The 55,173-nt window shown below is 62.6% G+C and carries 61 protein-coding genes and 3 tRNA genes; 33 read left to right on the plus strand and 31 right to left on the minus strand.

The genetic code is table 11. The annotated features are described in order from the left end of the window. The 4 genes from B3M53_RS09980 to B3M53_RS09995 all read right to left on the minus strand — a co-directional run. The coding region (locus tag B3M53_RS09980; protein WP_286800309.1) for a TrmH family RNA methyltransferase at positions 1-407 on the minus strand (407 nt) is incomplete at its 3' end. 106 nt (positions 408-513) lie between these two features. Then, a complete protein-coding gene (locus B3M53_RS09985; RefSeq protein ID WP_022701004.1) occupies positions 514-747 on the minus strand; it encodes a DUF1150 family protein in 234 nt (77 codons plus the stop codon). Positions 748-873: 126 nt separating this feature from the next. Next, positions 874-949 (minus strand) — tRNA-Ala (locus tag B3M53_RS09990). A gap of 125 nt (positions 950-1,074) precedes the next feature. After that, on the minus strand, positions 1,075-1,527 hold the full coding sequence (locus B3M53_RS09995) for a TIGR02300 family protein (protein WP_286800310.1): 453 nt from the start codon (positions 1,525-1,527) through the stop codon (positions 1,075-1,077). 118 nt (positions 1,528-1,645) lie between these two features. Here B3M53_RS09995 and aroA point away from each other — a divergent pair, with 118 nt between their 5' ends. The 10 genes from aroA to B3M53_RS10045 all read left to right on the plus strand — a co-directional run bounded on the left by aroA (position 1,646) and on the right by B3M53_RS10045 (position 11,804). Next, a complete protein-coding gene (aroA, locus tag B3M53_RS10000) occupies positions 1,646-3,001 on the plus strand; it encodes a 3-phosphoshikimate 1-carboxyvinyltransferase (protein ID WP_022701002.1) in 1,356 nt (451 codons plus the stop codon). Between the two features lie 330 nt (positions 3,002-3,331). Next, complete coding sequence (rpsA, locus tag B3M53_RS10005) at positions 3,332-5,029, plus strand: 30S ribosomal protein S1 (protein ID WP_022701001.1); 1,698 nt, start codon at positions 3,332-3,334, stop codon at positions 5,027-5,029. Between the two features lie 149 nt (positions 5,030-5,178). Further along, complete coding sequence (locus B3M53_RS10010; RefSeq protein WP_022701000.1) at positions 5,179-5,463, plus strand: integration host factor subunit beta; 285 nt, start codon at positions 5,179-5,181, stop codon at positions 5,461-5,463. Positions 5,464-5,539: 76 nt separating this feature from the next. Next, positions 5,540-6,382 (plus strand): putative metalloprotease CJM1_0395 family protein, encoded by an 843-nt coding sequence (locus tag B3M53_RS10015; RefSeq protein ID WP_286800311.1) that lies wholly within the window; start codon positions 5,540-5,542, stop codon positions 6,380-6,382. A gap of 55 nt (positions 6,383-6,437) precedes the next feature. Continuing rightward, a complete protein-coding gene (locus B3M53_RS10020; RefSeq protein WP_286800312.1) occupies positions 6,438-7,088 on the plus strand; it encodes a phosphoribosylanthranilate isomerase in 651 nt (216 codons plus the stop codon). A 102-nt stretch (positions 7,089-7,190) separates the two neighbouring features. Then, positions 7,191-8,402 carry a tryptophan synthase subunit beta gene (gene trpB, locus B3M53_RS10025; protein ID WP_022700997.1) on the plus strand — a complete coding sequence of 404 codons (1,212 nt, stop codon included), beginning with the start codon at positions 7,191-7,193 and terminating at the stop codon, positions 8,400-8,402. A gap of 4 nt (positions 8,403-8,406) precedes the next feature. Next, positions 8,407-9,198, plus strand: a complete 792-nt coding sequence (gene trpA, locus B3M53_RS10030; protein ID WP_286800313.1) for a tryptophan synthase subunit alpha — start codon at positions 8,407-8,409, stop codon at positions 9,196-9,198. A gap of 56 nt (positions 9,199-9,254) precedes the next feature. Beyond that, positions 9,255-10,133, plus strand: a complete 879-nt coding sequence (locus tag B3M53_RS10035) for an acetyl-CoA carboxylase carboxyltransferase subunit beta (protein ID WP_022700995.1) — start codon at positions 9,255-9,257, stop codon at positions 10,131-10,133. Positions 10,134-10,147: 14 nt separating this feature from the next. Next, complete coding sequence (locus tag B3M53_RS10040; RefSeq protein ID WP_286800314.1) at positions 10,148-11,470, plus strand: bifunctional folylpolyglutamate synthase/dihydrofolate synthase; 1,323 nt, start codon at positions 10,148-10,150, stop codon at positions 11,468-11,470. Between the two features lie 103 nt (positions 11,471-11,573). Continuing rightward, on the plus strand, positions 11,574-11,804 hold the full coding sequence (locus B3M53_RS10045) for a DUF2061 domain-containing protein (protein ID WP_286800315.1): 231 nt from the start codon (positions 11,574-11,576) through the stop codon (positions 11,802-11,804). Here the strand turns inward: B3M53_RS10045 and B3M53_RS10050 are convergent. The 3 genes from B3M53_RS10050 to B3M53_RS10060 all read right to left on the minus strand — a co-directional run bounded on the left by B3M53_RS10050 (position 11,801) and on the right by B3M53_RS10060 (position 12,950). Next, positions 11,801-12,283 (minus strand): thermonuclease family protein, encoded by a 483-nt coding sequence (locus tag B3M53_RS10050; protein WP_286800316.1) that lies wholly within the window; start codon positions 12,281-12,283, stop codon positions 11,801-11,803. The two genes, B3M53_RS10045 and B3M53_RS10050, sit on opposite strands and share 4 nt — an antisense overlap. Before the next feature lie 85 nt (positions 12,284-12,368). Further along, the gene (locus tag B3M53_RS10055; protein ID WP_022700991.1) at positions 12,369-12,695 is read right to left on the minus strand and encodes a hypothetical protein; all 327 of its coding nucleotides are present in this window, start codon (positions 12,693-12,695) and stop codon (positions 12,369-12,371) included. Between the two features lie 51 nt (positions 12,696-12,746). Next, the gene (locus tag B3M53_RS10060; protein WP_022700990.1) at positions 12,747-12,950 is read right to left on the minus strand and encodes a DUF1674 domain-containing protein; all 204 of its coding nucleotides are present in this window, start codon (positions 12,948-12,950) and stop codon (positions 12,747-12,749) included. Positions 12,951-13,026: 76 nt separating this feature from the next. Between B3M53_RS10060 and htpX the strand changes: the two genes are divergently transcribed. The 7 genes from htpX to B3M53_RS10095 all read left to right on the plus strand — a co-directional run bounded on the left by htpX (position 13,027) and on the right by B3M53_RS10095 (position 18,182). Further along, positions 13,027-13,980: a zinc metalloprotease HtpX gene (gene htpX, locus B3M53_RS10065; RefSeq protein ID WP_286800318.1), complete on the plus strand. Its 954-nt coding sequence runs from the start codon at positions 13,027-13,029 to the stop codon at positions 13,978-13,980. Positions 13,981-14,055: 75 nt separating this feature from the next. Next, positions 14,056-14,388 (plus strand): hypothetical protein, encoded by a 333-nt coding sequence (locus tag B3M53_RS10070; protein ID WP_022700988.1) that lies wholly within the window; start codon positions 14,056-14,058, stop codon positions 14,386-14,388. Then, a complete protein-coding gene (locus B3M53_RS10075) occupies positions 14,389-15,849 on the plus strand; it encodes a methyl-accepting chemotaxis protein (protein WP_022700987.1) in 1,461 nt (486 codons plus the stop codon). Between the two features lie 124 nt (positions 15,850-15,973). Beyond that, positions 15,974-16,570 (plus strand): phage tail protein, encoded by a 597-nt coding sequence (locus tag B3M53_RS10080; RefSeq protein WP_286800320.1) that lies wholly within the window; start codon positions 15,974-15,976, stop codon positions 16,568-16,570. A gap of 81 nt (positions 16,571-16,651) precedes the next feature. Next, a complete protein-coding gene (locus B3M53_RS10085; RefSeq protein ID WP_022700985.1) occupies positions 16,652-17,248 on the plus strand; it encodes a phage tail protein in 597 nt (198 codons plus the stop codon). A gap of 16 nt (positions 17,249-17,264) precedes the next feature. Then, complete coding sequence (locus B3M53_RS10090) at positions 17,265-17,543, plus strand: DUF6916 family protein (protein ID WP_286800321.1); 279 nt, start codon at positions 17,265-17,267, stop codon at positions 17,541-17,543. Positions 17,544-17,612: 69 nt separating this feature from the next. Next, positions 17,613-18,182, plus strand: coding sequence for a GNAT family N-acetyltransferase (locus B3M53_RS10095; RefSeq protein WP_160092974.1), 570 nt, complete (start codon positions 17,613-17,615; stop codon positions 18,180-18,182). A gap of 18 nt (positions 18,183-18,200) precedes the next feature. Here B3M53_RS10095 and B3M53_RS10100 read toward each other — a convergent pair whose 3' ends face one another. The 5 genes from B3M53_RS10100 to B3M53_RS10120 all read right to left on the minus strand — a co-directional run bounded on the left by B3M53_RS10100 (position 18,201) and on the right by B3M53_RS10120 (position 24,174). Next, positions 18,201-18,692, minus strand: coding sequence for a host attachment protein (locus B3M53_RS10100; RefSeq protein WP_022700982.1), 492 nt, complete (start codon positions 18,690-18,692; stop codon positions 18,201-18,203). 84 nt (positions 18,693-18,776) lie between these two features. Continuing rightward, the gene (locus B3M53_RS10105) at positions 18,777-19,265 is read right to left on the minus strand and encodes a hypothetical protein (protein ID WP_022700981.1); all 489 of its coding nucleotides are present in this window, start codon (positions 19,263-19,265) and stop codon (positions 18,777-18,779) included. Positions 19,266-19,346: 81 nt separating this feature from the next. After that, complete coding sequence (locus B3M53_RS10110) at positions 19,347-20,471, minus strand: SO2930 family diheme c-type cytochrome (RefSeq protein ID WP_286800322.1); 1,125 nt, start codon at positions 20,469-20,471, stop codon at positions 19,347-19,349. 26 nt (positions 20,472-20,497) lie between these two features. Beyond that, positions 20,498-21,730, minus strand: coding sequence for a parallel beta-helix domain-containing protein (locus B3M53_RS10115; protein ID WP_286800323.1), 1,233 nt, complete (start codon positions 21,728-21,730; stop codon positions 20,498-20,500). Positions 21,731-21,750: 20 nt separating this feature from the next. Further along, positions 21,751-24,174, minus strand: a complete 2,424-nt coding sequence (locus B3M53_RS10120; protein ID WP_286800324.1) for a TonB-dependent receptor — start codon at positions 24,172-24,174, stop codon at positions 21,751-21,753. Positions 24,175-24,304: 130 nt separating this feature from the next. Here B3M53_RS10120 and B3M53_RS10125 point away from each other — a divergent pair, with 130 nt between their 5' ends. Further along, the gene (locus tag B3M53_RS10125; protein WP_156861416.1) at positions 24,305-24,991 is read left to right on the plus strand and encodes a TetR/AcrR family transcriptional regulator; all 687 of its coding nucleotides are present in this window, start codon (positions 24,305-24,307) and stop codon (positions 24,989-24,991) included. A gap of 6 nt (positions 24,992-24,997) precedes the next feature. On the opposite strand, the gene B3M53_RS10130 is transcribed toward B3M53_RS10125, so the two are convergent. Then, the gene (locus tag B3M53_RS10130) at positions 24,998-25,663 is read right to left on the minus strand and encodes a hypothetical protein (RefSeq protein WP_022700976.1); all 666 of its coding nucleotides are present in this window, start codon (positions 25,661-25,663) and stop codon (positions 24,998-25,000) included. Positions 25,664-25,826: 163 nt separating this feature from the next. Next, positions 25,827-27,779 carry an acetate--CoA ligase gene (acs, locus tag B3M53_RS10135; protein ID WP_286800327.1) on the minus strand — a complete coding sequence of 651 codons (1,953 nt, stop codon included), beginning with the start codon at positions 27,777-27,779 and terminating at the stop codon, positions 25,827-25,829. A gap of 150 nt (positions 27,780-27,929) precedes the next feature. Here acs and B3M53_RS10140 point away from each other — a divergent pair, with 150 nt between their 5' ends. Next, positions 27,930-28,667, plus strand: coding sequence for a creatininase family protein (locus B3M53_RS10140; RefSeq protein WP_028284640.1), 738 nt, complete (start codon positions 27,930-27,932; stop codon positions 28,665-28,667). A 15-nt stretch (positions 28,668-28,682) separates the two neighbouring features. Here B3M53_RS10140 and B3M53_RS10145 read toward each other — a convergent pair whose 3' ends face one another. From B3M53_RS10145 to tsaD, 4 genes are read right to left on the minus strand one after another with little or no spacing between them, the layout of a single operon-like run. Next, a complete protein-coding gene (locus B3M53_RS10145; protein WP_273144167.1) occupies positions 28,683-29,033 on the minus strand; it encodes a Rieske (2Fe-2S) protein in 351 nt (116 codons plus the stop codon). Further along, a complete protein-coding gene (locus B3M53_RS10150) occupies positions 29,033-29,323 on the minus strand; it encodes a YciI family protein (RefSeq protein ID WP_107711868.1) in 291 nt (96 codons plus the stop codon). The genes B3M53_RS10145 and B3M53_RS10150 overlap by 1 nt, the downstream gene beginning before the upstream one ends. A gap of 14 nt (positions 29,324-29,337) precedes the next feature. Continuing rightward, a complete protein-coding gene (locus B3M53_RS10155) occupies positions 29,338-30,339 on the minus strand; it encodes an NAD(P)H-dependent glycerol-3-phosphate dehydrogenase (protein WP_286800329.1) in 1,002 nt (333 codons plus the stop codon). A 23-nt stretch (positions 30,340-30,362) separates the two neighbouring features. Further along, positions 30,363-31,514: a tRNA (adenosine(37)-N6)-threonylcarbamoyltransferase complex transferase subunit TsaD gene (gene tsaD, locus B3M53_RS10160; RefSeq protein ID WP_286800332.1), complete on the minus strand. Its 1,152-nt coding sequence runs from the start codon at positions 31,512-31,514 to the stop codon at positions 30,363-30,365. Between the two features lie 87 nt (positions 31,515-31,601). Between tsaD and hemC the strand changes: the two genes are divergently transcribed. The 6 genes from hemC to B3M53_RS10190 all read left to right on the plus strand — a co-directional run bounded on the left by hemC (position 31,602) and on the right by B3M53_RS10190 (position 36,958). After that, positions 31,602-32,564, plus strand: coding sequence for a hydroxymethylbilane synthase (gene hemC / locus B3M53_RS10165; protein ID WP_160092965.1), 963 nt, complete (start codon positions 31,602-31,604; stop codon positions 32,562-32,564). A gap of 12 nt (positions 32,565-32,576) precedes the next feature. Further along, positions 32,577-33,293 (plus strand): uroporphyrinogen-III synthase, encoded by a 717-nt coding sequence (locus tag B3M53_RS10170; protein ID WP_286800333.1) that lies wholly within the window; start codon positions 32,577-32,579, stop codon positions 33,291-33,293. A gap of 73 nt (positions 33,294-33,366) precedes the next feature. Then, positions 33,367-34,632, plus strand: a complete 1,266-nt coding sequence (locus tag B3M53_RS10175) for a hypothetical protein (protein WP_286800335.1) — start codon at positions 33,367-33,369, stop codon at positions 34,630-34,632. A gap of 3 nt (positions 34,633-34,635) precedes the next feature. Continuing rightward, positions 34,636-36,099, plus strand: coding sequence for a heme biosynthesis protein HemY (locus B3M53_RS10180; RefSeq protein ID WP_286800336.1), 1,464 nt, complete (start codon positions 34,636-34,638; stop codon positions 36,097-36,099). A 15-nt stretch (positions 36,100-36,114) separates the two neighbouring features. Beyond that, positions 36,115-36,786, plus strand: coding sequence for a uridine kinase (gene udk / locus B3M53_RS10185; protein WP_022700965.1), 672 nt, complete (start codon positions 36,115-36,117; stop codon positions 36,784-36,786). 96 nt (positions 36,787-36,882) lie between these two features. Beyond that, a tRNA-Thr gene (locus B3M53_RS10190) sits at positions 36,883-36,958 on the plus strand. Between the two features lie 177 nt (positions 36,959-37,135). On the opposite strand, the gene B3M53_RS10195 is transcribed toward B3M53_RS10190, so the two are convergent. Beyond that, positions 37,136-39,190: a hybrid sensor histidine kinase/response regulator gene (locus tag B3M53_RS10195; RefSeq protein WP_286800337.1), complete on the minus strand. Its 2,055-nt coding sequence runs from the start codon at positions 39,188-39,190 to the stop codon at positions 37,136-37,138. Between the two features lie 226 nt (positions 39,191-39,416). On the opposite strand from B3M53_RS10195, the gene B3M53_RS10200 reads away from it, so the two are divergent. From B3M53_RS10200 to B3M53_RS10225, 6 genes are all read left to right on the plus strand, one after another. After that, positions 39,417-40,178, plus strand: coding sequence for a cysteine hydrolase (locus tag B3M53_RS10200; protein ID WP_022700963.1), 762 nt, complete (start codon positions 39,417-39,419; stop codon positions 40,176-40,178). A 121-nt stretch (positions 40,179-40,299) separates the two neighbouring features. Then, positions 40,300-40,710 (plus strand): nuclear transport factor 2 family protein, encoded by a 411-nt coding sequence (locus B3M53_RS10205; protein WP_022700962.1) that lies wholly within the window; start codon positions 40,300-40,302, stop codon positions 40,708-40,710. 31 nt (positions 40,711-40,741) lie between these two features. Further along, positions 40,742-41,404, plus strand: coding sequence for a hypothetical protein (locus tag B3M53_RS10210; protein WP_022700961.1), 663 nt, complete (start codon positions 40,742-40,744; stop codon positions 41,402-41,404). 26 nt (positions 41,405-41,430) lie between these two features. Continuing rightward, positions 41,431-42,780 carry a dihydrolipoyl dehydrogenase family protein gene (locus B3M53_RS10215; protein WP_286800339.1) on the plus strand — a complete coding sequence of 450 codons (1,350 nt, stop codon included), beginning with the start codon at positions 41,431-41,433 and terminating at the stop codon, positions 42,778-42,780. A gap of 29 nt (positions 42,781-42,809) precedes the next feature. Further along, positions 42,810-44,336 (plus strand): PAS domain-containing sensor histidine kinase, encoded by a 1,527-nt coding sequence (locus B3M53_RS10220; protein ID WP_022700959.1) that lies wholly within the window; start codon positions 42,810-42,812, stop codon positions 44,334-44,336. Beyond that, a complete protein-coding gene (locus B3M53_RS10225) occupies positions 44,333-44,953 on the plus strand; it encodes a response regulator transcription factor (protein ID WP_286800340.1) in 621 nt (206 codons plus the stop codon). Before B3M53_RS10220 ends, B3M53_RS10225 begins: the two co-directional genes overlap by 4 nt. A gap of 2 nt (positions 44,954-44,955) precedes the next feature. On the opposite strand, the gene B3M53_RS10230 is transcribed toward B3M53_RS10225, so the two are convergent. The 7 genes from B3M53_RS10230 to B3M53_RS10260 form a co-directional block, all read right to left on the minus strand. After that, positions 44,956-45,375: a DUF1330 domain-containing protein gene (locus B3M53_RS10230; RefSeq protein ID WP_286800341.1), complete on the minus strand. Its 420-nt coding sequence runs from the start codon at positions 45,373-45,375 to the stop codon at positions 44,956-44,958. A 61-nt stretch (positions 45,376-45,436) separates the two neighbouring features. Further along, complete coding sequence (locus B3M53_RS10235; protein WP_286800342.1) at positions 45,437-46,192, minus strand: SDR family NAD(P)-dependent oxidoreductase; 756 nt, start codon at positions 46,190-46,192, stop codon at positions 45,437-45,439. 49 nt (positions 46,193-46,241) lie between these two features. Continuing rightward, the gene (locus B3M53_RS10240) at positions 46,242-46,685 is read right to left on the minus strand and encodes a response regulator (RefSeq protein ID WP_022700955.1); all 444 of its coding nucleotides are present in this window, start codon (positions 46,683-46,685) and stop codon (positions 46,242-46,244) included. A gap of 50 nt (positions 46,686-46,735) precedes the next feature. Next, entirely contained in the window at positions 46,736-47,668 is a 933-nt protein-coding gene (gene folD, locus B3M53_RS10245; protein WP_286800343.1) for a bifunctional methylenetetrahydrofolate dehydrogenase/methenyltetrahydrofolate cyclohydrolase FolD, read from the minus strand. Continuing rightward, positions 47,665-48,018: a DUF167 family protein gene (locus B3M53_RS10250; protein ID WP_286800344.1), complete on the minus strand. Its 354-nt coding sequence runs from the start codon at positions 48,016-48,018 to the stop codon at positions 47,665-47,667. Before B3M53_RS10250 ends, folD begins: the two co-directional genes overlap by 4 nt. Beyond that, complete coding sequence (locus B3M53_RS10255; protein WP_022700952.1) at positions 47,990-48,304, minus strand: YggT family protein; 315 nt, start codon at positions 48,302-48,304, stop codon at positions 47,990-47,992. Before B3M53_RS10255 ends, B3M53_RS10250 begins: the two co-directional genes overlap by 29 nt. Before the next feature lie 88 nt (positions 48,305-48,392). Next, positions 48,393-49,499, minus strand: coding sequence for a sensor histidine kinase (locus B3M53_RS10260; RefSeq protein WP_286800345.1), 1,107 nt, complete (start codon positions 49,497-49,499; stop codon positions 48,393-48,395). 112 nt (positions 49,500-49,611) lie between these two features. On the opposite strand from B3M53_RS10260, the gene B3M53_RS10265 reads away from it, so the two are divergent. After that, positions 49,612-49,687 (plus strand) — tRNA-Ala (locus tag B3M53_RS10265). An 18-nt stretch (positions 49,688-49,705) separates the two neighbouring features. Here B3M53_RS10265 and B3M53_RS10270 read toward each other — a convergent pair. The 4 genes from B3M53_RS10270 to B3M53_RS10285 form a co-directional block, all read right to left on the minus strand. Then, positions 49,706-50,209, minus strand: a complete 504-nt coding sequence (locus tag B3M53_RS10270; RefSeq protein ID WP_286800346.1) for an alpha-ketoglutarate-dependent dioxygenase AlkB — start codon at positions 50,207-50,209, stop codon at positions 49,706-49,708. 67 nt (positions 50,210-50,276) lie between these two features. After that, the gene (locus tag B3M53_RS10275) at positions 50,277-50,975 is read right to left on the minus strand and encodes a Rossmann-like fold-containing protein (RefSeq protein ID WP_286800348.1); all 699 of its coding nucleotides are present in this window, start codon (positions 50,973-50,975) and stop codon (positions 50,277-50,279) included. Between the two features lie 254 nt (positions 50,976-51,229). After that, on the minus strand, positions 51,230-53,302 hold the full coding sequence (locus B3M53_RS10280; protein WP_286800349.1) for a [FeFe] hydrogenase, group A: 2,073 nt from the start codon (positions 53,300-53,302) through the stop codon (positions 51,230-51,232). Between the two features lie 159 nt (positions 53,303-53,461). Beyond that, complete coding sequence (locus B3M53_RS10285; protein WP_286800351.1) at positions 53,462-54,280, minus strand: MipA/OmpV family protein; 819 nt, start codon at positions 54,278-54,280, stop codon at positions 53,462-53,464. A 102-nt stretch (positions 54,281-54,382) separates the two neighbouring features. Between B3M53_RS10285 and B3M53_RS10290 the strand changes: the two genes are divergently transcribed. After that, complete coding sequence (locus B3M53_RS10290) at positions 54,383-54,841, plus strand: hypothetical protein (RefSeq protein WP_286800352.1); 459 nt, start codon at positions 54,383-54,385, stop codon at positions 54,839-54,841. A gap of 17 nt (positions 54,842-54,858) precedes the next feature. On the opposite strand, the gene B3M53_RS10295 is transcribed toward B3M53_RS10290, so the two are convergent. After that, positions 54,859-55,152 carry a 4a-hydroxytetrahydrobiopterin dehydratase gene (locus B3M53_RS10295; protein WP_286800353.1) on the minus strand — a complete coding sequence of 98 codons (294 nt, stop codon included), beginning with the start codon at positions 55,150-55,152 and terminating at the stop codon, positions 54,859-54,861. Between the last annotated feature and the right edge of the window lie 21 nt (positions 55,153-55,173).

A 55,173-nucleotide genomic window follows, 5' to 3' on the forward strand; every position in this document is an offset into this window, starting at 1 on the left:
ATGGCCGCGGCCACGGACAGATTCACGCAGAATTTGGTGGGGATTTTCACCACATGCGAGCATCGCTCGAGCATGGCGGGGCTGAGATCGCCACGTTCCTTGCCCAGAACATAAGCGGCCATGCGCGGATGGCGGAAGCTTGGCAGCTCCACCGCGTCATCTGTCAGCTCCACACCAACGATCTGGCAACCGCGCGGCAGCGCCATGTCATCCACGCTCTCCCAGTCGTAATAGGGCAGGTTCTGGGTGGTCTTGGCGGTGTCGGTCTGAAACATCTCGCGCGCGCGGTTGGCCGCGCCCACGGTGAACACGAAGCTGCCGCCAAAGGCGTGTGCGGTGCGCATGACTGCGCCCAGATTGCGCGCCTTGGAGATTCCCTCAACGCCGACTGCGAAATAGCCTCTCATGAAAAAGGGTTTAGCCGCGACCTCTTGCGGAGGCAAACCGCTCTTTACACACAACAACGCCCCCTGCACGAGCAGAGGGCGTTCTGTTCAAAAGATAGACCGAGCCTTAGTGAACGCTGACCGGTTCCGCGCCATGATCACGGGCCGCCGCAAAGGCCGCCTCGCGGTCAGAGAACACCGCCATGCGCTGGCCGTTCTCATCGTGAATGGCGTACAGCGTGGCGTCAGAGTCCAGTTTGACCCCGGCGTTCGCCGCTTGCTCCATCACTTCAGACGCGTCGATCGTGCGTACATACACCGTCGGCGTCGTATCCAGTGTCAGATCTGTTTCCATGTCCATCCAACGCCTCATGCATTGTTATCTTGGAGAATGACATGGGTTTTCTTGTCAAAACGTTCAAGGCATGCGTCTGCGCTGCAATCGCGACAAAGAAAAACCCCCGCGCAGAGCGCAGGGGTTCTTTTTTGGTGGAGCCAGACGGAATCGAACCGACGACCTCTTGCATGCCATGCAAGCGCTCTCCCAACTGAGCTATGGCCCCGAAACGCTTTGCGAAGCGGGCGGGATTGGGGCCCCGCCGTTTCGAGAGCGCGGACGTTATCCGCGCCTTTCACTGCAATCAAGCCTGTTTTCAGCACTTGGCGCAGTCAATGGCAGTGACCCGGATCAGACGTCGTCGTCATCCTTGAGTGCGATGTCGTCATCCAGATCATCGTCGTCATCGCCGAGGAGAACGCTGTCGTCGTCATCATCATCCAGGTCAGCTTCGTCGTCGGAGAAGCCGTCCAGATCATCATCGGCGGGTGTGGCGCGCTTGGCGACCGGCGCCTCGTCCTCATCCTCATCGCCACCCAGATCAATGGGCTCTTCATCGAGCTCAGGCGCGTCGTCATCTTCCTCTTCATCAGAGGAATCATCCGTTTCCGCCTCAGCCTCTTTCTCTTCTTCCGGTTCGGGCTTGGGAGCCTTCTTCGTCAGGGTTGCGGAGACTTCCTCGTAGTAGGAAAGCGGATATTCCATGCCCGTGAACGGCGACACAATCGGGTCTTTGTTCAGGTCGTAGAATTTTTTTCCGGTTTCCGGACAAACGCGCTTGGTGCCAAGTTCAGCTTTCGCCACGAGTCCAAATCCTTTCACAGAGAAGGGCGATCAAATCGGCGCGCCAGTTGCCATGTTCTGGAGCGGCTGTCAAAACCCGATTGAAGCCTTCCCACATCTGCACACCTGCGGAGTCCGCATGACACACGCCACGCCTTCCCCGTCCTCGACCGCAAACGGGCCAAAAACCGCCCGGCCTGTCAATGCCCTGAAAGGACGTCTTCAGGCGGCCGCGGACAAGTCATGCTCGCATCGCGCACTGATATTTTCTGCGCTGGCGGACGGAGAAAGTCGAATTGAGGGCCTTCTGGAGAGCGAGGACGTGCTGGCGACCGCCGGCGCCGTCGCCGCCCTGGGCGCAACGGTCGAGCGTGAAGGGCCCGGCGCCTGGCGCGTTATCGGGCAAGGCCGCTGGACCAGCCCGGCCCAACCTCTGGATCTGGGCAATTCGGGCACAGGCGTGCGCTTGCTGATGGGCGCCGCGAGCCGGTTCGAGCTCAAGGCGGAGTTTGTCGGCGATGAAAGCCTGTCCTCGCGCCCGATGGCGCGGGTGCTTGATCCGCTGGCGCGCATGGGCGTCAAAAGCCAGTCCAGCGATGGCGGCCGCTTGCCGGTGACCCTGCGCGGCTCAAATCATCTCGATCCGATTGACTACACGCCGCCCGTCGCCTCCGCCCAGGTGAAAAGCGCCATTCTTCTGGCGGGGCTGGGCGCGCAAGGCGAAACAATCGTGCGCGAGCCGCGCGCCACCCGCGATCACACGGAAATCATGGCGCCTGTCTATGGCGCGGACCTCAGCGTGGAGCGTGAGGGGGAGGGGCTGATTGCGCGCGTGCGCGGCGGCAAGACGCTGACCCCGGCGAACGTCTCCATCCCCGGCGACCCGTCATCCGCCGCCTTCCCCCTGGCCGCCGCCCTCGTCACGTCAGGAAGCGAGGTCACGATCACCGGCGTCATGACCAACCCCGCACGCTTCGGCCTGTACCAGGTGCTCAAGATGATGGGCGCCGACATCCATTTGACCCCGGCGGGCGAGCGCTGCGGCGAGCAGCTTGTGGACATCACGGTGAAATCGGGCGCGCTGAAAGGCGTGGAGGTTCCCGCCGCCCTCGCCCCGTCCATGATCGACGAATACCCCATCCTGTCCGTCATCGCCGCCTTTGCGGACGGCGTGACGGTGATGAAGGGGCTGGAGGAATTACGCGCCAAGGAGAGTGATCGCCTTGCGGCCAGCGCCGCCCTGCTGGAAACCAATGGCGTCAAGGTCGAGCTGGGCGAGGACAGCCTTGTCGTTCATGGCTGCGGCAGAGACGGCGTTCCGGGTGGCGGAAGCGTTAAAACCCATCATGATCATCGCCTTGCCATGAGCGCCCTGATCATGGGCTGCGGCGCGCAAGCGCCGGTGAGCGTCGATGATGTGAGCATGATCGCCACCAGCTATCCGGACTTTTTCGATCACATGGCCGTTCTGGGCGCTGAGATCGGCGCCGATTGAGTCAGCTTCAAAGGGCTGCACGCCTTGCCCTGACAGCGAATTTGCGGTAAGTCCGCGCGCGATTGTCTTGCTGCGCTCACCCTGCGTCAGCAAGCCGGTCGTTCGCCGGGCGGGCGATGTTCCGCGGCCAGGCGTGCGCATCCTTCATGTTTGTCGGTTCAGACCCACGGCACGATGTGCGCCGCCCTGTCGTTTCGCTCCGCTCATTTTGAAAGCGTATTCCGGCCGTTCGCGGCTGCTTTGGAGATTTCCAGCCGCTGCGCGCGGCAAGACCGCCGGAACCAACCGGCCGGCCGGAAACGACGATAACCCCTGGAGCCATCCTCTAATATGTCTGACACCCAAACCTCGGCCCCGAGCCGCGATGATTTCGCGTCAATGCTGGAAGCGAGCCTTGCTGGCCGCGACCTGATGGAAGGCGCTGTCGTGCGCGGCACCGTCACCGCCGTGCTGCACGACACCGTCGTCATCGACGTCGGTCTGAAAACCGAAGGCCGCGTGGCCCTGCGCGAATTCACCGGTCCCGGCTCGGAAGCGCCGAAACTGGGCGAACAGGTCGACATCTACCTTGAGCGCATCGAAAACGCGCTCGGTGAAGCTGTCCTGTCGCGCGACAAAGCCCGTCGCGAAGAAGCCTGGGACCGTCTGGAGAAGACGTTCGAATCCAAAGAGCCGGTCAACGGCGCCATCGTGGGCCGCGTCAAGGGCGGCTTCACCGTGGATCTGGGCGGCGCTTCGGCCTTCCTGCCGGGCTCTCAGGTGGACATCCGTCCGGTGCGCGACGTCGCGCCTCTGATGAACAAGGAACAGCCGTTCGCGATCCTGAAAATGGACCGTCCGCGCGGCAATATCGTGGTGTCACGCCGCGCTGTTCTGGAAGAATCCCGCGCCGAGCAGCGTGCCGAGCTCGTCGGTCAGCTGGCCGAAGGCGAAGTGCGCGAAGGCGTCGTCAAGAACATCACCGATTACGGTGCGTTCGTGGATCTGGGCGGCATTGACGGCCTGCTGCACGTCACCGACATGAGCTGGTCGCGTGTGGGCCATCCGAGCGAAGTGGTCGAAGTCGGTCAGACCGTTCAGGTGCAGATCATCAAGATCAACAAAGACACCCAGCGCATCTCGCTCGGCATGAAGCAGCTGCAGTCCGACCCGTGGGACGGCGTGGCGCTGAAATACCCGAACGGCGCTGTGTTCAAAGGCCGCGTGACGAACATCGCCGAATACGGCGCGTTCGTGGAGCTGGAGCCGGGCGTCGAAGGCCTGGTGCACGTCTCCGAGATGAGCTGGACCAAGAAGAACGTCCATCCGGGCAAAATCGTCTCCACCTCCCAGGAAGTGGACGTGATGGTGCTCGACGTGGATCCGGACAAACGCCGCGTTTCTCTGGGCATCAAGCAGACCCAGCGCAATCCGTGGGAAGTGTTCGCGGAAGCGCACCCGGTCGGCTCTGAAGTCGAAGGCGAAGTCAAGAACATCACCGAATTCGGTCTGTTCATCGGCGTCGACGACGAAATCGACGGCATGGTTCACCTGTCCGATCTCGACTGGGATCGTTCGGGCGAAGACGCCATCCAGGACTACAAGAAAGGCGACTCCGTGCGCGCCAAGGTTCTGGACGTGGATGTCGAGAAAGAACGTGTCTCCCTGGGCGTCAAGCAGCTCGGCGGCGACCCGATGGACGAAGGCGGCTTCAAGCGCGGCGAGACCGTGACCTGCACCGTCACCGAAATCACCACCGGCGGCGTGGAAGTCAGCCTGGGCCCGGACAACCTGGTCAAGGCGTTCATCCGCAAGTCCGACATCTCGCGCGATCGCGCCGAGCAACGTCCCGAGCGCTTTGCGGTCGGCGACAAGGTCGACGCACGCGTCACCAATATCGACAAGGCGTCTCGCCGCGTTTCCGTGTCCATCAAGGCGCTGGAAATGGCGGAAGAGAAAGAAGCCGTCGAACAGTACGGGTCTTCTGACTCCGGCGCGTCCCTGGGCGATATCCTGGGCGCCGCACTGAAAGGTCAGGACGAGGACTAGTCCTCTGACCGGCTGAACCTCCCCGTCTGAGGGAGCTGGAACCCCCAATGCCCTGCATTGGGGGTTCTTTTTTGCCTGCAACCCCGGCTTGCCGATTGACGGCGCTCTCGTGGTGTTCCTACACTGATGGTCTGCAAGGGGACTGCACCATGATCAAATCCGAACTCATCGAGAAGCTCGCCGAAGACAATCCGCACCTCTACCAGAAGGATCTGGAGCGGGTGGTCAACACGGTGCTGGAAGAGATCACCCAGGCGCTTGAGCGCGGCGATCGTGTGGAATTGCGCGGCTTTGGCGCCTTTTCCGTCCGCAATCGCCCGCCGCGCCAGGGCCGCAACCCGCGGACAGGCGACCCGGTGTCGGTGAAGGAAAAGCACGTGCCGTTCTTCAAGACCGGCAAAGAGCTGCGCGAACGCGTGGACGGCAAGGCCTAAGCCTTAACCCGCATTACCAAAGCTTTAAGGGTTGTCCTTCATTCTCTCCGGCAGGTTGTATCTGTCGGGATGATCCATGGCGCTTTCGCCCGTGAGCTTGGGCGGCGCTGATCCGGCTTTCATGGCCGGGCCGGGCGCTGCCTTCCCAACGCGTGAGCTGACCGCTCAAGCGAACCGGCTGACTCCATCTTCTGATCGCTCCGCCGCTGCAGCCTCAACCCGCACGGCGATCAATGACCCGGTCTCCCTGTCCGCCGCCGCGCAGAAGCTCAGCGACCCGGCGTCAGTCGCGCCGCAAGCCAGCAGCGCCAAGGCCTCTCAGCCCGGCGAACAGCTTTCGGACGCCGAGCAAAAACAGGTCGCCGAGCTGAAGAAGCGCGACCGCGAAGTGCGTCAGCACGAACAGGCGCACCAGGCGGCGGGCGGGCAATACGCCAGCGCGCCGTCTTACAGCTTCCAGCAAGGCCCGGACGGCAAGCAATACGCTGTCGGCGGCGAGGTGCAGATCGACGCCAGCCCCATTCCCGGCGACCCGGCCGCCACCATCGAGAAAATGCGCGTGGTCAAGGCCGCCGCCCTGGCGCCGGCTGAACCGTCTGGTCAGGATCGCAAGGTGGCCGCCGCCGCTGACGCCGCCGCCCAGCAAGCCCGCGCCGAACAGGCGGCACAGGACCGCGAAGAGCGCGAAGCTGTCGCGCGCGGGGACGCGCCGTCCGATCCGTCACAGCCTTCGACAGGTCCGCAATCGCCAGAGACCCAGAGTCCGTTCGCAGAGACAGACGCCGAACAGGCGGAGGCGCAAGCCGCGCCGTTCGGGTTCAGCGGCGCCCAGCCCGCCCAGATCACTCAGGCCAATGGCGCCTATGCCGCTGCGACGCGCGCGCAATCCATCAGCCAGCTTGTGGGGATGGTCGCCTAACCGCCATACACAGTCCTGACTTGGCGGAGCAAGACTTCAGCGCTACATCCGGCGCATGACACAGATGCGCTCGCCCCTGATCAAGATTTGCGGCCTCAATTCCGCCGACGCCGTAGACGCCGCAGTCGGCGCAGGCGCGGATTATCTGGGCTTCATTCATTTTCCCAAAAGCCCGCGCCATCTCTCGCTGGAGCAAATGGGCGCGCTCGCCCGACGCAAGGGCGACGCCAAATCGGTCGCCGTGCTGGTAGATCCCGATGAAATGCTGATGGGCGAGGTGTTGCGCCATATGCGGCCTGACTTCATCCAGCTTCATGGCGGTGAAAGCCCGATGCGGTGCCTGGATGCGCGCCATTACGCCGAAATCGGGGTGTGGAAGGCCTTGGGCGTCTCCACGTCAGACGACTTTCGAAAAGCGCTGACCTACAAAGACCATGTGGACGGCTTCGTATTTGACGCCAAACCACCCAAGGACGCCGACCGGCCCGGCGGGCTGGGAGAGGCGTGGGATTACAGCCTGCTCAAGGATTTTGATCCCGGCCAACCCTGGCTTCTGGCGGGCGGGCTGACGGTTGAGACCGTCACCGACGCCATCTCTCAATCTGCCGCGCCGGGCGTGGATGTCGTGTCAGGCGTCGAAGCCGAGCCGGGCGTCAAAAGTCTAGACAAAATCAAGGCGTTCATCACTGCAGTCAAAGCGCGCTGACGCCTTGCGCCGCCTCGCTTTACCGGCTTCTCTGAGGCTGACCTTTAGAACCTGTCAGGGCTGCGCGTCTCGCAGCTCTGAGCGTCGTGAAAGACCGCTGTCATGACCCAACCCAACGCCTTCTCCCAACAGCCTGATGCTGAGGGCCGTTTCGGACAGTTTGGCGGCCGCTATGTGGCCGAGACTCTGATGCCGAACATTCTGGCGCTGCAGGAAGCGTATGAGCACTACAAGACCGACCCTGATTTCATCGCCGAGTTTGACGAGTTCAGCCGTGATTTCATCGGTCGTCCCAGCCCGCTCTATTTCGCCGAGCGTCTGACTGAAGAGTTTGGCGGGGCGAAGATCTGGTTCAAGCGCGACGAGCTCAACCATACCGGCGCGCACAAGATCAATAACTGCCTGGGTCAGGTGCTGCTGGCGAAACGCATGGGCAAGACCCGCATCATCGCTGAAACCGGCGCCGGCCAGCATGGCGTGGCGACCGCGACCGTGGCCGCGCGCTTCGGCCTGCCCTGCGAAGTGTTCATGGGCGCGACCGATGTGAAGCGGCAAAAGCCCAATGTCTTCCGCATGAACCTTCTGGGCGCGAAGATCCACGCCGTCACCTCCGGGCGCGGCACGCTGAAAGACGCCATGAACGAGGCGCTGCGCGACTGGGTGACCTATCCCGATGAAACCTTCTATGTCATCGGCACGGTGGCGGGCCCGCACCCCTATCCGGCCATGGTGCGCGATTTCCAGTCCGTCATCGGTCGCGAGGCGCGCGAGCAGATGCTGGACCGTATAGGACGCCTGCCCGACGCGGCGGTCGCCTGTATCGGTGGAGGCTCGAACGCCATGGGCCTCTTCCACCCCTTCCTCGAAGATGAGAGCGTACGCCTGATCGGGGTGGAAGCCGCCGGCAAGGGCCTGGATACCCCCGACCATGCGGCGAGCCTGAATGGCGGTCGCCCCGGCATTCTTCACGGCAACAAGACCTATCTGCTGCAGGATGCTGACGGCCAGATCACCGAAGGCCATTCCATCTCCGCCGGTCTTGATTATCCCGGCATCGGGCCGGAACACGCCTTCCTGCATGATGTGGGACGGGCGGAATACCGATCGGCCACCGATGCCGAGGCGCTTGAGATGTTCCAGCTCTGCTCACAGAAAGAGGGCATTATTCCCGCCCTTGAACCCGCCCACGCCCTCGCGCGCGTGCGCGATCTCGCGAAAGAACTGGGCAAGGACGGCGTCATCTTGATGAATATGTGCGGCCGCGGCGACAAGGATGTCTTCTCCGTCGCCGATGCGCTCGGTGTGGAGCTTTAAGATCATGACCCGCCTCGCCCCCACCTTCGCCGCTTTGAAATCAGACAACCGCGCCGGGTTTGTCGCCTATGTCATGGCGGGTGATCCCGATGCGAACACGACGCTTGAGATGATGAAAGGCCTCGCCGATAAGGGCGCGGACGTTATCGAGCTGGGCGTGCCTTTCACCGATCCCATGGCGGACGGGCCGACCATCCAGCGCGCCGCGATCCGCGCGCTGGAAGGCGGCATGACACTTCGCGGCGTGCTTGGCATCGTCAAACGCTTCCGCGAGACCCATGCCGATACCCCTGTGGTGCTGATGGGCTACGCCAATCCGTTCTTCGCCTATGGCTATGAAAAGTTTGCATCTGACGCCGCGGCTGCAGGCGCGGACGGGGTGATCTGCGTGGACATCCCGCCCGAGGAAGATGCCGAGTTCCGCTCTGCGCTCGATGCGAACGGCCTGTCCTTTGTGCGCCTGGCCGCCCCCACCACCGACGACAAGCGTCTGCCGCAAGTGGTCGCGCACACGTCCGGATTTGTTTATTACGTATCCACAACGGGCGTGACCGGCGCAGGATCGGGCTCGACCGGGGATATTTCGGCGGCTGTGGCGCGGGTGCGCGCCGCGTCGGGTTTGCCGGTGGCTGTGGGCTTTGGCGTCAAGACGCCCGAGCGCGCCGCCGATATCGGCAAGGTTGCGGACGCGGTCGTGGTCGGTTCGGCGATTGTCGAGGAACTGGCGCAAAACGGCGTGGACCAGGCCTTGCATCTCGCCGGAACCCTGGCGGACGCCGCCCATTCCGCACGTTAGCGGGGCACATGTTCGGCCCGGTGCGATACAAAGTGTTTGAAGAGGTGTGACGCGATATGAGCTGGCTTCAGAAACTGACCCCGCCGGGCGTCCAGAAGATGTTTGAAAAACGCGACACCCCGGAAAATCTCTGGGTGAAGTGTCCGATTTCGGGCGAGATGGTCTTCAACAAGGACCTGGAAGCCTCCCAGCACGTCACCCCCGCCGGCCACCATATGCGCATCGGCCCGGCCCTGCGCTTCAAATACACGTTTGACGGCGATTACACCGAGGTGGACCTGCCTGAGGTCGCCAAGGACCCGCTGAAGTTCAAGGACGACAAGCCCTATACCAGCCGCCTCGCCGCCGCCCGCAAGAAGACCGGGCGCGAGGACGCGATGGCGATCGGCGTCGGCTCGATCAAGTCCATTGAAACCACGGTTCTGGTTCAGGACTTCTCCTTCATGGGCGGGTCTCTGGGCATGGGCGCAGGCGAGGGCTTCCTCAAGGCCTGCGAAACCGCCGTCGAGCGCCGCACCCCGCTGGTGGTGTTCACCGCCGCAGGCGGCGCGCGCATGCAGGAAGGCGCGCTGTCGCTGATGCAGATGCCGCGCACCACGCTGGGCGTTCAAATGCTCAAAGACGCCAAGCTGCCCTATCTCGTGGTCCTGACTGACCCGACCACGGGCGGCGTCACCGCGTCTTACGCCATGCTGGGCGATGTGCAGATCGCGGAACCGGGCGCCCTGATCGGCTTCGCCGGTCCGCGCGTGATCGAGCAGACCATTCGCGAGAAACTGCCCGAAGGCTTCCAGCGCGCTGAATACCTTCTGGACAAGGGCATGGTGGACAAGGTCGTGCATCGTCATGAGCTGCGCACTGTGCTGGGCAATCTGATGCGGACCCTCCTGAAACGTCCCGCCGCCGCGGACAACACCCCGGCGCGAACTGAATAAGCGGAGAGAGCATTTTGGCGACCGCTGAAACCATTGAGGCGGCGCTGCAACGCCTCTCGCGCCTGCATCCCAAGAAAATCGACCTGTCGCTGGGCCGGATCGGCCGTCTGCTTGATGCGCTGGGCCGCCCGCAGGATCGTCTGCCGCCCGTCATCCATGTGGCCGGAACCAACGGCAAAGGGTCGACCTGCGCCTTTCTGAAGGCGATTTCTGAGGCCGCCGGCGAGCGCTGCCATGTCTACACCTCGCCGCATCTGGTGCGCTTTAACGAGCGGATCGTGCTGGCGGGCGAGATCGTCGATGACGCCCGGCTTGAAGACGCGTTTGCGCGTTGTGAGGCCGCCAATGGCGATCACGAGATCACTTTCTTTGAAATCACGACGGCGGCGGCCTTCTTGCTGTTTTCCGAAACCCCGGCTGAGCGCCTGATCCTTGAGACCGGCCTTGGGGGGCGGGTGGACGCCACGAATGTGCTGGCCAAACCCCAATGCACGGTGATCACCCCGGTCAGCCTCGACCATCAGGACTTTCTGGGCGACACCATCGCGGACATCGCGGCCGAGAAAGCCGGGATCATCAAGCCGGGCGTTCCGGTGATCGTCGGACCTCAAACATCCGAAGCCGAAGCTGTAATCCGCCGGGCCGCCGAGCGCCTCAAGGCGCCGCTCTCGATCTGGGAGCAGGATTTCCGCGCCTATACCGAACATAACCGGCTGGTGTTTGAGGCCGAAGACGAGCTGTGGGATCTCAACCCGCCCAGCCTCGCCGGGTCGCACCAGATCATCAATGCGGGCGTCGCCGCCGCCACGGCGCGCGCCTGCGGCTACAGCCCTGAAGCGGTCAGCACAGGGCTTGAAACCGCGCGCTGGCCCGCGCGCCTGCAGCGCCTTTCTGACGGGCCGCTGGCCGAGATCGTGTCCGAGGGCGAAGGCGCGCTCTGGCTTGATGGCGGACACAATCTCTCCGCCGCAGAATCCCTCGCCTCCAGCCTGGGGGAGATGGAAGCCGGGCGCGAGCGTCCATTGGTGCTGATCTGCGCCTTCTCCAAAAACAAGGACGCGACCGGCTTTCTGGCATATTTTGAAGGCCTCGCCGCCCGCGTCATCGCCATAGATTTCCAGGGCGGGCGTGACGGCGCGCAGAGCCCCGGCGCTGTTGCGGAGGCCGCCCGCACTGCAGGTCTTCCCGCCCAGACCGCCTCAGACCTCACCGAAGCGGTGCGCGACGCCATCAGCGATTATCCAGGCGCGCGCGTGGTGATCTGCGGCTCGCTCTATCTCGCCGGTCAGGTACTGGCCCTCAGCGAGGGCGGATCCGTGCAGTCTACGCCAGGATAGCCATAGAGCTTTTCGATCCATTGGATCAGAAGCATTCATATGACAAATGGAATCCGGCTTCCTATCTTCATTCTTGCGAATAGTTCGCATAAGGAAGCCCGTGATGACCGAGATCCTGCAATCCATCCCCCGCACCGCCCTGCCGTTTGACCTGCCGGTGCGGGCGTTCAAACCGGTGACCTATGGCGTCATGCACCTGATCGTCGCGATCAGCGTGGCCTATGCGTTGACACAAAACTGGAAAGCGGCGCTGGCGATCGGCCTGATCGAACCGGCGGTGCAAACACTCGCCTACACGGTTCACGAACGCGCCTGGAGCCGGTCAGGCGTCTAACGGGGGCGCGATTGCACGGGACCGCTGACTTGCGCTGGGCGGCACCAGGGGCCGTCTTCGCCATAGGGCACGGCCAAATCCGCCGCCAGCAAGGCGTCCGACAAGCCTGCAGGCTCTGCCTCGGTGGGCGCCTGTGCGCGCAGGTCAGCAATCACCCGGCCAGCGAAACTGCCCAAGCGTACATTATGCAAGCTGATGTCCGGATGAGCGACCAGCCAGGCGCGCGTAAAGGCGGTCGCCTCATGACCCGCCGTGCGTTCGGCCTCGCACTCCGGTCGTCGGGTCTCTGGCGTATCAACGCCATCCAGCCGGACTCGCGTCTCCACGATATGCCCCGGCCAGATATGTGCGCGCACAGCGATAGTGTCGCCATCGATCACCTCGACCACATCAGCAGCGACTGGCCCGGCGATGCGGTCTGCACCTTGAAGGTGCACTGAGGCGTACATGCTCGCGGTAAGGGCGATAAATCCGATCATATCGCCAGTATAGGAAAATTATCTGAGTCGGAAAAGCGACACTGCCGCCTTCGGTGAGAGCAGCCCCTCAAACACTCAGGGCGCTCTAGTACGCGCGGCGCTCGGTCCAGTGATGGCGGTGATGGGTGCGCACCACGATGATCCGGGACGGAGCTTGCTCGACGCCGCCGGTCAGCGGACCATAAAAGAACCCTGCGTCCAGCCGGATCGGGTCACCGGCTTTCACACGATCAACGGCGTCATCAGGCGCTGTCACGGCGCGCGTCTGACGCCCATAGGCTGAAGACTGATAGGTGTAAGCGCGCTCATGATGTTCCTGAACGACGCGGGTATGAACGCGCGCCTCCTCGGGTCCGCCCAGCAAGGGCGCGGAATCGCTGACGATCAGGGCGAGGGCGAGAAGACAGCTCATTGTCTCAATATAGCACACAGGGCGCAGCGATGAAGCGGCCAGATCGGCGCCTCAGAAATCGTAGGTGATGCCTTTTTTCTCCCAATCGCCAAAGCGGGTGGGTTCAGGGCCCTTGGGTCCGCCAAGTTCTTTGGCGCGTTCGGCCTCCGCCTCCGCCTCGCGGCGACGCTCCTCGGCTTCGGCCAGGGCGCGTTTGGCCGCCTCGCTCAACGGCTTGCGGGGGGCCTCTTCTTCAGGCGTTTCTGCATCGCTCATCTCTTGCAGTCCTTCTTGTCTACGCCCAATTACCTAAGTCGCGGGGGCCGCTCCGCCAAGACAGGTGACGCCATCAATGACCGCTAACACGCTTCGCACTTTCGTTCTGCTCGCCGCGCTGAGCGCCTTGTTCATGGGCGTGGGGTATCTGATCGGCGGGGCGGCCGGCGCAATGATCGCTCTGGTGCTGGCCGGCGCGATGAATGTGTTCGCCTATTGGAATGCGGACAAGATGGTGCTGCGGATGCATGGCGCGCGCGAGATCACGCCTGATGAACGCGATCCGGTCCTGCGCCAGTTCGCGTCTGATACGGTGGGCATGGCCGATCGCGCCGGCCTGCCCTATCCCTGCGTTTATGTGATCGACTCCGATCAACCCAACGCGTTCGCAACAGGGCGAGACCCGCAAAACGCGGCGGTCGCGGCGACGACGGGCTTACTGGCGACGCTGAACCGGCAGGAAGTGATGGGCGTGATGGCCCATGAGCTGGCTCATGTGCGCAATCGCGACACCCTGACCATGACCGTCACTGCGACGCTGGCGGGCGCCATCGGTTTTCTGGCCAATTTCGCGCTGTTTTTCGGCGGCGGTCGTGACCGTGGCGGCTTTATCGGTGCGCTCGCTCTGGCGATCCTGGCGCCCATGGCGGCAGGCCTCGTGCAAATGGCGATTTCGCGAGCGCGTGAATATGACGCAGACAAGGGCGGCGCCGAGATTTGCGGCGATCCGCTCTGGCTGGCCTCGGCGCTTGAGAAGATCGAACGCGGAGCGCGTCAGACCATGAATGTGGCCGCCGAGCGCAACCCGGCCACCGCCCATATGTTCATCATCAACCCCTTGAACGGACAGGGCGCTGACAACCTGTTCTCAACCCACCCGGCCACGGCGAATCGCATTTCGCGGCTGCGCCGGATGGGCGGCGCGGCGCCGCGCTCCACCAGCGGCCCCTGGGGTGATTTCGGCGCCTGGAGCGACGCGGGAACAGACAAACCCTCTTCTGGCGGGAAGTATGGCGGTCCCTGGGGTTGAATCGGACAAGTCCTCAACCAGTGCTTAATAAAATTGGCGCAAGCCTGAATGAAATCATTCAGGGAATCCGTCCATATGGCGAAACGCCTGCCTCAAATCTGTCTGGGCCTGATGGTCGCGCTGATCACGACTGTACCTGTGACTGGCGCCATTATGGACGCCCCGGATCAAGGCCAGGCTGCTGTCTTCCTGGATCCGCGCCTGAGCCGGGCTGAACAGCTGCTGCGCATCGCGGACGCGGGCGCTGAACTGGTTCGATTCGGCGCAGCGCCCGGCGCCCTGATTGTCAATATCACCGATACGTCCAGCCCCGAGGCGCTCCGCGCCGCAGGGGCGTGGATCATTGCAGATCCGATCATTCTTGGCGGATGTTCCGTCAGCGGATCTCAAACTGGGGGACTGACCTAAATGACTCGTCTTGAAGCTCTGCAATCAAAGGCGATGATGGCGCTCGTCGGCATTCAGGTCGCCGCCATTCCGATCTATCTGGGCACAGCGTTATTCATGGATATGGGCAAGGCGTTGTTCGGCGCAATCTTGCTCTCCCTGATCGCTGGCCTCTCCGCCTTCGTCTGGAAAACGACCCCGCGTGAAACGTCCAGCCGCATGGTGGTAGGAGCGGGCATGGTCGGCCTGCCCGCGGCACTCACCTATTTGATGGGCGGAGAAGCGTGGCAGATTGACATGCACATGACCTTCTTTGCTGCGCTGGCGATGGTCACCTTGCTATGCGACTGGCGCGCGCTGGTCGCCGCCGCCGGCGTCACCGCCGTGCACCACCTTGGTCTGAATTTCATCCTGCCGTCCGCGCTTTTCCCCGGCGGCGGCGACGTGCTGCGCGTCATCTTTCACGCGGTCGTAGTGGTGGGTGAAACCGCCGTTCTGATCTGGCTGGCGCACGCCGTGTCGAAAGCGCTCACCGACGCCGACCAGGCCATCACCGAAGCTGAGGCCGCCAATATCCAGGCGCGTCAACTGTTCGAAGCGGACAAGGAACGCCAGGCGCAAAGCGAGCAATCGCGCGAAAATATTTCGCGCGTCGCCAACACGTTTGAGCAGACTGTCGGCCATGTTCTCGATCGCCTGCAGACCGCCTCAGGTGAGTTGAGCGAACTGGCAGGGCAATTGCGCACCGATTCAGGCGCCACGGCGAGCAGCGCCGGTTCCGCGTCAGATCAGGCCCACCAGACCAGCGGGCATGTGGAAGCTGTGGCGTCAGCCGCCCAGGAGCTGGCCGCGTCCATTGCAGAAGTGACGCGCACCCTTGAAACCTCTGATGAGATTTCTGTCCGCGCCGAGTCTGAAGCGGGTCGGGCGGACGGCTCGATGCAGGAGCTGCATACCGCCGCACGCGAAATCGAAGACATCGCCAAGCTGGTGAGCGACATCGCCGAGCAGACCAATCTGTTGGCGCTGAACGCCACCATTGAAGCGGCCCGCGCCGGTGAAGCGGGCAAGGGCTTTGCGGTCGTGGCCAGCGAAGTGAAGGAACTGGCTGACCAGACTGGCAAGGCCACCGAGGACATCCACAAAAAGATCAACGCCATGCGCAGCGCGGCGGAATCGGCCAGCTCTGCGCTCAACCAGATTGGTTCGACCATCGGCGATATCCGCGACGCCTCTTCCAGTGCGCGAGACGCGTTCAGCCAGCAAGCCAGCGCCACTGACGAGATCGCGCGACTGGCGGCGGACGCCGCCCAGTCCACCGGACGGGTCAGCGATGAGGTCACAGCCGTGTCCGGAGCCGCTGAGCGCGCCAACCAGGCGGCGGGTCAGTTTGATGAGGCTGCGGAAGGTTTGCGGTCTGCGGCCCAGCACTTGTCAGAAGAGCTTGGCAAGTTCCGCACGGATCTCGATTCAGCGGCCTGATCCAGACCCGATCGGGACACCCTTATGAATAGATGCAGTGTTGAAAAAATCCCCAAATAAGGGAATTTTTAGTTGCAGTGAGGCGTCCGTCTGTCACTCTCCCTAAATTAAAAGGGAGGGACGTATGGACGCCTACATTTCAATGATCACCCCGTTCGGATGCAATTTCATCATCCGCAATTGGGGCGCCTGCGCCGGCGGCATTATCGCCATCAGTCAGAATAACGCGTTGTTTTCACTGATCAGTGATTTCTATGGTGGCGATGCGCGCACGACTTTTGGCCTGCCGGACTTGCGCGGGCGCGCGCCTGTAAATTTCGGGACCGGCCCCGGCTTGAATCCTGTCAGTCTCGGGCAAAGGGGTGGTCTGGAATATACAAGCATCGGCACTGTTAATCTGCCGCCGCACAATCACGCATTCAACGCTACGGGCGCTACGGGTGGCGCTGTGACCACCTTGCCTGTTTCGGCAGATCCTGCGTTCAGCACCGACCCGAACGGCAACTATCTGGGCATGACGACCTCAAGCACCCGGATTTACGCCACCACACTCTCCACACCCCCTGGTGAGATGGGTCCGATCGATATCCCGCCCCAGTCTGTTTCCGTGTCCGGCACCACGTTCAATACCGGACTCGGAGACGATCTTTATGTGCGGTCCCCGTATCAGGGCGTGAACTTCCAGATTTGCATGTTTGGCATCTACCCCTCGCGCAGCTAGCGCTCACCCGTTCCGTCAGCCTTTCTGACGGGGCTCAATAGCGCCTGACAGCAAGGCGAACTCCTGTGAAGGGAGACTTCCATGAACACATTCATTTCGATGATCTCGGCGTTCGGCTGCGGGTTCATCATCCGCAACTGGGGCTATTGCGGCGGCGGCCTGCTCGCAATCGCACAAAACTCCACACTCTATTCGCTGATCGGCACACAGTTTGGCGGTAATGGCCAAGTCTCTTTCGGGCTCCCGGATCTCAGAGGGCGCGAGCCCGTCAATCACGGCTCGGCGCCGCCGCTGAATCCAGTCTTCATGGGACAAAGGGGCGGGATTGAAGACACCCAACTGACTCAACTGGACATGCCCCCTCACGCCCATAGCTTCCAAGCAACCGGGCAGACGACAGGCGTTTCAACGACGATGCCTGTCTCCAGCGACCCTGCCTTCGGCACGTCGCCTGACAACGCCTATCTGGGCGTTACGTCATCGAGCTCCCGGATCTACGCAACGACCATGTCCGACCCAGCCGGAACAATGGGCCCCATTTCCGTCCCTCCCCAGCAATTTAATGTGAACAACATCACGGGGACGACTGGCGATGGAGATCCGCTCTATGTCCGCTCGCCCTATCAGGGCGTGAACTTCCAGATCTGCATGTACGGCCTCTATCCGTCGCGCAGCTAATCAAGAAAGACCTGATATGACCACGATCGAAAAGCTGACAGCAGACGTTTTCAAACCGCTTGTGGGTGAAACCTTTGACATGGAAGGCCGCAGCCTGACGCTGAAGACCGTCACCGAAGGCAAGGCGCCGACGCCGTCCCTGCCGACGCCGTTCACGCTGGAATTCAGCGGACCGGAAGACTTCCACCCCATGAGCGCTTATGCGCTGAGCCATGATGCGATCGGCTCGCACGATCTGCTGATCCATAGGGTCGGACCGAGCGACGAGCCGCTGTTCGAAATCATCTTCGGTTAAGTCGGTGCATTACGGGGATTGCGCCGGACCATGGCGCAATCCCAACGCCTTGAGCTAAACAGGATTCCCATGTCTGCGCCCCAAACCTCACGACCGGATGTCAATCCGCTCGACATTCACTTGCGCCCCGCTCAGGCCCGGGACGAAGCCTTTTTACGCCAGGTGCATGATGCGGGCCGGGCCTGGGAGTTTGAAATGTTGCGCGGGCAGGTGGACGATCATTTGCTCGCAACCGTCTACAAACAGCAATACGGCGCGCAACATGACGCCTATTTCAACGCCTTCACGCTGGCCAAATACGCTGTGATCGAATGGTGCGGCGCCCCGGTCGGGCGCGTATACGCCGACTTTCGAGATCACGAGATCCGTCTGCTCGACATCAACGTCCTGCCCGCCTATCGCGGTCGCGGGATTGGTGAAATCGTCATTCGCGGGCTCTGCGGCGCCGCTTCCCAACAACGCGTGCCGCTGACCTTGCAAGTCAATCCGCTCAACCCGGCGCGTGCGCTTTACGTCAGGCTGGGCTTCATCTCTCAAGGGCTCGCAGGCGAGGGGTCTCCCGGCGCCGGGGCCTTTATCGAGATGGCCTGGCGCGACCCGCTGACGACGCCTGATCAGGCTGAAGCCAGTCCAGGCTGACGCTTTGCGTCGGGCTGCTCAATCGGGAAACAGGATCGCGCCGACCCGCTCGGCGATCACAGAACTGGATTCGCGGACCACATCCTTGGGCTCTTGCGCGATAATCCGATCGGTCAGCGCCGGCTCCATCACGGGACGAGCGACACCCAATGCGCGCGGCGCAGCCAGAATGATCAGCTCCCCAAAACGCTCCGCCTCAGCCTCAGCGTTTAAATGACGAATAAAGTCGCTGACGAACTCGGTCTCGGCGAGATCATGGGCGTTGGCATGCTCGACGCTGGACGCGCCGACCGCCACGCCCTTTGGCAGCCCGGCTCCGCCGCTGCGCCCGGCGCCGTCCGCGAGACGTCCCGGCGCGTCACTGACCTGATCGCGGTCTGGCGGATTGTCGATCTCAAACTCTGCCCGCAACGCCAACTCTGGCGCCGTGCGAGGGCCGGTGTTTTCAAAGATCATCGCCTTGCCGCCATCGAAAGCGGCCACCCAGAGCGGCTCTTTGTGCAAAGGCATCTGTGTATCCTCCCTGTCAGGATGGGAAGACCAGTGTATCGAAAGCAGGCCTCTCGCCCAGCGGGCGAAAAGTCGCGGGGCCGATCAGCTGGATGAAGCAACCGGCGCAAACGTCTGAAGGCAAGCGTCTGAGAGACGCCAGCCGTCTGGCCCGTCCTGATACCGGCAGGCGATATGATCAAGTCCCGGCCGACCGCGCTCCAGCCCCTCAAGGTCAGGATTCTGCAAGGCCTGGAACCGCGCTTGCGGGAACACATAGCTGATCCGCTCGCCATTGCTTTCAGGCCCGTCCACAACGCAGAGCGGCGGCTGCATCAGCACGGTGCGCACGGCGGCATCGCCCATGCGAACGCCGAAAATCTGCGCTTCCACGCGAGGGTCGAGAGACCGCACCCGATCCGCCCCAGGGCCTTGCGCCATCATTTGCGCCAGACGCGCTTCGTCATGAGCGACCAGGGCGCCGAAGACGGCCCGTTCACTCATCTCCGCCGGGCGACACACCGGTTCGGAGGTGGCGCAGGCGGTCAGGGCGAGGCCGGACGCGGCGCACAGGACAAGCGAACGGATGATCATGGGCGGCTCCGGAGCAGGCGGTGAAACTTCAGCCACTCTGCCCAATGCCGCCTCGCCCGCCAAGCCCTAAACCCTGAGCGCTTAGCTACAACCGCCGCTCATCGCGTCAATCCAGGCCGCGATCAGCACAACGCCTTCGTCATGGCTGAGGGCGCGGCCGAGCTCGGGCATCATCACATCAGACTGCACGCTGGCCAGTCGATAGGAGAGAATGGAGTCCTCTGAGGAGCCCGGCACGATGTCATAGCGCCGGTCGCCCGTGCCGCGTCCCGCCGCGATCGGCAATTTGCAAATGCCCAGATGCGGTCCCACGGGTTCGGACGCCTCCAGATACAGACCGGACGTATCGCCCGGTCCGGTCAGGGAATGGCAATGGGCGCAATTGATGTCGAGATAGGCGCGGGCTGCGTCATCCAGCGCGACGCCCGCCAGCGGCAATTCGCCGTTCCACGACGCGTTGCGCGGCGCGTCTTCTGACGCCGGCGCATCCGCCAGCAAGCCCAGCTCGGACCAATGGTCGATCTGGTTCGCCACACCGTCAAAATACTCAAAATCGGTGTTCATATGCCGCGCTCGAGGTCCGATGGGACGCGCGCCGACGCCGTCAGTGGTATCGGTCTCATGGCACCCTGCGCACTGGTTCACATTCGGCACCAGATAGCCCAACGCCTGCTCGCCCGCCTCAGACACCAGGGTCAGGTCGACAAACGCCCCGGCGCGCGACAGGCGCGCCTCGGTCTGCTCGTCATTCCAGACATAGGGCAAAGTCTCCCAGCCCGTCTCCCGATGCACCAGCACCCGGGTCTCGATCAGCCGCACGGCGTCCAGATCCAGCTGGCGATCCGTATAATGCGCCATGCCCGATTCCGCCTTGAGAACACGGTCAAATCCGCCTGCCGCACGCGGATAGTAGAAGGTCTTGGTGATGACTGTGCCCACGGGGAAGTCAAACGCGACGTCCGGATCATATCCGGCCGGGCCCGCGCTGGCGGGAATCCACACCGTGCGCAATTTCTGGGCGTAATCAGTAAAGAGTCCCGTGGCGAGCGTATACGGCGTCACCTGGTCGCCCAGCACCAGCACACCGCCGCCCACGGCGAGTTGACCCCAGTCGGACAGCGTTTCAGGGCGTCCCTCGGCGATAAAGCTTGGTTGAGGCGGCGCGGGCGGCGCCTCCTGCGCGCAAGCGGCCAGCAGGACGCTCACGCACAGGCTCATGACGATGCGTCTGATCACAGATCAAGCTCCACTGCGGGGCGCGGATCATGGCTGCAGTCAAACAAGGCGGCGTCCGCCATCTGCGGGCTGGAGAAACCGTTCGGCGCGTCCGCATTGAGCACCTCTGCGTCTCTCACGCACAGGCGCAGATCGTCCGGCAGCGAGCCGTCCACCATCTTGTCCTGATCCACATAGCCGTCCCACAGCACGCCGGGCATGCGACCGGTCGGGCCAAACAAGGCGATGCGCAGGGCCTGCAGCTCCAGGCCGTCAGGATTGCCGCCGCCGCCTTCATACGAATTGGAATGGATGTGGATGGTCTCTGGGTAGGGGTCAAAGCCTTCGGTGACGCCCAGATCTTCATAGCCAGAGGTATAAAGCGAAGAGATGATCACATGGGCGGTGCGATTGTCGCGCAGCCGATTGTTGAAAATCTCCACATCATCGTTGGAGTTGATCAAGATTCCCGAACCGGCCGGAACGCTGGCCACCGGCGTGCCGGCATGGCCGAAATTGGCGGTGTTGTTCTCATAAACGTCATTGTCAAACACCCGCGTGCCGGCGCCCGGACGCGGCAGGTTGGGCATGTTGAAGATCAGGATGCCGCCGGTGTTGTTCGTCGCCACATTGCCGTAGACATCGGCATTGTTGCAGTTCTCGATCTCGATGCCGGCGACATTGTATTCGGCGCGCGAATTGCGAACGATGACGTTTTCAGACTGGCCCACATAGATGCCCGCATCCGACGCTCCGATCGCCACCGCGCCATCGATCAGCACATTGGTCGACTGGACGGGATACAGGCCATACGCGCCATTGTCCGCAGACGGACCATTGGTCCATTCCACGCGCACACTGCGGATCACCACATCTGAGGAGTCAGAAATCTTCACGGAATCCCCGACCGTGTCCTCAAAGGCGAGATTTTCCAGCGTGAACCCGTCCACGCCAGACACCAGTAGGCCTTCAGCCCCCTGGCGCTGCTCGGCGAAGGACAGCACCGTCTCGTCCATGCCCGCGCCGCGCAAAGTCACATTGTCCACGGTCAGCGACAGACCGCGCTCGATGATGAATTCGCCCGCCGGAATGTCGATGACGTCGCCAGGCTGGGCGTCCAGAAGCGCGTTCATCAAGACGCTCTGATACTCGCGATCAAAGCCTGTGACATCGCGGCTTTCCTCCGGGCCGCCACACGCCGCAAGGGTGAGAACGCTCGTCGCGATCAGGACTGCTTTGAAATGTTTCATGGTCTCATCCTTTAAAAGGTCTAGTAGCGGATCCGCAGATCCACGCCCCACATGCGCGGCGGAGTGATCTGGGCGTGCGTCGTGCCGAAGGTGTCCGCGGTCAGACTGCCCACGCCGTCGAGATATTGCTCATCAAAGACATTGTTGACGTAGGCGCCAAGCTGGAACCGATCAGCGCTGTCACGCCAATAGGCCCGCAGATCGAGCCGGTGTTGGGCTTCGCCATTCTGAATGCCGGCGATCACCGCGCAGCCAAGCTGCTGGCGCGCTTCCTCATTGCAGCGGTTCTCGCTGGTGTAGGCGTAAGCGCCCAGGACTTCGAACTCTGAGCCGTTCGGCAGCGCCCAGGTTTGGCTGGCCCCTGTCGAGAGTGACCATTCCGGCGTGCCGGTCGGCTGTCCGGACAGATCAAGGCCCGATCGGGTGATCCGCTCGTCAAAGGTGACGTCGATATATTGCAGGTTCAGATAGGCCTCAAAGCCCGCAAGCGGCGCCCAGTCGATCTGGAAGTCCACGCCAGTTCCGGTCTCATCGCTGGTCTCCACCACATATTGCGGCACGCCGGATCCGCCCACATTGGCGACCAGCCGTACAGCCTGTTTGTCCTTGTACAGATAATGGAAGATCGAGGCGGCGATACGCATGGAGCGATCCGGCGCCGTCCATTTCAGACCCGCTTCGAAATTGTCTACATCTTCATTTTCAAAGCGCGAGCCGACCTCGACGCTGTTATAGCCGCCCGCCTTGTAGCCCTGAGTGTAGGAGGCAAAGAGCAGCAGATTGTCCATGGCGTTGAAGTTCGCCACCAGACGCGGGCTGATATCATCCCAGCTGTCAGACCGTTCGCACAGAACCCCTTCAGCCACGGTCACGCCGTTGTCACAGGCAAGGCCCGCCACGCCGGACAGATCAAACACGATGTCAAACCCGAAATCGGCCGGGCTGACGCCCGCCAGTCCGAGCACGCCCAAAGCGTCCAGCTCGGCCAGCGCCTGATCCAGATCCGGCGCCATTCGCGGCCCGTTGAGCCAGGAGAAGGTCTTTTCATCGCGCGTATAGCGCGCACCGCCAATCAGCGAGAACCGGTCTGTCAGACGCCATTCCACATCGGCGAAGGCGGCGAAGGCCGAGAAATCACCGCGATTGTACATGGACTCGGTCCATTCATGGCCCAGCAGACGCTGCTGCAGACCAAACGGGATCAACAAACCGTTTTCCAGATCACTGAACGGCGTGCCGGCCCCCAGATTGAACAAGGCGGTTTCAATCGAATTGGTGAAGGCGCCGGTTTCACTGACCTGGGTGGCGTTCTCATCATAATAGCTGACGCCTGCGACCCAGTCGAAACGGTCATTCGCGCCGGACAGGCGGAACTCCTGATACCAGCTCTGGTTCTGCTCGATATTGTTGGTGTCGAAATAAAGCTCGATCCGGTTGGTGCCGTCCTCGTCCTGACGGTTTGAAGTTTCAAAATACCGGAAAGCGGAGATCGATTGCAGGGTGAAGGCCCCGAAATCATGGGTCACATGCAAGGAGGCTTCATCCAGATCGCGCTGTTCGATATTGCCCCGCACATCATTGGTGATGGGGGTGTCGAACGGGTTGAGAAGCGCGGTGACATCCACCGGCACCGGCGGACGTCCGGGCGCCGCTGGCAAGGGCGTGATGCCGATGGCGGCGCGGCCGTCTTCATCGAGCTTTTCACGGGTATAGCGGAACACCACATCGGTCATCTCGCCCGGCGTCCAGCCGACCGCCGCGCGCACCGCCCAATTGTCCTGACGGTCATAGTCTTCGCCGGTCACGGCATCGGTCAGAAGACCGTCGCGCTTGTTGACCACCATGTTCATGCGCAGGGCGAAATCCTCGGCGAAGGGGATGTTCACCAGCCCTTCAAAGCGCCGCAGATTGTTCTCGCCGATCCGCAAGGCCAGCTCGGCCTCCACGTCCTCCGAAGGCGCATTTGAGGTGATCGAGATGGCGCCGGCCGCCGAGTTGCGGCCAAACAAGGTCCCCTGCGGTCCCTTGATCACCTCGACCCGGCTGACATCATTGAACGCCAACAGGGACGCGCCGGAGCGCGCCGCATAAATGCCGTCCACATAGACGCCGACTGCCGGATCCGTGCCGACGCCGAAATCAGATGTGGAGACGCCGCGAATGGCGAAGCGCGGCTGGGTCGGACTGCCGCCGCCCACATTCAGCCCGGGAACGAACTGATCCAGATCGCTGAGATTGGTTGCGGCGATAGCGTCGATATTTTCCGCCGTCACCACCTCGATGGCCAGCGGAACGTCCTGAATGTCCTGGGTGCGTCGCTGGGCCGTGACGGTGATCGTGTCCACGCCTGTATTGGACACACCCTCCTGAGCCAGAGCCGGCGCCAGAGGCGTCGACAAAGCGAGCACACCGGCGGATACGCTGAAAAAGAGCGCATGTTTCATGTGTATTCCTCCCCCTTGAAACCAACGGGGCTTCGCCCTCTGTCCGGTTTCGGAAACAGAATACTATTCTCATTTTGCAAAACGGATCAAGCCACACTAGTTACTGGCGTTGGACAGCAAGGATCATCTCGTGCCCGGAACACCCGCCAATGACGCAGCGCCGCGACAAACCCGGTTGCGCGACAAACCCCAGCAGCGCCGTGCGCGCCAACGGCTTGACGCCATACTGACCGCCGCGGAAGCGCTGGTGGAAGAGATGGAGGCGGAGGCGATCACCACAAATCTGATCGCCGATCGCGCCGGCGTACCCGTCAGCTCGGTGTATCGCTATTTCAAGAATGTCTCGGCGGTCTTCGCCTATCTGTTTGAAGACCTGAACGAGGAAATCATCGCCGTCATCGAGGACGCCCTCGCCAAGTCACAACCGGGATGGGATGACTGGCGCGAGGTGACCGGGTCGATCATCACACGGCTGCATGGCTTCCTGGTGGACAATCCCAGTTATTGGAAACTCTTGCTGGTGATGCAATCCAGCCAGCAATTGCGCGACGCCAAGGCCGCCATGATCGACCAGGTCGCCGGCATGCTGAGTGATCGCTGGGCGCAGGGAATGGACGGATTTTCCGGCGGAGATCCCAAACTCGTCGGCCGGTTCACCGTCGAGATCTTCATGTCCATCGAGACGCGGTGCGCCCAGATGCGCGATCCATCAGGCGTCGATGAAATGTTCGTCGAGCTGGTGAAGGCGCTCGAGGCGTATCTGTCGCTCTACCTCAACAAGGTTCCGCCGGGGCCTGACGGGCGCCCGGCGGACTAGCCTCGCCTAGCCGGACGCCAGCACGAGCAGCACATAAAACACAAACGGCAGGGCCAGGAGCGCAGGGATCACCAGCACGGTGAAACCGAACACCGCCACCAGAACCCCCAACAAAAGCGCCAGGTTCAGCATAAGAAGCGGCACGCCGCGATGGGGATCGCGCCCCGCTTCGCGCAATAAACCACCCAGAACCGGAACATGAAGCAACAGACGGGCAAAGCCCGACACAGCTGCATCAAGCCACTCGGCAGGCCGGACATGCAGCACCGCTGAGCGCGTGGGACGGCGCGCCGCAACCATCACGCCCGCCATCACAAGACCGCCCAGACCCACGGCCAGCGCCGTGATCCAGCCTTCACCCGCCTGCCGGAGAAAGGCGACCGCCAGCACAGACAGCACCACCGTAAGCGGCGCCATGGCCCGCTGCACCCAGCGCGCCGGGCCCCAGACCGGCAGGACCTCCCCTGCGCGTCCGCCCATGGAGTTGGCCACAAAGCCCAAACCGGCAATGTAGTGAAACAGCACCAACGGCACGGACACCGCCACCAGAGACACGGTCAGCGGCGCATCGGTGATGCCGGGTTTGTCGCCGGGAAAGGCCATGAAAAGACCGGCCCAGAGCACGAAGGGCAGCAGCATGAAGCCGCCAGCCCAATAGGGGAGATATCGCATGAGGTCGTCCGTTCTTATGGTTTTGATGCGCTGTATCTAGACGCAGGACGACCGCGGCGGGATGCGACCCCGGCGCGCTTACAAAAAGTGGGGTTATGGGGCAATGAACCCGCCCCATAACCCCACAAACCATAACCTCCAGATGAGGCGTCGCGACCGCGTTCTAGGACTGACCGGTCGAAATCTTGTGACCTTCGATCAGATCGTCGACCACGCCCGGATCAGCCAGGGTCGAGGTGTCTCCCAGCTTGTCGTACTCGCCCTCGGCGATCTTGCGCAGAATCCGGCGCATGATCTTGCCCGACCGGGTCTTGGGCAGGCCGGGCGAGAACTGGATCACATCGGGCGTGGCCACCGGCCCGATCTCCTGACGCACATGGGCCTTGAGCGTTTTCTCGGTCTCACTCGTCGGCTCCAGCCCCGCCACCAGCGTGACATAGCAATAAATGCCCTGGCCTTTGACGTCGTGGGGATAGCCGACCACCGCCGCTTCGGCGACCAGGTCATGGGCCACCAGCGCGCTTTCGATCTCGGCGGTGCCCAGGCGATGACCCGACACGTTCAGAACATCATCCACCCGGCCGGTGATCCACCAGTATCCATCCGCGTCCCGGCGCGCGCCGTCGCCGGTGAAATACATGTTCTCATAGGTGGAGAAATAGGTCTCGACGAAGCGCTGATGGTCGCCATAGACCGTACGCATCTGGCCCGGCCAGCTGCCCAGCAGCACCAGATTGCCTTCCTGTGCGCCCTCGTCAGGCAGAAGATTGCCTTCCGTGTCCACCAAAGCCGGCTGCACGCCGAACATGGGGAAACTTGCAGAGCCCGGCTTGAGCGCATGCGCGCCCGGCAGCGGCGTGATCAGATGCCCGCCGGTCTCGGTCTGCCACCAGGTGTCGACGATCGGGCAGCGCTTGTCGCCCACCACCTCATAGTACCAGCGCCAGGCCTCTGGGTTGATCGGCTCGCCGACCGAACCGAGCAGCCGCAAGGTTGAGCGGTCATGCTTCTTCACCGGCTCGTCGCCTTCGCGCATCAGGGCGCGAATGGCTGTGGGCGCGGTGTAGATGGTGGTGACCTTGTGCTTGGCCACGATCCGCCAGCACCGATCAGGCCCCGGCCAGGTGGGCACGCCCTCATACATCAAGGATGTCGCGCCATTGGCGAGCGGGCCGTACACGATATAGGTGTGCCCAGTCACCCACCCCACATCGGCGGTGCACCAGAACACGTCGTCCTCGCGATGATCAAACGTGTATTCATGGGTCATCGAGGCCCAGACGAGATAGCCGCCCGTGGTGTGCAGCACGCCCTTGGGTTTGCCGGTGGAGCCCGAGGTGTAGAGGATGAAAAGCGGGTCTTCCGCCTTCATGGGTTCAGGCTCGCACTTGGCGTCCACTTCCAGCGCCAGATCATGGTGCCAGAAATCGCGGCCTTCGACCCACGGCACCTGGGCGCCGGTATGGCGTATGCACAAAACCGCCTTCACGCCCGGCGCCTGCTCGAGCGCCTTGTCCACATTGGCTTTCAGCGGCACGCCCTTGTTTCCGCGCACGCCTTGATCGGCGGTGACGACGAACTCTGACTGGCAGTCATTGATCCGGCCCGCCAGCGCATCGGGGCTGAACCCGCCAAACACCACCGAGTGCACCGCGCCAATGCGCGTACAGGCCAGCATGGCGTAGGCGGCCTCGGGGATCATCGGCATGTACAGCGTGACCCGGTCGCCTTTCTTGACGCCGATCTTTTTCAGCTCGTTGGCGAATCGGCACACATGGTTGTGCAGCTGGGCGTAGGTGATCGAATGATGAAAGGCCGGATTATCACCTTCCCAGATCAGCGCGACCTTGTTGGCGCGTTTGGGCAGATGCCGGTCAATACAATTATAGCTGACATTCAGGACCCCGTCCTCAAACCAGCGGATATGCAGGCTGTCCTTGGCGAAGGAGACGTCCGAGATTTTCGTGGGCTCCGTGTACCAGTCCAGTCGCTTGGCTTCGTCCGCCCAGAACGCGTCAGGGTCGTTGATCGAGCGCGCGTACATGTCGGCATAACGCTCAGCATTGATCTTGGCGTCCGCAAAGCTTTGCGGCACTCCAATGACGGTCTCGGACATGGTCTGCTCCTCCCTCGGGCTTATTATTTTGCCTAGATGTGCGCCACGCGCCGCGTCCTCGCAAGACAGACGAACGTGTTACGCGCGCTTGTGAACGGACGGCGTCTGGTATCCAGTCCTGTGATCGTCGTCTTGTCCGGAGCCTGCTTCATGTTGTTGCACACCGCCGCCTGGCCTGAAATCGAAGCCTATCTGAAAACCAGCACCGGCATCATCATTCCTATCGGCTCCACAGAACAGCATGGTCCGAACGGGCTGATCGGCACGGATGCGATTTGCCCGGAGGTGATTGCGCGCGAAGCCGGCGACGAGGCTGGCGTCCTGGTGGGCCCCACCTTCAATGTGGGCGTCGCCCAGCATCATCTGGGCTTTCCAGGCTCGATGACCTTGCGGCCGACCACCATGATCGCCGCGCTCAACGACTGGATCGACTCTCTCGCCCGGCACGGCTTTGAGAAGATTTATTTCCTCAACGGGCATGGCGGCAATATCGCCACCATCGGCGCGGCGTTCGCGGAAAGCTATTCCAACTGGTCGTTTGACGGTGAAGCCTGCCCGTATGAGCTGATGCAACGCAATTGGTGGGATCTGCCCGGAGTCATGGATGTGTGCCGCTCGCTGTTTCCAGTGGGCGAGGGCAGTCACGCCACCGCGTCTGAAGTGTCGGTGACGTATTACGCCTATCCCGAACACGTCAAAGACGTGGTGATGAGCCCGAAGATCGCCCCTAACGGGCGCTTCACCGATGCGGATAATTACCGCAAGACCTTCCCCGACGGCCGGATCGGCTCAGACCCCGCCCAGGCGACGCCTGAGAAGGGCGCGACCATCGTTCAGGCGGCGCGCAAGGCGGTGATCCAGGATGTGACGGCGTTCTTCAGCCGCTAACCGCAGCTGGCGCGTTCACGCCGCCACCACCTGACCATCCACCACTGTCACCGCAACCGGCTTCAGGACGGACTTACCCGCAGGCCCGCCAACGCAGGCGCCTGTGGTCACGTCAAAGCTCGCGCCATGAAACGGGCAGACGAGATACCGGCCTTCGCTGACCAAAGTCTTGCCCGAAGGCAACGAGAACGGACGGCCCGCATGCGGGCAGACATTGAGATACGCCGTGACCGTTTCACCCGTGCGCAGGATGACGATCGGCGTCGGTTCGAAATCCGCCGGCAGACCGCCCGGATCGGGAATCTCGCTCAGCGTTTTGAGCACCGTGCCCGGTTCCGGGAGAACTGTTTCGGTCTCGTCAGACATTAAAGACCCTCCGGCGCCTTCACGGTCCATTTGAACGGAATCCAGAACACGTCTGAAAACAGATCCGCCTTGGCGTAGGGGTCCGTGGCCAGAATATCGCGCAGCGCCGCTTCATCCTCAGCCTCGACGATCAGAAGCGAGCCGACCGGGTCCCCCTCCGCGCTCAACAAGGGCCCCGCCATCTTGACGGGCGCGTCCTCCGCAGACGCCCAAAGCAAATGCTCGGAGCGGTGTTTCAAGCGCATATCCAGCGCGCCCAGACGGTCGGTGCAAGTGACGGCAAACAGCATAAGTCTTTCCCTGATCAGTCAGTTTCAGGCCCGAACGGGCGATTGAGCAGCGCCTGTATCGCGTCATCGACGCTGATGCGGCCCGCCAGCACCGCGTCCACCGCGGCGCAAATGGGCATGTCGACACCTTGGGTCTTCGCCAGCGCCACCACGGCGGGCGCCGTCGTGACGCCTTCGGTGACCGCCTTGCGCGCGCCCAGAACGCTTTCGAGCGTCTGGCCCTGCCCGAGCGCCAGTCCACAAGACATGTTGCGCGATTGCGGCGAAGAACAGGTGAGCACCAGATCGCCCAGACCGCACAAGCCGGTCAGGGTTTCGCGTTTCGCGCCCAGCGCCAGCCCCAGGCGGGTCATCTCGGCGAAGCCGCGGGCGATCAGCGCCGCATGGGCGGATTTGCCCAAGGCCCGGCCTTCCACGATGCCGGCGGCGATGGCGAGCACGTTCTTGACCGAACCCCCGACTTCCGCGCCCACAAGGTCGCCCGACCAATAGGGGCGGAAGGTTTGCGACCCCACAGCCTCCATCAGCGCTTCACCCGTGTCGCGATCCTCGCACGCCAAAGTCACCGCCGTCGGCAGGCCTTTCGCCACATCAATCGCAAAGCTGGGACCAGACAACACGGCGGGAATTGCGTGCGGGACGGTCTCTCGCAAGACATCCGTCATCAAAGCCAGGCTCTCGCGCTCAAATCCCTTGGCGCACAGCAAAACCGGCGCGCCTTGAGCAATGTGCGGGGCGAACCGCTTCAGGATGCCGCGCGCGTGCTGGGCCGGCGCCACCATCAAAAAGGCGTCGCAATCAGACAGGTCCGCCGGATCGGAACTGGCGGTGATGGCGGGATTGAGCGGCGCGCCGGGCAGGAAGACCGTGTTTTCATGAACGGTGTTGATCGCCTCGACCACCTCCGGCTCATACGCCCAGATTTTCACAGAGCGGCCCGCCTGAGCCGCGGACTGGGCGAGCGCGGTGCCCCAGGCGCCCGCGCCGATCACGCCGATGGTTTGATAACTCGCCATGTCCGTCCCCTTCATTCGCGCGCTTACGCTTTTGGCCCTTTTCGGCCCGACCCGCTGGCGGGATCGTGTGCGGCGGCGTCCTGATCCAGCGGCCAGCGTGGCCGCGCAGGCGCGTCGAGCCCGTCTGTCAGACCTAACGCCAGTCGCTCCGCACCCGCCAGCGCGATCATCGCCGCGTTATCGGTGCAGTATTTCAGCGGCGGCGCAATCAGCTCGAACCCATGGCGCTGCGCCTCGGCCTCAAGCGCCTCACGCACAGCGGTGTTGGACGCCACTCCGCCCGCCGCAACCAGCGGCAATGGGTTATCCAGAGACTCAAAGCGGGACTTAAAAATGCCCATCGCCCGACCCGCCCGCTGCGCCAGATGACGCGCGATCGCGGCCTGCATGGATGCGGCGAGGTCGGCGCGATCGTGATCATCAGGCGCCGCAAGGCTGTCCCAATGACGCCGCGCCGCAGTCTTCAGGCCCGCGAACGAAAAATTGCACGTTGCGTCGCGCGCCAGCATCAGCGGCAGGGGAAAACGGTCCGGCGCTTCGGCGTCTTGCGCAAAACGCTCAACCGCCGGGCCGCCTGGAAAACCCAGCCCCATGACCTTGGCGGTCTTGTCGAACGCTTCGCCCGCCGCATCGTCAAGCGTGGAGCCGAGCCGCGTCATCCGGCCCACGCCTTCCACGATCACCAGTTGGGTATGCCCGCCCGAGACCAGAAGCAGCAGATAGGGAAAGGCCAGAGCGTGCGTCAGGCGCGGCGAGAGGGCGTGACCTTCCAGATGGTTCACCGCCAGCAAGGGCAGGTCAGCGCCCAGCGCGATGCCCTTGGCGGTCATTAGCGCCGCCATCACCCCGCCGATCAGGCCCGGTCCGGCGGTCGCCGCGACGCCATCGAGATCAAACGGGCTCAGCCCCGCCTCTTTCAGCACGCCTGCAGCCAGACCGTCCATACGCTCGGCATGAGCGCGAGCGGCGATCTCGGGCACCACGCCGCCAAATGGGGCGTGAGCGCTGTTTTGTCCCACCACCGCTTCGGCCAGAACTTCGATGCGGCCATCGCCATGACGGCGCAGCACGGCGGCTGCGGTGTCATCGCAGCTCGATTCCAGACCGAGCACGGTTAAAGCGCCCTGCGGCGCCGCGCCCGGTTGCGGGTGGACTTGATCATGGGATAACGCCATGACCTTGCAGTACCCTCGCTGGCGTTTCGGCGCAATCATCAGCCTCTGCTGGCGAGACCTTGAAGCGCGTGAAGGAGTGCGTCTGTCGTGAACCTGTTCAATATGCCGATTGCGACCCGCACCTCGCCCCTGGCTCTGGCGCAAACCCGCGATGTTCAGGCCCGGCTCGCCCGCGCCCATGGCGAAAAAGAGCCCGAAGAGAGCTTCCCGATTCTGGGGCTGACCACCACGGGCGACAAGATTACCGACCGCGCATTGCTGCTGGCGGGCGGCAAAGGCCTGTTCACCAAGGAGCTTGAGCGCGCCTTGCTGGATCGCAAGGCCCGCTTCGCCGTGCATTCCATGAAAGACGTGCCGACCACCCTGCCCGAAGGCCTCGAGATCGCTTGCGTGCTGGAGCGTGAAGACCCCCGCGACGTGCTTTTGACGCGCGACGGGATCAGCCGGATCGAAGACCTGCCTGAAGGCGCGACGCTGGGCACCGCCTCGATCCGGCGGCAATCCCAAGCCCTGGCCCTGCGCCCGGACCTGAACATCGTGCTGCTTCGCGGCAATGTGGACACCCGGCTTGAAAAGCTGCGCTCGGGCGAGATGGACGCCACTTTCCTGGCGCGCGCCGGTTTGCGGCGCCTGGGCCGCGAACAGGGCGAGCTGCCGCCGCTGGAGCTGTCAGCCGTCATCCCGGCCCCGGCGCAAGGCGCGGTCGGAATCGAGATCTGTTCAGACGACGACGAGGCGCGGCGCGCGCTGGAGCCGCTCAATCATCTGACCACCCAGATCTGCATCGCGGCTGAACGCGGTTTCCTGCAGGCGCTGGACGGGTCATGCCGCACCCCCATCGCCGCCCATGCCACGCTCGACGACCTGGAAATCCATTTGCGTGGCGAAGCGCTAACCCCGGACGGCTCCAAACGCTGGGCGAATGAAACCCGCACGCAATTGCCCGAGCTTGATCCCGGCGCCGCACGCCTTTTGGGCTATGAGCTGGGTCTTGAGGTGAAACGCGCGGGCGGGGATGCGCTGGCGCGGATCGTCGCCGAGACGGGCTGATTTGTGAGCGCCGTGTCCAAACCCTGCGTGCTGGTCACACGGGCCGAGCCCGGCGCGGCGCGCACCTGCGCGGCGCTGAGCGAACGCGGCTTTCAGACGATCAACGCCGCCACCGCCCATCTGACGGCGCACCCTGTCACGCTGAACCTTGAAAGCGTCGGCCTGATTGCGGTCACCAGCCCGTTTGGCGCAACCTGTCTGGCGAACGCCACATCTGATCGCAGCACGCCCGTCATCGCTGTCGGCGACATAACGGCGGCGCGTCTGTCAGACGCTGGCTTTAAGCACGTCACAAGCGCCCGCGGCGACGCCCGCGACCTGCTGGCGATGATCCGCAAGCATCCGCCGCAAGGCGGGGTGCTTCATGTGCGCGGGTTCGATCAGACCGGCGATCTGAGCACTGAGCTTAACGCGCACGGCCTGAGCGCCCGCTCTGAAATCCTCTACGCCGCCGAGCCTGTAGCCGCGCTGCCTGACACGGTCTGGAACGCTCTTGAAACCGGGGCGTGCGTGCTGATCCACTCCGCAAAAGGCGCGGAACGGTTCTGGGCGCTGGCGCAGACAGCGGGTCAAACTGAAACGCTGCGCGCTGCGCCTGTCATCGCGATCTCAGAGGCCGCGGCTGAACCTTTACGCCGTCACGGCGTTTTAAGGCTGAGCATCGCCGCGCGCCCCGATGAAAGCGCGCTGTTTGACGCGCTGGAAAAGCAGTGCGGCGAAACGCGCTGATGGTGGCGTCGCGACACGACGCAGCCTAGACTTGTCGACACGAAACAACTGGCCCCGCGCCCCCGAGGACATCATGAGCGCCGACACTCCCCGCCCAGACGCTGCAGAACCGGTCGACGCCGAGTTCGAGCCCGCGCCGGATAGCGGCGGCTCACGCGGAAAATCCAAGACCAAAAAGCCAAAAGCCGCCAAGTCGGGCGGCGGCAAAACGCCTGTCCTCGCGTTTATCGGCCTGACCGTGCTGGCTGCGGGCATAGGGGGCGGCGCAGGCTGGGTTCTGGGCCGGTATCTGCCAGCGTCCGGTGAAGGCGCCACTGACCCTGCCCTGATAAGCCGGATCGAAACGCTGGAAGCTCAGACCGCTTCAGCGGACCAACTCGCTGCGTTTCAGAACCGACTGGAAACCGTCGAGGAAGAGACCGCCGGCGCACCTTTGCGCACCGAGGCTTTCGAGCAGCTGATCCGGGATGTCGCGGCCCTGCGCACCGATCTTGAAGCGCTCGAGCCCGGCGCCGAGGGCGGCGCGGGTCTCAGCGATCAGATCAATACGCGTCTGCAGGCCCTTGAACGCCAGCTCAACACCACCGCTGACGACGCGCAGACGGCGCTCGCCGCCGCCCAGACCGCGCAATCGGCCCTGCAACAAGCGCTCGCTCAACCTGATGACCGGGCGGCGCCCCAGACAACCGGTGTTTCCTCGGACGCCTTGTCCGCGCTCCGTCTTGATCTTGCAGCCCTTCAAAGCGCTGTGCGCGACCTGCAAGCCGGAGCGGGCGATACGCAGGCTTTGGCGGCGCGGATGGATGCGCTGGAAAGCCTGATTGAAGGGCTTGAAACGCAAACCGGCCAGACGCAGACCGCCTCGGTCTCTCTGGCGCGACAGGCGCTGGCCTTTTCAGACCTTGCCGAAGCGGCGGCCCAGGCCCAGCCCTTCGCCATGGAATACGCCATGCTGAGCCAGATCTGGCCCAATCGCGCCCATCTGATCGCGCTGACCGAGCCTGCGCGCACGGGCGCGCCCACTCTGGACGATCTCACCGACAGCTTCCCGGCCCAGGCGGTGCGCGAAGCCCTGGGTCAGACCCAGCGCTTTTGGGGCGTGATCGAAGTGCGCCGCGCCGGTGATGATCACGGCGCCGCAGACCGGATTGTCGGCCTGCTGCAGCAAGGCGCGCTGAGCCAGGCGATCCGGGAGACCGAAGCGCTGGACGCCGAGGCGGCGCAAGTCCCGCTGGAGAGCTGGCTGACCGAGGCGCGCAAACGCGAAGCCTTGAACGCTGTGCTGGATGACATGCGCGCCGCCCTGAACCGACAGGCCGAGCAAGACGGAGCGCGATAAGCCATGATCCGCCTGATCCTAACCGTCATCCTGTGCGTGCTGACCGCCATGCTGGCGGTCTTCCTGACGCACAATCCGGGCGTGGTGACCATCGACTTCCTGGGCATGAACGCCCAGGCGCCCTTCGCGCTCGCTCTGGGCGCGCTGCTGGTCGCCACCTTCTTGCTGGTCGTCGCCTGGTGGGTCATCGCCAAACTTTGGGCTGCGCCCGACGCCTGGAAACGCTTCTCCCTGCGCCGACGCCGCGATCAGGGCTTTGACGCGCTGGAGCGCGCTCTGATCGCCTCCGCCGCCGGTCAGGGCGATCTGGCCGTCCGGCAAGCCTCTCGCGCCGAAGCGCTGCTGGACCGTCCCGCCCTGTCACGCCTGTTGGCGGCCCGCGCCGCAGAAGCCGCTGGCGATCTGGAAAGCGCGCAAATTCATTACGAAGCCATGCTCAGCGACGCCAAAACCCGGCTGGTCGCCCAGCGCGGGCTGGTGGGCATCGCCCAGAATCGGTCTGATTCTCAAGCCCTGCTCACACACGCTGCGGACGCGTTCGATCAGGCCGGGCAGGCCCGCTGGGCGTTTGACGCCTTGTTTGAAGCCCAGGTGAACGCCGCCCAATGGGCGAAGGCGGAAACTACGCTGAGCGAAGGCGAACGCCGCGGCCATGTTGATCGCACTGAAGCCGCCCGGATGCGCGCGGTGCTTTTGACCGCCGAAGCGCGCCGGATCGAAGCCACGGACCCTGAGCTGGCCGCAAAACTCGCGGATCGCGCCGCGACGGCTTCGCCGGGCTTTGCGCCCGCCGCCGAGCTGGCAGGCCGATTGCTCGCCGAACAACGACGCCACCGCCGGGCCGCAGATCTTCTGGAAACCGCCTGGGAGCATGCGCCGCACCCTGCGCTGGCGCGGGCCTTCTCCAATCTCAGACGCTCTGACACCAAGGCCAAACGCGCTGAACGCCTGCGTGAGCTGGCGGCACGCAATCCTGATCATCGCGAGAGCCGGTTGTTGCTGCTGGAGACCGCGCTCGATCAGGGCAATCGCGAAGCCGCGCACGCCGCTCTGACACCCGTGCTAGAAACTGGGCCGGTTTCAGCGCGCGCCTGCGCCCTCGCCGCCCGTCTCGCCAAACTCGAAGGTCAGGATGCAGAGGCCCAGCGCTGGATGGCGCGCGCCTCGCACGCCCCCGCTGAAGCGGACTGGTCTGACATAAACGAAGCTGGAGAAGCGTTTCTCTATACCGACGCTGACTGGAAACGGATGGTGGATAGCTGGGGCCGGCACGCATTGCTGATCCATCCGCGTCATGAACGCTATGAGATCGCCGCTGCGGCCGCGCCTGAAGCCATGCTGATCGAAGCACGCCCCACTGCAAACGATGCAAGCAAGCGCAGTGCGGGCGAGGACAAATCCGGTCCGAGCTTCTATGTACCCGGTCCCGCGCCGGACGATCCCGGCGCATCCGATGGCGACATCTAGGGTTTCTCAACGCTCATGACCGCATCTGCTTCAGCTCGCCCGCGCCTGATCATCGGCGTGACCGGAGGCTCAGCCTCAGGCAAGACCGAAATCGCGCGCTCCGCCGCCCGTGCTGCAAACCCGCTGAGCGCTCTGGTCCTGTCAGAAGATGATTATTACGCCGATCACGGCTCGAAGCCCGATTTTGACCCCTCAGACTTCAATTTCGACCATCCTCAGGCGCGTGACCATGCTTTGCTGGCCAAGCATCTGGCCGCGCTGAAAACCGGCAAGAGCATCAAGGGTCCGATCTACGACTTCACCATTCACCGCCGCCGCAGCGACACACGCACCATCGCGCCAGCGGATGTGATCATCGTGGAAGGCATCCATCTGTTCTGCGATGAAGCCGTACGCGATTGCCTGGATTTGAAGGTCTATGTGTCAGCGCCCGACGATATCCGCCTGGCTCGCCGCCTCCTGCGTGATGTGAACGAGCGGGGACGCACCTCGCATTCTGTCGTCCACCAGTATTTGCGCACCGTTCGGCCCATGCATCATGAATGGACGTCGCCCAACAAGGAATACGCCGACATCCTGATCCGCAATGACGCGGCGGCCGCCCGACCGGCCGATCATCTCAGCAGTTTTTTCGACACCCTGGCTGCGCCCATCGTCGACAAGGTCAAAGACTTCGGCAAAGCCTGAGCCAGACTCATTCCAGCTGGCAAAACCGGCTTGCCCCCATCGCCGTTCAAGGCTAGTTTCCGCGCCCTCCGAGGCAGGCTTTCGCCTGGTTCCGGCGCCGCATTAGCTCAGTTGGTAGAGCACATCATTCGTAATGATGGGGTCAGGTGTTCGAGTCACCTATGCGGCACCACTTCTTACTTATTCTCCCTCGCCTCCGCTCGGTCGATCCTCGCTAAAGCTGCGGGCGGCCGTTGGCCTTGCGAACCTGAAGGTTCTGGCGCGACGCCTGTTCTCCCTCGCCTCCGCTCGGTCGATCCTCGCTGAAGCTGCGGGCGGCCGTTGGCCTTGCGAACCTGAAGGTTCGCGGTCAGGCGGGGTGTGACTGTTTCAGGCAACGCTCACAGGCGGCGATCAGCTCATCCTCGACAATGGGTTTGGGGATGTAATCATCCATGCCCATGGCGAGAAACCGCTCACGCTCGCCCTGTCCCGCATGGGCCGTCAACGCGATGACGGGCACCTGCGCCCCCGCCTCGTTCATGGCGCGCAAACGGCTGAGCGTTTCTTCTCCCGACATGACCGGCATGCTGGCGTCGAGCAGCACCAGGTCATAAGGCTCGTCTGAGAACAAACGCAGCGCAGCAGCCCCGGAAGCGGCTTCGGTGACTTCAGCGCCTGTCGGCTCCACCATATAACGGGCAACCATACGATTGATGTCATTATCATCCACCAAAAGGATGCGCGCCCCTGCAAGCGTGGCCGCACCAGGATGGGATGTATCGACATGCGACGCGATGATCGGTTCATCTGCGTGCATGCCAGCCATCAAGGTCAGCGTGAAGCACGCCCCGTCGCCAGGCTGGCTCTCAATCGTCACATCGCCGCCCATCCGCCGCGCCAGCTCGCGGGTGATCACCAGACCCAAGCCTGATCCCACGCTCTTTGACGAACCCGCATCCCCGTCGCCCTGCTCGAACCGGTTAAACAGCTTGTTCACCTCAGCCGGTTCAAGACCGGGACCTGTATCCTTAACCGAGACGGTGATGCGGCACTGGCCCTGAGACACAGGCTGGGCATAGGCATGCAAGCTGACGCCGCCTGTTTGCGTGAATTTGATCGCGTTGGATAAAAGATTGAATACACACTGGCGAAAGCGCGTCTGATCCAGCTCCACGCTGGCGGGCAAAGCGAGGATCTCTTCGTCCAGGGTGAGGCCCTTCTCCTCAGCGCTCGGCCGGAACAGCATGCTGACCTCTTTCAGCAAGCGTGTCGGGTCCATGGCCTCGGGTTCAAGCTGAAACCGGCCCGCCTCCAGACGCGACAGATCCAGGAGATCATTGAGAACTCGCAAGAGCTGGTCGCCCGTCACTTGAAGCAGCTCGACTTTGTCATGCAGACCGGGCTCAAGCTCCGCTTCCGACAGAACCCGCACCAGCCCCAGCATGCCGTTCAATGGCGTGCGCAATTCATGGCTGACATTGGCGACGAACTCGGTTTTCGCCTCGCTGGCCCGCTCAGCAGCGCTTTGCGCATCTCGCGCGCTCCGCGTCAAAGTGCGGGCGTTGAGCACCAGTTCGGCAACGACGATGTAATTGGCGAGCGCATAGATCAGCGCCTGTTCTTCAGGCGTCCACTCATGGCGCTCGCCCTTCTTGCAAATGCTCAAAACGCCGCTGACGCTGTGTTCTTGCAAGATAGGCGCGGCGAGCACAGCGCCTTCTGAGACATTGTGGAGCGCCTGGCCCAATGATCGGGCGTCCTCGTGAGCGGCGCTGATCTCGACCGCATCGATATAGGCGCCCTGACTGGCGAACCGAAAGGCCTCAGGCGCCTTATGCTCGGTCAGTCGGGGCGCATTGAAAATTTCACCTTCCGTCGAGCTCCAGACGCAATGCGGGCGCAAGGCGCTGCGATCCTCTGAGAACAGCCACAAACCCGCTTCGTCCACATCCAGAGCCGCCGCGAGCCTCTGAACCACCTGGCGCGTCATATGGTCGTAATTCCACCCCTTGTTGAGATGGTCCTGCGCGAGTTCGCGTTTGAGCTGGTTCATTTCGCGCGAGCGATCCAGGGTTCGCTGCAGGCTCTTCTCGGCTTCCATGCGCGCAGAGATCTCGGTGTCGATCCGGCGCAAGAGCGGCAGCCACCGGAAAAAACCGACGCTGATGAGAAACAACCCCAGAGCGTCGCCGATATAAGACACGCCCTCGATCCAGTCGTGCACCGGTTCAAGCTGGCCTGGCGAATACGGTACGAAACCGTTTGAGGAATCAATGAGGGCCGAAACACCGATCACCAGCAATCCGCCAACGATCAGCTGACTGCCCCGCCTCAACCGCGCCATATGACGCAAATTCAAGAACAGGATCGCACTCGCCGACAGGCTGGTTATGGCGATCAGGATTTCAAATAGACCGCTCACGCGTCCCCTCCGTAATAGGGGTATTCGAGCAAATCGAGGTAAAGATCGGGTTGTCGACCTCTCCTGAAAGCACAGCAAGACGCGCCATCCTGCATCAGGTCTAGGGAATTCCCCTTACGCACAAAAACGAATTATGCGAGCGGCGTCAGCTGCGTATCTCTTGTCCCAGAGCAATCATCCTCCTCCCCCCGGAGACTTCCTTGCTCACAGACAAAGGATACGGACCATGCGTGCTTATAAAACCTTCTCCCGCACCGTGCTGACTGGCGCCGCCGCCGGCGTCGCGCTTTTCACTGGCCAGGCGCTCGCGCAACTGCCCGATCCGGGCATGCAGATCGAGCGCGGCGTCACCGCCCTGGTCGTCACCGACCCGCAAAACGACTTTCTCAGCCCGGACGGCGTCACCTGGGGCGTCGTGGGTCAGAACGTCACCGAGAACGGCACGGTGGAGAATATCGGCCGCCTGTTCGAGACCGCCCACGAGGTCGGCATGCCGGTCTTCGTCTCGCCGCACTATTACTACGAACATGACCATGAATGGCGCTTTGAGGGCGCTCTGGAAGCGCTGATGCATTCGATCGGCATGTTCGATCGCGCCGGTCCGCTTGACCTTGAAGGCTTTGAAGGCTCGGGCGCTGACTGGCTGGAAGAGTATCGCCCGCATATCGAGCATGACCACACCGTGGTGACCTCGCCGCACAAGGTCTATGGCCCGGAAACCAACGATCTGGTCCTGCAATTGCGCAAGCAGAACGTGGACCGCGTCATCCTGGCGGGCATGTCCGCCAACCTGTGCACCGAATCCCATATGCGCGAGCTGATCGAGCAAGGCTTTGAAGTGCTGGTCGTCACCGACGCCACCGCCGCCGCCCAGGTGCCAGGCTATGACGGCTACGCCGCAGCCGTGACCAATTTCCGCATGATCGCCAACCATGTGGGCGACACCGATGAAACGGTCAGCGCCATCACTGCGGCCTACAGCCGCTAACCCGATCCCCGTCCTGAATGTCTGCCCCTCCACGAGGGACGGGTCCTAAGAGGGTCCGGCGGTCGTCCCCATCTCCGCCGGACCCTCGTTTTGGCTCTAATACACAAGAACAGATAAGAAAATGGCCACCCAACTTCTCCCCCCGTTCACCGAAGAGACCGCTCGCGCCAAAGTGCAATTTGCTGAAGACGCCTGGAACAGCCGCGACCCTGAACGCGTCGCGCTGGCCTATTCTGAAGACTCCGAATGGCGCAATCGCGATCAATTCTTCAAGGGACGCGCCGCCATCAAGGCTTTCCTGCGCGAAAAATGGTCCGCTGAGGATCATTACAAACTCAAAAAAGAACTGTGGGCCTTCACCGGCAACCGCATCTCTGTCGCGTTCTTTTACGAGTGGAAACAGGTCGAGACCGGCCAATGGTTCCGCTCGCACGGCAATGAACAATGGGAATTCGACACGGACGGCCTGATGCGCCGCCGCGAATCCAGCGTCAACGATATTGCCATCAAGGAGGAAGAGCGGCGGCTCTAGCCCCCGCCTCCCCCGTTTCCGGGAGTAGATCATGACCCGCCCCGCCCGCCCGTCAGACACTGAGTTCGAGCGCACCTATCGGCGCTGGATGCTGATGCACGGTCTGACCCTGCCTGTCTCAGGCGCGCTGTACGCCCTTGTGCTGGTCGCGCTGTACGCCCTGGGCGTCGAGATACGCGCCGCTGTCCTGAGCGCTGCGGGCGTTGGAGCTCTGGGACTGGCTCTGGCGGAAGGCGCGGTCTGGCTTGAGACCCATAACGGGCTCGACCGGTTGTTTCGCCGGGTGAACATGCGCGCCTCCATCGCGGCGGAGCGCCTGGCCCGGGATGAAGATCAATATGTCATCGAAGGCGTTCAGGACGTGGTGTTTGAATGGCGTCATGTGGAAGTGATCCAGCGTGACCGGGATTGGGCAGGCCTGTCTCTGGCCGCCCTCAACCTGTTCAGCCTGGCCGCCGGACTGGCGCTAAGCGCCGGCCTGATCCGGGTCTGGGGCTGGGTGAATATCGCGCCCTTCTGCCTTCTGACCCTGGCGTCCGCGGGCGCGGGCTTCGCCCTGGCGCGCAGCGTGATGCGATATCACTGCTTCACCGACCGGAACTTCGACCCCACCGATATTTTGCAAACCCGGCTTCTGGATCTGCTGTCCGAAGTCAAAGCCCTGCGCCGCGCCGGCGTGCGCAGCTCGGCCTGACCCCACACACATTGCGAGACTGACCCATGACCCATCACTCAGACCTTCTGGTTCTCGGCACTGGAAACGCCGGCATGGCCGCCGCTGGAATCGCTCATCGCGAAGGCAAATCCGTCACCTTGATTGAATCGCGCGATGTGGGCGGCACTTGCGCCATTCGCGGCTGCGTCCCCAAGAAAGTGCTGGTCGCCGCCGCCGCAAGTCTGGATGTCATCGCCCGCGCTGGCGAGCACGCGATCACGACAGGCAAGGTCCAGCTCGACTGGCCAGCCCTGATCCGACGCGAGCGGACCTTTGTGGACGGCGTGCCCGACATGTTCAAATCCTCGATCCTCAATCGCGGCATGACGCTGGTCACGGGCCAGGCGGTGTTCATCGGCCCGAACGCCGTCGAGGTGGACAGCGAAACCTATACGGCTGACAAGATCGTCATCGCCACCGGATCCGAACCCGCAACCCTGCCGATCAAAGGCTGGTCGCATACACGGACCAGTGACGATCTTCTGACCCTTGAGACCCTGCCGGACGAAGTCGTCTTCATCGGCGGCGGCGTGATCGCGCTTGAATTCGCCCATGTCCTGATCCGCGCCGGCGCACGGGTGACAATCCTGGAAGCCGCGCCGCGCGTACTGCCGCGCCTCGATCCGGACATGGTGGACACGCTGGTGGACTATACGCGCAGCTTGGGCGTGAAAATCCATACCGGCGTCAGCGTCCAGTCCATCTCCCGAGAAGAGGACTCCTTTACGGTCGATGTCGTCATCGGCGATGAGATCGTGTCTTTGAACGCGAATCTGGTGGTCAATGGCGCCGGGCGTCGTCCCGCGGTCGAGGCGCTCGACCTGGAAGCTGGCGGCATTACTTCAGACCGCGGCCAGATTAAAGTGGACGCCAATTTGCGCAGCCTCTCCAACCCTTCCGTCTATGTGGCGGGCGATGCGCTGGCCACATCGCCGCAGCTCAGCCCGGTCGCCAGCTATGAAGGACGCATCGCAGGCGAGAACGCCATTCTGGGCGCAGGCTCCACACCGAATTACACCACCATCCCGTCAGCTGTTTACACGGTCCCCGCCATCGCCAGCGTCGGTCTGGATGAAACCGCCGCCAAGGCGGCGGGCTTTGATCCGGTCATAAAAGTCAACGATTTGCGCGACTGGCGTTCCGCCAAGACCTACGCCGAAGCCGTCGCCTTCGCCAAAGTGCTGATTGATCCGGAGACCGATCTGGTCCTGGGCGCGCATCTGGCCGGACATGGCGCGGAAGAGGTGATCCATTTGTTCACGCTCGCCATGAAGACCGGGATGACCGCCTCGGAGCTGGCGACGATGACCTATGCGTACCCAACCTTCTCGTCAGACCTGAAGTTTCTGGTCTAGAACTGTCGGCTGAGGGGAAAGGATCGCGCATGTCAGACACAGACCCGAGCAAAGGCGAGAATCCGGCTGACCTGTTCCGGCGCCAGCGCGATCTGATCCTGATGGCGTCAGGTGACGGCATTTACGGCATTGACGACCGAGGGATCTCAACCTTTGTGAACCCCGCGGCGGCGCGCATGTCAGGCTATTCGGTGGAAGAGATGCTGGGGCGGAACCTGCATGAGCTGGTTCACCATTCTCATGCCGACGGGCGGCACTTCCCCAGCGTGGAATGTCCCATTCATGAAGCCACGCGCGACGGCAAGATACACCGGATCTATGACGATGTGTTCTGGCGCAAGGACGGCACGTCCTTCCCGGTGGAGTATGTCAGCACGCCCATCTGGGATGACGGTCGGATCGCCGGGGCTGTGGTGTCCTTCCGCGACATCACCGAGCGCAAACGCGCCGAGCAGGAATTGCGCGACAGCGAACAGCGCTACCGCGCCATGTTCGACGGTTCGAACGCTGCTGGTTTCCTGATTGACGCCGAAACGTGTTTCGTTCTCGACGAGAACAAGCGCACCTGCGAGCTGTTCGGCTATAGCGAGGCGCAATTACGCCTGTTGCGCGCGGAAGACCTCTTTGTCGGCGCCCCCGGTGAAATCCCGGCGTTCTGGCGAAAGGTGCAACGCGAGGGCGCGGCGGAAACAGAAACGCCATTCGCCGTCACCGCCGAGGGCGAGCGCATTCCGGTGCGCCTGTCCGCCAGCCGCATCCGCTACGCCAATCGCACCGGTCTCTTGGTGCTGGCCACTGATCTAAGCGTGCGTCGTGAAATTGAAGCGCGAGCGCGGGCCCTGCAAAGCGAGCTCCACCATGTCTCCCGCGTCAGCGCCATGGGGGAGATGGCCTCGGCGATGGCGCATGAGCTGAACCAGCCTCTGTCTGCGGTGATGAACTATCTCGCCGCAGCCCGCCGCCTCTCCAGGACAGAGTTTGATGGCGAGTCCCGCACCATTCAAATGGTCGAGAAGGCGATCTCGCAGGCGTCCCGAGCCGGTGAAATCATCCGCTCCTTGCGCACCTTCCTCGACAAGGGGGAATCAGAAACCGAGTTCGCCAGCCCCTATGACGTGATCCATGACACGCTGCCGCTGATCGAGCCGGCGGTCGCCGCGGCCGGTTTGTCCTTATCTTGCGAGCTGGATCCGGATGCGCCGCACACCTTGTTGCAGCGGGTCAACATCCAACAGGTATTGCTTAATCTCATCCGCAACGCCGCGGAAGCCATGGGCGAACAAGCGCAGGGCGTCATCAATGTGGCGTGCTGGAGCAGCAATGATCAGATCTGGGTCGAAGTCGCCGACCAGGGCCCCGGCCTGTCGCAAGCCCAGCAGGCGAAACTGTTTCAGCCCTTCAACACCAGTAAATCCGATGGCATGGGCGTGGGTCTGTCGATCTGCCATTCCATCATTTCAGACCATGACGGCGAGATCTGCGCAGAGAACCGCCCCGATGGCGGTGCGGTCTTTCGCTTCTGCCTGCCCGTCATTACGCCAGGAGACAGAGCATGACCGACATAGCCCCCCTCGTGTACGTCGTTGATGATGACGCCGCCGCCCGCGAATCCTTGGAGGCGCTGTTGCTCTCAGCCGGTCATGAGGTGAAGACCTTTGACAGCGGCGAAGCCTTTCTGGCCGAATATGCGCCAGACTGGGCGGGCTGCGCGGTGCTGGATGTGCGAATGCCGGGGCTGTCCGGGCTGCAAGTTCAGGAGGAGCTGAGCACCCGCAACGCGACCCTGCCTGTCATCATCGTCACCGGTCATGGCGATTTGCCCATGGCGGTGCGCGCCATGCAGGCTGGGGCGCTCGATTTCATCGAGAAACCCTATGAGGAAGACCGCCTGTTTGAAAGCGTCGAGCTGGCGTTGCAGGCCGGTCAGCAACAGGCTGAGGCCAGCCAGGCGCTGACGTCTCTGAGGGAACGGTTTGAAAACCTGACCCCGCGTGAACGCGAAGTGCTGGTTGAAGTGGCCGCAGGTCACCCCAACAAGGTCGTCGCGCACAAGCTGGGCATCAGCGCCCGCACAGTGGAAATCCATCGCGCCCGGGTGGTCGAAAAAATGCAGGCGCGCAGCCTGTCCCACCTGGTTCGGATGGCGATGCAGCTCAACTTGCTGTCAGAATAAATTCAGCTGAATTCCGAGTTCAGCTCCAGCGGCGCATGGCGCACAAGACGACTGTCCAGAACGGCGGCCTGCCGGTGCGGCACGGCCTCGCTCTGGTAAACCGGGTCCGTGACCATCTCCAGAAAGGCGGCGGCGCTGGGATAGGCTGCGACGAAAGACAAATGCCAGCTTTCCTCAGCCGGGCCGATCAAGGTGAGTTGCGGCGCGCCACGCCAGACAATCGTCCCACCCACGCGACGGAAAATCGGCCCGGACGTCTTGCCATACGTTTTGTATGCTTCGAATCCGCTCACGTCCCGACCATCCGGGTAAGCGGCTTTTTCACGCAAGCGCAACAGGTTGAGCATCTGGATCGGCTGGTCGCGCGGCAAATCCTTGAACAGCGCGAACGCGTCTCGTGCAGGATCGATGTGGCCGGTCATGATGTCCTCCTTGAAGTCAGCTTCAGGTAGGAAAGCCCCTCCGGCTAAAAAGCTCAAGCACTTAAGGGTCTATAATCTGGCCGGCCCAGTCAAAAACGCAGCCTGACTGGTCCGCCGACACCTGGTCCACAACCTCCAGCAAGCGCGCCGCGCTATAGTCGGGCGTAAACAGCTTGCCGTCGGGCACATTGCCCTGAAACGGGCTGGAGAGGGCTGTGTCCACGGTTCCAGGATGCAGCCCCATACAGACAGCATGAGGGCGTTTGCGCGCCAACTCGATGGCGCAGGTTTTGAGGATCTGATTCAACGCCGCCTTGGAGGCCCGATAACTATGCCAACCGCCCAGCCGGTTGTCTGAAATCGAGCCGACGCGCGCAGACAGGGCCGCGAACACAGCCTTTTGCGGCGCGTCTTTCTGACCTCTCGCCAGCTTGTCCAGAGCCGAGCGCGCCACCAGAGCCGGGCCGATCGTGTTAACCTTGAAAACCTCAGTCATGTACGCGGCGTCAATCTGTCGCCAGGACTTTTCCGGTCCACGCCCTTCGCCATCCGCCAAAACCCCGCTGGCGACGATCACCAGATGGAGCGGACCCGCTTCAGCGGCGGCCTCGACCGCAGCCTCAACCGATTGGGGATCTTCAAAATCCAGTGACAAGGCCTGGGCGCCGGCGACGGCTTTGCCAGAGCGGCTGGCAGCGAAAACCTGCGCACATCGAGGGTGATCCACAAGCCGGGTGGTCAAGGCCTCGCCGACGCCGCCGGAGGCGCCCACGATCAAGGCCCGAAACCCGTCTGGAAACGTCGCTAAATCAGTCATGAACCCGCAAGATAGGCTGCGCGCCTTCTGCGTCCAGCTCAAGTTCAGGTCAGATTTCGTAGGTTCCTGATGAATCATCAAGAACAACGCCTTCGCCTTGGCCCTGCGCCGTGCTTTTGACCCAGAACAGCAATTCCTGGCTTTTCTCGTCCAGGTTCTTGTTCAGGAAATCATTCTTATCGAGAAACTTCACCTGATCGCCGGTTCGGTGGGAGTCCACACCCGCTGACCCGCTCAGCACCAGAATCGGCGTGCCCCGAGCCTGCTGCTCGAGCAAACTGACCGTCTCATTGGGCTGAGTGGAGTCAGGCAGGCGCAAATCAGCGATGATCAGGTCATAAGAATTGCGAGACAGCTTGAAACGCGCATCCCGCAATGTTCGGACGACCTGAAGCTCCATGTCATAGCCGCCCGCATCGCATAGCGCGTGCTGGAGCAACATCGCATCAGCGAAGTCATCTTCGACATGAAGAACCGACAAGGGCTGCGGCATCACTCTCTCCTGCTAGGCGCTAAACTACTGGATGCATGCTTAAGCAGGTTTTAACCCGGCAAAACATCCTTGACGCTGTCTGGCACGGATACGTTAGCCCGTCTGGCTGCAGCGGCGACTGTGTTCGCAAGCAGCATGGCGATGGTCATCGGCCCCACTCCGCCAGGAACAGGCGTAATGAAACCTGCGGTTTCAATAGCCTGGTCAAAATCCACATCCCCGACAAGGCGGGATTTCCCAGCCTCTCCTTCGACGCGATTGATGCCCACGTCAATGACGCAAGCGCCAGGCTTTATCCAGTCGCTTTTAACGAGATTGGGACGCCCGACCGCCGCGATGACAATGTCGGCCTGACGGCAGACTGCGGGTAGGTCCTGCGTGCGTGAATGGGCCAGAGTGACTGTGCAGTTTTCCGCCAAAAACAACAGCGCAGCCGGTTTTCCCACCAGGATCGATCGGCCGATCACCACCACGGATTTGCCCGTCAGATCACCGAGCGCCTGTTTGGCGAGGAACACGCTGCCGGACGGCGTGCAGGGCCGCATGCCAGGCGCCCCCAGAACCAGGGCTCCGGCGCTTTGCGCCGTCAGTCCATCTACATCCTTGTCCGGACGGATGGTCTGGACGACTTCGGTCTCATCCAGACCTTCGGGCAACGGCAGCTGGACCAAAATGCCGTCCACGCCATCATCCGCGTTCAGCGTCTGCACCAGGGCCACCACATCGCTCTGCCTGGCGTCAGCGGGCAGACGATGCTCCACCGAACGCATGCCGGCGGCTTCGGTGCGGCGGCCCTTATTGCGCACATAGACCTGGCTGGCGGGGTCATCGCCCACAAGCACGACGGCCAGGCAGGGCGGCCGGCCCAGGGCGGCTTCGAGCTGACGCGCGCCCTCGGCGGCGGCGGCATCAACGGCGGCGGCGGCGGCCTTGCCGTCAATCAGCTTGGCGGTCGCGCGGGAGGACGTGATGATCTCGGTCATGGGGCGGGGTCATGGAGCAAGGCTGTGACGGCGTCAAGCAGGGCCTGGGCGTCATCGGAGACGACCCACAGGGTTTTCTCGCGCTGGGTCGCGCCACTGATCACGCTGACCGTGGACTTGGGCGCCCCCAGCGCTCTGGCGACCAACGCGCAGAGTTCTGTATTGGCGGCGCCCTTGTCAGGCGCGGCGCGCACTTTCGCGGTCAGACGCACCCGCCCGTCAGCGCCCGTGCGCACACCGCCTATGCCGGCGCGCGAGGCTTTGGGCTGGACCCTGACGAACAACCGCAGACCGCCATCGGCGGCCTGCGCGGGCAGGACGTTAGCCGAGACGGGGGAAGATTTGTCCAAGGATCAGCCAGTTGCGCACGAACATGATCAACAAGAGCAATACCAGCGGCGACAGGTCCAGACCGCCCAGAGGCGGCAGGAAATTGCGCAGCGGGCGCAGCAGAGGCTCGGTGATCGTGCTGGTCAGGCGCCAGATCGTGCTGACGAGCTGGTTGTGCGCGTTGACGACATTAAACGAGATGAGCCAACTCAGGATGACCCCCACAAAAATGACATAGACCAGCAATTGCAGCGGGATCAGCAGGAACAGGTAAACCAGGACCTGCGCCAGAGACATGTGTTCCATGGGTATCAGCGCTCTCGTTCAGAATTCACTTCACTGCGTGCTGGTCTAGCCCTCACCGACGGGCGCTGACAAGCAGCTTCGGTCGCAATCACGGCGCAGCGGGCAGGGTGAAGACGAAACGAGCCCCGGCGTCATACTCAGCGTCGTGCCAGATTCGGCCCCCCGCAGCCTCAATGATCTGCCGACACAAGGCCAGGCCCAGCCCGACGCCTTCTACCGGACCTGTAGACATGCGAAACAGAACGTCGAACACCATTTCGCTCTGGCGCGGGTCGATACCGGGGCCTTCATCCTCGACGACGATCTCCACCCATCCCGCCTTGGCCTCCCGCGCATAAAGCCTGAGGACAGGCGGGTCCTTGGCGAACTTCAGCGCATTGTCGATCAGATGATGAAGAACAAGAGCCACGAGCGTGTCATCCGCCCAGACGGCCGGCATGGGCGCAATCTCGATCACCGCGTTCTGACTTTCGATTTCAACCGCCAGGTCCTTGCGGACCCCAGCGAGCACATCGCGGAGTTCCAGTCGCGTCGGCTCGTGCATCATGCTGATGGCGCGCACATATTCTACAAGAGCCTCAGTCAGGTCCTGCATCCGCCCCACTGAGGTGTTCAACCGGTCCAGATAGTCGCGGCCGGCATGGCTCAGCTGATCGCCTTCCTCACGCTCGATCAGTCCGGCGAAGACCGAGATATGGCGCAAAGGCGCTCGGAGATCATGCGACGCAGCCGTCGCGAAACGCTGCAGACCCGCATGGGTGTTGTCGAGCTTGGCCTGCAAAGCCTGATAATCGGCGCGGCTGACCATGTTGACCGGGGTCAATCGGCGCTCCTGGGCCAGCGCCAGCATTTGCGGCAGCCAGTACCAAAGCAGAATGGCGCCGCACAAACCAAACGCCGCGCTGAGCAGGTGAACCACAGCGTCAAGACGCGGATGCGGCATGCCCACTGACAGAAGGCCCGCCAGGTGCGCCAGCCCGGCCAGAGACGCCAGAACGATAACGATACGCACCATTTTCAGGCGCAGCAGCTTCTTGTTCCGCTGCATTTGCCAGATCAGCGTTCCTGCAATCAGCGCATAGGCGCTGAAAACCAGGGCGTGAGTCAGCATGTGGAAGATAAACGGCTCCGCGCCATCTCCCATACCGAACTGGTGAAGCGGCGCTTCACCGGCAATTCCTGTCCCCTCACCCATGACGCATGTTTTATAACGAAGTTCCGTTTACGCAAACGTCAATCATCCGCGACCTTTGTCGCAATCCTTGACAACTTCAGTCGAGCTTCTTACGTCAGCCATCCTCTGGAACGGGGCCGTAGCTCAGTTGGGAGAGCGCGTCGTTCGCAATGACGAGGTCAGGGGTTCGATTCCCCTCGGCTCCACCATTTCCATAACCCACGAGCCTAAAGGGTCACTGTCCGGAAGGTCAGCGACACGCGGCGAGTTCTGGGCTGGCGCACGCCCTTGATCACATCGGATTTACGCGCCGGAATTTCGTGGCTCCAGTCATAGCGCGCCTCACCAGACAGGATCAGGAGGTTTGCGGGCTCAAGTATGACGCTGTGGCGTTCGCCAGTTGAGCGCTTTTTGAAGACCATCTCGACCTCGCCTCCAAGGCTGAGCGAGGCGATCGCCGGCCCAAAGCACGGTTCGCAATCGACATGCGCGGATATGCCCTGACCTGGAAGATACTCGTTCACGATCACCTGATCGGGTCGCCGATCAAACTCCGGCAGGTCTCCAACAGCCTCGGCGGCGGGAAGAAGCCAGTCCGGCAGCGGGCCAAGCCGCATCTCTTCCGTCACGCGCCGCTCGCGATAGTCGTACCGCCAGCCGTAATGCTGCACGCGTCGTTTCAGATCTGCACGCCAGTCCGTTGCGTCAATCGCCGCGAGCAGGCGTCCCACGGCTTGCTCCGACACGAAGTCGCGAATGAGGCATGCGCCGGGCGGTAAGCTCACCGTGTCCGTCATCCTATCGCCTCACCGGTTTAAAAAGCCAGGTACTACAAGACCGGTATTTCGACAAAGCGCTCTCGCTCGCATCGTTGGTGTTGACGTGACCATAGCCCGACCAGGCAGACCGATAAAATGGAAGCACCTCCACTACTTCGCAGCCCGCCCATTCCGCCGCCGAAGGCGGATCAAATACGCCCAGATGATGCGGGCTATTTACAAGCGTAACTGCGATCCGACCGGTCAACTTAAGTCGCGAGGCCGCCGCCCGGAGGAACCGGCGCAACAGAATATGATTTTCTGTACGACCGTGGACCGACCTTCGCGTGCCCGTGTTCGGGAACTGAAACGCGATCAGCTCCGCCATTGCTGGCAAGTTTCGATCATCTAGGTGTCGGGCGTCGACGCCGTTTAAAACCTTGGCGCCTAGATCGCTCAGTGATCGGGCGTTTCTCCTTCCCGCCGGACAAACGCTGCGCTCGGCTTCAAAGGTTGTCGCTATGATATGCCCAGCGCAGCTTTTCGCGTCGCGCGCCAAAGCATGTGCGAAGCTCAGATCGCCTTCACCTACAAAAACGCATTTACCAATTCGAGTCATAGCCGCGAAATCGAACGGTCGCCGCTTCTGCTCGAGAAGGACGACAAGGCGCTCAAAGGCGGCCTCCGCGTCTTCCGTAGCATTAAGTTGACGATTTTCAGCGGTTGGCAAAGCAGCCATATTCGACCTCGCGTGAATGCAAACGAAGTCGGCATTTTCCCTCGGGAAGCAGTGGGGGCGGATTTCTTTGCGGCGAATCCGCCGGCGGCACAGTCATCAGTTGGGATCACACTCCAAGGCCTTTTTTATAGTCCCATCATTTTCGCGGCCGGCCGATCCGGTGAGCACTTCCTCCATCTCCTCCAGCACCTCAATCAGCGCTTCGGGGTTCGAGAACCATCCCCTTAAGTCCACCAGATTTATCCCAAACACTCTTATTCGACGCGCCGCACCAGCGACTTGATCAACGTCGTGTCTTGTCCCTCCCGTTGGGCCGTCTCAAGCGCGATTTCAAACCGGCAGCGTTGACCATCCGGCAGAATGACCGTGAGGTCATCGCCATCCGCCGCTGAGGCCATCTGATGGCGCACAAACGCCGGACCGTGTTTACGCGGCGGCAACTGCGTGCTGACAAGCGCTTCAATACGCTCAGCGCCCTGAACATCACCGAAGTGAGACGCGGTGGACCAAACCCCGTCGGGATGAAAAAGCGCCGCCGCCGCGCGTCCGTCCCGCCGGTCGACGCAGTCCAGAAACTGCATCAAAAGCGCCCGTTTTGAGCGTCGCCCGGCATACCGGGTGTGGAGCAGGGCATGGGCTGCAGCTGAATTTGGGCGCCCCAGCTCGGATGCATACAGCGCCTGGACGTCAGGGTTTTCGAAAGACCGGCGACGCGGCGCCGCTCCATCCACCGCATAGACCGCCTGCGCGCGCTTTTTGAGTACGTCCGGGTCCATGGATTTTGGCTCGCCGCCGCCGCCCAGGCAGCCGCCCACGCACGCCATCACCTCAATCGCCACATAGTGTGTCCGCCAGTCCTGTGTTTGCAGCATGCGCTGCGCGGCGGCGATGCCGTTGCAGACGGCGACAGCGCCGACGCCGGGAACCTGAGCGGTCTTCACGCCGGCGTTCACGCCGCGCAGCGCCCGCCATTCCAGTGTTGGCGCACTGTCCGGATCGGCAAGATGCGCAGCCGTGCGCGCCATCGCCTCCATCACGCCGCCCGAAGCGCCGAAGATTTGCGCCGCGCCAGTGCTCTCACCCAGCGGGTTGTCGAACACGCCATCCTCGTCCAGGGCGCCAAAGGCGATGCCGCGCGAGCGGATCATCCGGGCCAGCTCCCGCGTGGTCAGAACATGATCCACATCTCCAGACTGGCCGGGTCGAGCCGCTTCGTCTTTCTTGGCCGTGCAGGGCATGACGCTGACCACATAGGGCTCTTTGGCGCCATCGGCGTATTCGGGACCTAAAGACCGCGCGAACCGGCTGCGCTTGGACAGGGCGCCATGCATTTGTTGAGGCGATTTCGTGGTGCTCAGATGCGGCAGCAGGTCTGGCCGGTGCAATTCCACCCAGTTCACCCAGCCCGGACAGCACGATGTGAACAATGGCAGGTCCGTCTCGGCCTTCACCCTGGCCAGAAGCTCTGAACCCTCTTCCATGATCGTCAGGTCCGCCGCGAAATTGGTGTCAAAGACATAGTCAAATCCCAATTGCCGCAAAGCGTTGATCAGGCGGCCGGTGCTGACCGTCCCCGGCTTGAAACCAAACTCTTCGCTGATCGCGATCCGCGTCGCCGGCGCGACCTGAACCACAGACGCCTGCTGTCGGGAATCAAGCCGACTGAGCACCTCATGCCAGTGCGGCGCCTCGATCAGCGCCCCGACCGGACATACAAGCGTGCATTGACCGCACGAAATGCAATCGGTCTCGCTTAAAGGCTGGTCAAAAACGGTGACCGGACGACGGTCCTCACCCCGATCGGCGAACCCGATCACATTCAGTTGCTGCCCCGGTTCGCCGCATGCTTCCGCGCACAGACCGCACTCAATGCATTTGGACACATCGCGCCAGATGCTCGGCGAGGTGTGGTCGGTCAGGTCTGGATCATGCGCGTCAGGCGCCCGGCCAGAGGATTCAGGCCAATGCGTCTCCCATTCATGCTCGCGCACCAGACGCTGGAACTGGCAACCGCCGTTCACCTCGCAATGCAGGCAGTCATTAGGGTGGCGCGCCAACAACCATTCGGCATTGGTCTGACGAAACACACGCAGGGCGTCCGTTTCTGTTTCGACGCTGTCGCCGTCTTTCACCACAGTCGTGCACGCTGGCTGTGGCCTGGGATCGCCGTTGATTTCAACAAGACACATGCGGCAGACGGCATGGGCCGGCAGGCCCGGATACCAGCACAGTGTCGGAATGGACACGCCCGCCGCACGCGCTGCGTCAAGCACGGTCATTCCGGCTTCACCCTCAGCAACACGTCCATTGATGGTCAGCGTAATCATGCGAGCCTTAAGAAACGCGATATAACCCTTCTGAGTGTACGGGATTATGACTCACGGCGCCATGCCCGTTTCGGACAGCAGCCCTCTATTCAATCGACAACAGAAAACGCCCCCGCAGATGAATCTGCAGGGGCGTGTCGGACTGTCTGAAGCCTGTTTCTAGAACCGTCGTCCCAGCGCCAGGCCGAGGAAGACCTGATCTTCGCTGCCGCGTTCCGTGACGATAGGGCTGTCGGCGTAATCGCCCAGGAGCCGCGAATAGCCTGCAACGCCCGTCACAGACCAGTTGCGCGAGACCGAGACGTCCACAATCGCGGTCAGACCCACATCACGCACGCCGCCTTCGGCTGAATACAAAGACAGGCCCGTCGCAGCCGCGTCCACTGCGTCCACCGAGAACAGGGTGTCGGCGTAATCATCGGAGAAACCGCTGGCGGACAGCGACAGGGCTGCAAACACGCCGCGAGACACCATGACGCCGTAATCGGCCGAGGCGCTCCAGGCGAGGCCGTCAAAATTGCCCAGCGCGTCTACACCCAGATCCACGCCGAGGCCAAACCGGTCCCGTTCGGTCAGAACGCCTTCCGCCACGGTGAGGCGCGCATAGCCGCCTGCAATCAGGGAGGAGTCCACATCGCGCATGCGGTCGACGATTTCGTCTTCCACATCATCGCGGCCGCCCGACCAGCGCACATAGGCGCCAAATTCCCAAGGTCCGGTCTCATAAAGATTCGCCGCCAGACCCGGCCCCTGGGTTCGGAAAGAAATCCCGCCCAGCTCAAACCGCGCCGCGCCAAAGGGGATGACGCGATAATCGTCAGAGCCAGCGTAATCAGGCAGCATCGCCGCACCGGCGGCGATATAATTGGTCGGCACAGGGCTGGCTTGCGAGCCTTCCGCAATCTGAGCCTGAGCCGTGCTCGTTCCGGCCAGGGCCAGCGCGCCCAGAACCAGCGCTGATGAGATATTTTTTTTCATTCCATTCCCCCTCAGGGCGTGAACGCACACAACTCCGGCGGCAGGCCACGCCAACTCATACAACCATACTGTTTCTTTACCTCGATGTGTCATTACGAAGGCATGAAAGCTCTGGATCATATCCTGCGTCTGTCTGCTGTGTGTGCGCTGCTCTGCGCTGCGCCCGCCCATGCCCTGGGCGGCGCTCCTGCAGCGCCTGCCCCAGAGGCGGCGCCCGAGGAAGCGCTCGGCCGCTCGCTCAGCCATGCGAACAGCTATGTTCGAATCGAGCCGATCCGGGCTTCGGTGCAAGCCGATTACCGCATGCGCGGTCTGTTGCAGGTCGGCCTGGCGCTCGATGCGCCGCACAGCCGAACGCGTCAGACCATCGCCGAACGACAGCTCTGGCTCCGCGACGCGTATTCGCAAGCCATGCTGATGTATTCAGGCCGCATGTATCGCTGGGGCGACATTCCCGACGCAGACGCCATCGCCCGCCTGCTGCAAGCGGAAACCGACCGCCTGATCGGGCCGGGACAGGCGACTGTCGTGCTCGACACCGTGATCATTCACGCCAACTGATCGCCTGGGCGTCAGTCTCAGGCGTTCAGGATCGCCGCGCGCTCTTCGATAAACCGCGCCAGCTCCACATCCAGTTCGGTGACGCCATCGGCGTCATGCGTGGACAGAGTTACATCCACAGTGTTGTAGACATTGAACCATTCTGGATGATGGTCCATCTGCTCGGCCTTCATCGCGACCTGGGTCATCAGCGCAAAGGCGCTTTTAAAGTCTGAAAACTTGAAGACCTTGCGCACGGCGTCGCGATCGTCCACCGCCGTCCAGCCGTCAAACTTTCTGAGAAAAGCGTCTGCGCCGATCTTGTCCGCCATGATGTCCTCCTAAACTGTTGA

The organism is Oceanicaulis sp. UBA2681 (genome assembly GCF_002354675.1).
Classification (GTDB): Bacteria; Pseudomonadota; Alphaproteobacteria; order Caulobacterales; family Maricaulaceae; genus Oceanicaulis; species Oceanicaulis alexandrii.

Coding starts and splice junctions, on each gene's coding strand:
- B3M53_RS10145 (WP_273144167.1), bottom strand. CDS start 29,033: ATGTCTGACGAGACCGAAACAGTTCTCCCGGAACCGGGCACGGTGCTC.
- B3M53_RS10050 (WP_286800316.1), bottom strand. CDS start 12,283: ATGATCGGATTTATCGCCCTTACCGCGAGCATGTACGCCTCAGTGCAC.
- B3M53_RS10130 (WP_022700976.1), bottom strand. CDS start 25,663: ATGCGATATCTCCCCTATTGGGCTGGCGGCTTCATGCTGCTGCCCTTC.
- B3M53_RS09985 (WP_022701004.1), bottom strand. CDS start 747: ATGGACATGGAAACAGATCTGACACTGGATACGACGCCGACGGTGTAT.
- B3M53_RS10055 (WP_022700991.1), bottom strand. CDS start 12,695: ATGAGCTGTCTTCTCGCCCTCGCCCTGATCGTCAGCGATTCCGCGCCC.
- B3M53_RS10010 (WP_022701000.1), top strand. CDS start 5,179: ATGATCAAATCCGAACTCATCGAGAAGCTCGCCGAAGACAATCCGCAC.
- B3M53_RS10235 (WP_286800342.1), bottom strand. CDS start 46,192: ATGACTGATTTAGCGACGTTTCCAGACGGGTTTCGGGCCTTGATCGTG.
- tsaD (WP_286800332.1), bottom strand. CDS start 31,514: ATGGCGTTATCCCATGATCAAGTCCACCCGCAACCGGGCGCGGCGCCG.
- folD (WP_286800343.1), bottom strand. CDS start 47,668: ATGACCGAGATCATCACGTCCTCCCGCGCGACCGCCAAGCTGATTGAC.
- B3M53_RS10105 (WP_022700981.1), bottom strand. CDS start 19,265: ATGATCATCCGTTCGCTTGTCCTGTGCGCCGCGTCCGGCCTCGCCCTG.
- B3M53_RS10220 (WP_022700959.1), top strand. CDS start 42,810: ATGTCAGACACAGACCCGAGCAAAGGCGAGAATCCGGCTGACCTGTTC.
- B3M53_RS10100 (WP_022700982.1), bottom strand. CDS start 18,692: ATGCCTTTGCACAAAGAGCCGCTCTGGGTGGCCGCTTTCGATGGCGGC.
- B3M53_RS10275 (WP_286800348.1), bottom strand. CDS start 50,975: ATGGCTGCTTTGCCAACCGCTGAAAATCGTCAACTTAATGCTACGGAA.
- B3M53_RS10095 (WP_160092974.1), top strand. CDS start 17,613: ATGTCTGCGCCCCAAACCTCACGACCGGATGTCAATCCGCTCGACATT.
- htpX (WP_286800318.1), top strand. CDS start 13,027: ATGACCGCTAACACGCTTCGCACTTTCGTTCTGCTCGCCGCGCTGAGC.
- B3M53_RS10255 (WP_022700952.1), bottom strand. CDS start 48,304: ATGGAACACATGTCTCTGGCGCAGGTCCTGGTTTACCTGTTCCTGCTG.
- B3M53_RS10060 (WP_022700990.1), bottom strand. CDS start 12,950: ATGAGCGATGCAGAAACGCCTGAAGAAGAGGCCCCCCGCAAGCCGTTG.
- B3M53_RS10150 (WP_107711868.1), bottom strand. CDS start 29,323: ATGCTGTTTGCCGTCACTTGCACCGACCGTCTGGGCGCGCTGGATATG.
- B3M53_RS10140 (WP_028284640.1), top strand. CDS start 27,930: ATGTTGTTGCACACCGCCGCCTGGCCTGAAATCGAAGCCTATCTGAAA.
- B3M53_RS10155 (WP_286800329.1), bottom strand. CDS start 30,339: ATGGCGAGTTATCAAACCATCGGCGTGATCGGCGCGGGCGCCTGGGGC.
- B3M53_RS10090 (WP_286800321.1), top strand. CDS start 17,265: ATGACCACGATCGAAAAGCTGACAGCAGACGTTTTCAAACCGCTTGTG.
- B3M53_RS10075 (WP_022700987.1), top strand. CDS start 14,389: ATGACTCGTCTTGAAGCTCTGCAATCAAAGGCGATGATGGCGCTCGTC.
- B3M53_RS10180 (WP_286800336.1), top strand. CDS start 34,636: ATGATCCGCCTGATCCTAACCGTCATCCTGTGCGTGCTGACCGCCATG.
- B3M53_RS10020 (WP_286800312.1), top strand. CDS start 6,438: ATGACACAGATGCGCTCGCCCCTGATCAAGATTTGCGGCCTCAATTCC.
- B3M53_RS10280 (WP_286800349.1), bottom strand. CDS start 53,302: ATGATTACGCTGACCATCAATGGACGTGTTGCTGAGGGTGAAGCCGGA.
- B3M53_RS10240 (WP_022700955.1), bottom strand. CDS start 46,685: ATGCCGCAGCCCTTGTCGGTTCTTCATGTCGAAGATGACTTCGCTGAT.
- B3M53_RS10290 (WP_286800352.1), top strand. CDS start 54,383: ATGAAAGCTCTGGATCATATCCTGCGTCTGTCTGCTGTGTGTGCGCTG.
- B3M53_RS10070 (WP_022700988.1), top strand. CDS start 14,056: ATGGCGAAACGCCTGCCTCAAATCTGTCTGGGCCTGATGGTCGCGCTG.
- B3M53_RS10205 (WP_022700962.1), top strand. CDS start 40,300: ATGGCCACCCAACTTCTCCCCCCGTTCACCGAAGAGACCGCTCGCGCC.
- B3M53_RS10115 (WP_286800323.1), bottom strand. CDS start 21,730: ATGAAACATTTCAAAGCAGTCCTGATCGCGACGAGCGTTCTCACCCTT.
- B3M53_RS10200 (WP_022700963.1), top strand. CDS start 39,417: ATGCGTGCTTATAAAACCTTCTCCCGCACCGTGCTGACTGGCGCCGCC.
- B3M53_RS10120 (WP_286800324.1), bottom strand. CDS start 24,174: ATGAAACATGCGCTCTTTTTCAGCGTATCCGCCGGTGTGCTCGCTTTG.
- B3M53_RS10225 (WP_286800340.1), top strand. CDS start 44,333: ATGACCGACATAGCCCCCCTCGTGTACGTCGTTGATGATGACGCCGCC.
- B3M53_RS10210 (WP_022700961.1), top strand. CDS start 40,742: ATGACCCGCCCCGCCCGCCCGTCAGACACTGAGTTCGAGCGCACCTAT.
- B3M53_RS10080 (WP_286800320.1), top strand. CDS start 15,974: ATGGACGCCTACATTTCAATGATCACCCCGTTCGGATGCAATTTCATC.
- rpsA (WP_022701001.1), top strand. CDS start 3,332: ATGTCTGACACCCAAACCTCGGCCCCGAGCCGCGATGATTTCGCGTCA.
- B3M53_RS10035 (WP_022700995.1), top strand. CDS start 9,255: ATGAGCTGGCTTCAGAAACTGACCCCGCCGGGCGTCCAGAAGATGTTT.
- B3M53_RS10175 (WP_286800335.1), top strand. CDS start 33,367: ATGAGCGCCGACACTCCCCGCCCAGACGCTGCAGAACCGGTCGACGCC.
- udk (WP_022700965.1), top strand. CDS start 36,115: ATGACCGCATCTGCTTCAGCTCGCCCGCGCCTGATCATCGGCGTGACC.
- B3M53_RS10260 (WP_286800345.1), bottom strand. CDS start 49,499: ATGGGTGAGGGGACAGGAATTGCCGGTGAAGCGCCGCTTCACCAGTTC.
- B3M53_RS10285 (WP_286800351.1), bottom strand. CDS start 54,280: ATGAAAAAAAATATCTCATCAGCGCTGGTTCTGGGCGCGCTGGCCCTG.
- B3M53_RS10015 (WP_286800311.1), top strand. CDS start 5,540: ATGGCGCTTTCGCCCGTGAGCTTGGGCGGCGCTGATCCGGCTTTCATG.
- B3M53_RS10215 (WP_286800339.1), top strand. CDS start 41,431: ATGACCCATCACTCAGACCTTCTGGTTCTCGGCACTGGAAACGCCGGC.
- B3M53_RS10230 (WP_286800341.1), bottom strand. CDS start 45,375: ATGACCGGCCACATCGATCCTGCACGAGACGCGTTCGCGCTGTTCAAG.
- trpA (WP_286800313.1), top strand. CDS start 8,407: ATGACCCGCCTCGCCCCCACCTTCGCCGCTTTGAAATCAGACAACCGC.
- B3M53_RS10295 (WP_286800353.1), bottom strand. CDS start 55,152: ATGGCGGACAAGATCGGCGCAGACGCTTTTCTCAGAAAGTTTGACGGC.
- aroA (WP_022701002.1), top strand. CDS start 1,646: ATGACACACGCCACGCCTTCCCCGTCCTCGACCGCAAACGGGCCAAAA.
- acs (WP_286800327.1), bottom strand. CDS start 27,779: ATGTCCGAGACCGTCATTGGAGTGCCGCAAAGCTTTGCGGACGCCAAG.
- B3M53_RS10085 (WP_022700985.1), top strand. CDS start 16,652: ATGAACACATTCATTTCGATGATCTCGGCGTTCGGCTGCGGGTTCATC.
- trpB (WP_022700997.1), top strand. CDS start 7,191: ATGACCCAACCCAACGCCTTCTCCCAACAGCCTGATGCTGAGGGCCGT.
- B3M53_RS10045 (WP_286800315.1), top strand. CDS start 11,574: ATGACCGAGATCCTGCAATCCATCCCCCGCACCGCCCTGCCGTTTGAC.